Annotated in this window: 54 protein-coding genes and 4 pseudogenes (1 of these 58 running past the window's edge); 13 read left to right on the top strand and 45 right to left on the bottom strand. The window is 61.7% G+C overall.

Translation table 11 applies throughout. The features are described from left to right. Positions 1 to 594, top strand: the 3' portion of a protein-coding gene (locus tag AC15MQ_RS21040) for a DMT family transporter (RefSeq protein WP_287670390.1). 321 nt of this gene lie to the left of the window's left edge; the window shows 594 of its 915 coding nt (coding positions 322-915); its start codon lies beyond the left edge, outside the window; the stop codon is at positions 592 to 594. A gap of 93 nt (positions 595 to 687) precedes the next feature. Then, positions 688 to 1929 (top strand): MFS transporter, encoded by a 1242-nt coding sequence (locus AC15MQ_RS21035; protein ID WP_483081227.1) that lies wholly within the window; start codon positions 688 to 690, stop codon positions 1927 to 1929. Positions 1930 to 1988: 59 nt separating this feature from the next. Here AC15MQ_RS21035 and AC15MQ_RS21030 read toward each other — a convergent pair whose 3' ends face one another. Then, complete coding sequence (locus tag AC15MQ_RS21030) at positions 1989 to 2768, bottom strand: GDSL-type esterase/lipase family protein (RefSeq protein WP_287670386.1); 780 nt, start codon at positions 2766 to 2768, stop codon at positions 1989 to 1991. 279 nt (positions 2769 to 3047) lie between these two features. Here AC15MQ_RS21030 and AC15MQ_RS21025 point away from each other — a divergent pair, with 279 nt between their 5' ends. The 6 genes from AC15MQ_RS21025 (at position 3048) to AC15MQ_RS21000 (ending at position 9188) form a co-directional block, all read left to right on the top strand. Next, a complete protein-coding gene (locus tag AC15MQ_RS21025; RefSeq protein ID WP_287670384.1) occupies positions 3048 to 3677 on the top strand; it encodes a lipid-binding SYLF domain-containing protein in 630 nt (209 codons plus the stop codon). A gap of 125 nt (positions 3678 to 3802) precedes the next feature. Next, complete coding sequence (locus AC15MQ_RS21020; protein ID WP_350496455.1) at positions 3803 to 4669, top strand: hypothetical protein; 867 nt, start codon at positions 3803 to 3805, stop codon at positions 4667 to 4669. Positions 4670 to 4709: 40 nt separating this feature from the next. Further along, on the top strand, positions 4710 to 7220 hold the full coding sequence (locus tag AC15MQ_RS21015) for an arylsulfatase (RefSeq protein ID WP_483081226.1): 2511 nt from the start codon (positions 4710 to 4712) through the stop codon (positions 7218 to 7220). A 61-nt stretch (positions 7221 to 7281) separates the two neighbouring features. After that, positions 7282 to 7566: a hypothetical protein gene (locus AC15MQ_RS21010; protein ID WP_287670380.1), complete on the top strand. Its 285-nt coding sequence runs from the start codon at positions 7282 to 7284 to the stop codon at positions 7564 to 7566. 49 nt (positions 7567 to 7615) lie between these two features. Continuing rightward, positions 7616 to 8494, top strand: a complete 879-nt coding sequence (locus AC15MQ_RS21005) for a DUF2092 domain-containing protein (protein WP_483081225.1) — start codon at positions 7616 to 7618, stop codon at positions 8492 to 8494. Between the two features lie 10 nt (positions 8495 to 8504). Continuing rightward, the gene (locus AC15MQ_RS21000; protein ID WP_483081224.1) at positions 8505 to 9188 is read left to right on the top strand and encodes a hypothetical protein; all 684 of its coding nucleotides are present in this window, start codon (positions 8505 to 8507) and stop codon (positions 9186 to 9188) included. A gap of 135 nt (positions 9189 to 9323) precedes the next feature. Here AC15MQ_RS21000 and trhA read toward each other — a convergent pair whose 3' ends face one another. Continuing rightward, positions 9324 to 9941 (bottom strand): PAQR family membrane homeostasis protein TrhA, encoded by a 618-nt coding sequence (trhA, locus tag AC15MQ_RS20995; protein WP_287654584.1) that lies wholly within the window; start codon positions 9939 to 9941, stop codon positions 9324 to 9326. A 243-nt stretch (positions 9942 to 10184) separates the two neighbouring features. Between trhA and AC15MQ_RS20990 the strand changes: the two genes are divergently transcribed. The 4 genes from AC15MQ_RS20990 to AC15MQ_RS20975 all read left to right on the top strand — a co-directional run bounded on the left by AC15MQ_RS20990 (position 10185) and on the right by AC15MQ_RS20975 (position 13620). Further along, a complete protein-coding gene (locus AC15MQ_RS20990) occupies positions 10185 to 11819 on the top strand; it encodes a methyl-accepting chemotaxis protein (protein WP_287654537.1) in 1635 nt (544 codons plus the stop codon). Continuing rightward, positions 11816 to 12784 carry a hypothetical protein gene (locus tag AC15MQ_RS20985; RefSeq protein WP_287654538.1) on the top strand — a complete coding sequence of 323 codons (969 nt, stop codon included), beginning with the start codon at positions 11816 to 11818 and terminating at the stop codon, positions 12782 to 12784. Before AC15MQ_RS20990 ends, AC15MQ_RS20985 begins: the two co-directional genes overlap by 4 nt. Before the next feature lie 173 nt (positions 12785 to 12957). Then, positions 12958 to 13146 (top strand): CsbD family protein, encoded by a 189-nt coding sequence (locus tag AC15MQ_RS20980; RefSeq protein WP_287654539.1) that lies wholly within the window; start codon positions 12958 to 12960, stop codon positions 13144 to 13146. A gap of 78 nt (positions 13147 to 13224) precedes the next feature. Continuing rightward, positions 13225 to 13620: a PRC-barrel domain-containing protein gene (locus tag AC15MQ_RS20975; RefSeq protein ID WP_483081223.1), complete on the top strand. Its 396-nt coding sequence runs from the start codon at positions 13225 to 13227 to the stop codon at positions 13618 to 13620. Positions 13621 to 13750: 130 nt separating this feature from the next. Here AC15MQ_RS20975 and AC15MQ_RS20970 read toward each other — a convergent pair whose 3' ends face one another. From AC15MQ_RS20970 to AC15MQ_RS20890, 17 genes and pseudogenes are all read right to left on the bottom strand, one after another. Next, positions 13751 to 15175: a lipopolysaccharide biosynthesis protein gene (locus tag AC15MQ_RS20970; protein WP_483081222.1), complete on the bottom strand. Its 1425-nt coding sequence runs from the start codon at positions 15173 to 15175 to the stop codon at positions 13751 to 13753. Positions 15176 to 15182: 7 nt separating this feature from the next. Further along, complete coding sequence (locus AC15MQ_RS20965) at positions 15183 to 16358, bottom strand: glycosyltransferase family 4 protein (RefSeq protein ID WP_287654543.1); 1176 nt, start codon at positions 16356 to 16358, stop codon at positions 15183 to 15185. An 83-nt stretch (positions 16359 to 16441) separates the two neighbouring features. After that, positions 16442 to 17350, bottom strand: coding sequence for an FkbM family methyltransferase (locus tag AC15MQ_RS20960; protein WP_287654544.1), 909 nt, complete (start codon positions 17348 to 17350; stop codon positions 16442 to 16444). A gap of 172 nt (positions 17351 to 17522) precedes the next feature. Continuing rightward, positions 17523 to 18473 (bottom strand): polysaccharide deacetylase family protein, encoded by a 951-nt coding sequence (locus tag AC15MQ_RS20955; protein ID WP_287654545.1) that lies wholly within the window; start codon positions 18471 to 18473, stop codon positions 17523 to 17525. A gap of 18 nt (positions 18474 to 18491) precedes the next feature. Continuing rightward, positions 18492 to 19409, bottom strand: coding sequence for a hypothetical protein (locus tag AC15MQ_RS20950; protein WP_287654546.1), 918 nt, complete (start codon positions 19407 to 19409; stop codon positions 18492 to 18494). Between the two features lie 36 nt (positions 19410 to 19445). Continuing rightward, entirely contained in the window at positions 19446 to 20129 is a 684-nt protein-coding gene (locus AC15MQ_RS20945) for a tetratricopeptide repeat protein (RefSeq protein ID WP_287654547.1), read from the bottom strand. A 194-nt stretch (positions 20130 to 20323) separates the two neighbouring features. Then, positions 20324 to 21604 (bottom strand): putative O-glycosylation ligase, exosortase A system-associated, encoded by a 1281-nt coding sequence (locus AC15MQ_RS20940; protein WP_287654548.1) that lies wholly within the window; start codon positions 21602 to 21604, stop codon positions 20324 to 20326. A gap of 80 nt (positions 21605 to 21684) precedes the next feature. Further along, complete coding sequence (locus tag AC15MQ_RS20935) at positions 21685 to 23040, bottom strand: phenylacetate--CoA ligase family protein (RefSeq protein ID WP_287654549.1); 1356 nt, start codon at positions 23038 to 23040, stop codon at positions 21685 to 21687. After that, entirely contained in the window at positions 23033 to 24268 is a 1236-nt protein-coding gene (locus tag AC15MQ_RS20930; protein WP_287654550.1) for a glycosyltransferase, read from the bottom strand. Before AC15MQ_RS20930 ends, AC15MQ_RS20935 begins: the two co-directional genes overlap by 8 nt. Position 24269: 1 nt before the next feature. Next, entirely contained in the window at positions 24270 to 25481 is a 1212-nt protein-coding gene (locus AC15MQ_RS20925; RefSeq protein ID WP_483081349.1) for a TIGR04063 family PEP-CTERM/XrtA system glycosyltransferase, read from the bottom strand. Between the two features lie 154 nt (positions 25482 to 25635). After that, on the bottom strand, positions 25636 to 26835 hold the full coding sequence (locus tag AC15MQ_RS20920) for a TIGR03087 family PEP-CTERM/XrtA system glycosyltransferase (RefSeq protein ID WP_287654551.1): 1200 nt from the start codon (positions 26833 to 26835) through the stop codon (positions 25636 to 25638). Positions 26836 to 26851: 16 nt separating this feature from the next. After that, positions 26852 to 28786, bottom strand: coding sequence for an XrtA/PEP-CTERM system amidotransferase (locus AC15MQ_RS20915; RefSeq protein ID WP_287654552.1), 1935 nt, complete (start codon positions 28784 to 28786; stop codon positions 26852 to 26854). A 39-nt stretch (positions 28787 to 28825) separates the two neighbouring features. Then, positions 28826 to 30015, bottom strand: a pseudogene (locus AC15MQ_RS20910) (TIGR03088 family PEP-CTERM/XrtA system glycosyltransferase). Then, a complete protein-coding gene (gene xrtA, locus AC15MQ_RS20905; RefSeq protein WP_483081221.1) occupies positions 30012 to 31148 on the bottom strand; it encodes an exosortase A in 1137 nt (378 codons plus the stop codon). Before xrtA ends, AC15MQ_RS20910 begins: the two are co-directional and overlap by 4 nt. Further along, positions 31135 to 31365 (bottom strand): archaeosortase/exosortase family protein, encoded by a 231-nt coding sequence (locus AC15MQ_RS20900; protein WP_483081220.1) that lies wholly within the window; start codon positions 31363 to 31365, stop codon positions 31135 to 31137. Before AC15MQ_RS20900 ends, xrtA begins: the two co-directional genes overlap by 14 nt. A 22-nt stretch (positions 31366 to 31387) precedes the next feature. Continuing rightward, positions 31388 to 31450, bottom strand: a pseudogene (locus AC15MQ_RS20895) (hypothetical protein); the annotation flags it as partial. A 206-nt stretch (positions 31451 to 31656) separates the two neighbouring features. Continuing rightward, positions 31657 to 32583, bottom strand: a pseudogene (locus tag AC15MQ_RS20890) (FemAB family XrtA/PEP-CTERM system-associated protein). On the opposite strand from AC15MQ_RS20890, the gene AC15MQ_RS20885 reads away from it, so the two are divergent. After that, a complete protein-coding gene (locus tag AC15MQ_RS20885; protein WP_483081358.1) occupies positions 32563 to 32754 on the top strand; it encodes a hypothetical protein in 192 nt (63 codons plus the stop codon). The pseudogene AC15MQ_RS20890 and the gene AC15MQ_RS20885 sit on opposite strands and share 21 nt — an antisense overlap. Here AC15MQ_RS20885 and AC15MQ_RS20880 read toward each other — a convergent pair. The 26 genes and pseudogenes from AC15MQ_RS20880 to AC15MQ_RS20755 form a co-directional block, all read right to left on the bottom strand. Then, positions 32748 to 33614, bottom strand: a complete 867-nt coding sequence (locus AC15MQ_RS20880) for an XrtA system polysaccharide deacetylase (RefSeq protein ID WP_287654557.1) — start codon at positions 33612 to 33614, stop codon at positions 32748 to 32750. The two genes, AC15MQ_RS20885 and AC15MQ_RS20880, sit on opposite strands and share 7 nt — an antisense overlap. A 15-nt stretch (positions 33615 to 33629) precedes the next feature. Further along, positions 33630 to 34730, bottom strand: coding sequence for a non-hydrolyzing UDP-N-acetylglucosamine 2-epimerase (wecB, locus tag AC15MQ_RS20875; RefSeq protein ID WP_483081348.1), 1101 nt, complete (start codon positions 34728 to 34730; stop codon positions 33630 to 33632). An 81-nt stretch (positions 34731 to 34811) separates the two neighbouring features. Continuing rightward, complete coding sequence (locus tag AC15MQ_RS20870) at positions 34812 to 35906, bottom strand: XrtA/PEP-CTERM system-associated ATPase (protein WP_287654559.1); 1095 nt, start codon at positions 35904 to 35906, stop codon at positions 34812 to 34814. Positions 35907 to 35915: 9 nt separating this feature from the next. Continuing rightward, positions 35916 to 37511 carry a TIGR03016 family PEP-CTERM system-associated outer membrane protein gene (locus tag AC15MQ_RS20865; protein WP_483081219.1) on the bottom strand — a complete coding sequence of 532 codons (1596 nt, stop codon included), beginning with the start codon at positions 37509 to 37511 and terminating at the stop codon, positions 35916 to 35918. Further along, positions 37504 to 38460, bottom strand: a complete 957-nt coding sequence (locus tag AC15MQ_RS20860) for an XrtA-associated tyrosine autokinase (RefSeq protein ID WP_287654561.1) — start codon at positions 38458 to 38460, stop codon at positions 37504 to 37506. Before AC15MQ_RS20860 ends, AC15MQ_RS20865 begins: the two co-directional genes overlap by 8 nt. Positions 38461 to 38469: 9 nt before the next feature. Beyond that, positions 38470 to 40029 (bottom strand): XrtA system polysaccharide chain length determinant, encoded by a 1560-nt coding sequence (locus tag AC15MQ_RS20855; RefSeq protein WP_287654562.1) that lies wholly within the window; start codon positions 40027 to 40029, stop codon positions 38470 to 38472. 96 nt (positions 40030 to 40125) lie between these two features. Further along, positions 40126 to 40755: an XrtA/PEP-CTERM system exopolysaccharide export protein gene (locus tag AC15MQ_RS20850; protein ID WP_483081218.1), complete on the bottom strand. Its 630-nt coding sequence runs from the start codon at positions 40753 to 40755 to the stop codon at positions 40126 to 40128. 838 nt (positions 40756 to 41593) lie between these two features. Continuing rightward, positions 41594 to 42037, bottom strand: coding sequence for a hypothetical protein (locus AC15MQ_RS20845; RefSeq protein ID WP_483081217.1), 444 nt, complete (start codon positions 42035 to 42037; stop codon positions 41594 to 41596). 76 nt (positions 42038 to 42113) lie between these two features. Further along, positions 42114 to 42866, bottom strand: a complete 753-nt coding sequence (locus AC15MQ_RS20840; protein ID WP_483081216.1) for a matrixin family metalloprotease — start codon at positions 42864 to 42866, stop codon at positions 42114 to 42116. Positions 42867 to 43136: 270 nt separating this feature from the next. After that, entirely contained in the window at positions 43137 to 43742 is a 606-nt protein-coding gene (locus tag AC15MQ_RS20835) for a fibronectin type III domain-containing protein (protein ID WP_287654566.1), read from the bottom strand. Positions 43743 to 44416: 674 nt separating this feature from the next. After that, complete coding sequence (locus AC15MQ_RS20830; RefSeq protein ID WP_483081215.1) at positions 44417 to 44857, bottom strand: DUF29 domain-containing protein; 441 nt, start codon at positions 44855 to 44857, stop codon at positions 44417 to 44419. A gap of 251 nt (positions 44858 to 45108) precedes the next feature. Continuing rightward, positions 45109 to 45417, bottom strand: a pseudogene (locus tag AC15MQ_RS20825) (transposase domain-containing protein); the annotation flags it as partial. Between the two features lie 10 nt (positions 45418 to 45427). Continuing rightward, the gene (locus AC15MQ_RS20820; RefSeq protein WP_483081214.1) at positions 45428 to 45883 is read right to left on the bottom strand and encodes a WecB/TagA/CpsF family glycosyltransferase; all 456 of its coding nucleotides are present in this window, start codon (positions 45881 to 45883) and stop codon (positions 45428 to 45430) included. 318 nt (positions 45884 to 46201) lie between these two features. Next, a complete protein-coding gene (locus AC15MQ_RS20815) occupies positions 46202 to 47413 on the bottom strand; it encodes a glycosyltransferase family 4 protein (RefSeq protein WP_483081213.1) in 1212 nt (403 codons plus the stop codon). Continuing rightward, a complete protein-coding gene (locus AC15MQ_RS20810; RefSeq protein ID WP_483081212.1) occupies positions 47410 to 48654 on the bottom strand; it encodes a glycosyltransferase family 4 protein in 1245 nt (414 codons plus the stop codon). The genes AC15MQ_RS20815 and AC15MQ_RS20810 overlap by 4 nt, the downstream gene beginning before the upstream one ends. A gap of 214 nt (positions 48655 to 48868) precedes the next feature. Then, on the bottom strand, positions 48869 to 49549 hold the full coding sequence (locus AC15MQ_RS20805) for a class I SAM-dependent methyltransferase (protein WP_483081211.1): 681 nt from the start codon (positions 49547 to 49549) through the stop codon (positions 48869 to 48871). Between the two features lie 62 nt (positions 49550 to 49611). Then, positions 49612 to 50913, bottom strand: coding sequence for a phosphotransferase (locus tag AC15MQ_RS20800; protein WP_483081210.1), 1302 nt, complete (start codon positions 50911 to 50913; stop codon positions 49612 to 49614). Positions 50914 to 51331: 418 nt separating this feature from the next. Further along, positions 51332 to 52609 (bottom strand): IS701 family transposase, encoded by a 1278-nt coding sequence (locus AC15MQ_RS20795; protein WP_483081209.1) that lies wholly within the window; start codon positions 52607 to 52609, stop codon positions 51332 to 51334. Positions 52610 to 52828: 219 nt separating this feature from the next. Beyond that, on the bottom strand, positions 52829 to 53479 hold the full coding sequence (locus tag AC15MQ_RS20790) for a response regulator transcription factor (protein WP_483081208.1): 651 nt from the start codon (positions 53477 to 53479) through the stop codon (positions 52829 to 52831). After that, complete coding sequence (locus tag AC15MQ_RS20785) at positions 53463 to 53813, bottom strand: ATP-binding protein (protein WP_483081207.1); 351 nt, start codon at positions 53811 to 53813, stop codon at positions 53463 to 53465. Before AC15MQ_RS20785 ends, AC15MQ_RS20790 begins: the two co-directional genes overlap by 17 nt. Positions 53814 to 53926: 113 nt before the next feature. After that, entirely contained in the window at positions 53927 to 54340 is a 414-nt protein-coding gene (locus AC15MQ_RS20780) for a hypothetical protein (protein ID WP_483081357.1), read from the bottom strand. Continuing rightward, on the bottom strand, positions 54259 to 54480 hold the full coding sequence (locus tag AC15MQ_RS20775; protein ID WP_483081206.1) for a PAS domain-containing protein: 222 nt from the start codon (positions 54478 to 54480) through the stop codon (positions 54259 to 54261). Before AC15MQ_RS20775 ends, AC15MQ_RS20780 begins: the two co-directional genes overlap by 82 nt. Next, a complete protein-coding gene (locus AC15MQ_RS20770; protein ID WP_483081205.1) occupies positions 54467 to 54682 on the bottom strand; it encodes a hypothetical protein in 216 nt (71 codons plus the stop codon). The genes AC15MQ_RS20775 and AC15MQ_RS20770 overlap by 14 nt, the downstream gene beginning before the upstream one ends. 270 nt (positions 54683 to 54952) lie before the next feature. Continuing rightward, positions 54953 to 55234: a hypothetical protein gene (locus tag AC15MQ_RS20765; RefSeq protein WP_483081204.1), complete on the bottom strand. Its 282-nt coding sequence runs from the start codon at positions 55232 to 55234 to the stop codon at positions 54953 to 54955. A gap of 288 nt (positions 55235 to 55522) precedes the next feature. Further along, complete coding sequence (locus tag AC15MQ_RS20760; protein ID WP_483081203.1) at positions 55523 to 55918, bottom strand: response regulator transcription factor; 396 nt, start codon at positions 55916 to 55918, stop codon at positions 55523 to 55525. A gap of 89 nt (positions 55919 to 56007) precedes the next feature. After that, positions 56008 to 57525 (bottom strand): MarR family transcriptional regulator, encoded by a 1518-nt coding sequence (locus AC15MQ_RS20755; protein ID WP_483081202.1) that lies wholly within the window; start codon positions 57523 to 57525, stop codon positions 56008 to 56010. Positions 57526 to 57671 lie beyond the last annotated feature (146 nt).

Below are 57671 nucleotides of genomic sequence, written 5' to 3'. Positions count from 1 at the left end.
GCCCTGTTCAGCCGCCTGTTCCTGCGCCACCGGCTGCCGGCCCGCACCTGGCTGGCGATCGCGGTCGGCGGCGTGGGCATTGCCTGGATGTTCGGGCAGGAGGCGAAGAGCGGCCTGTCGCTGGCCGGCACGCTGGTCGCGCTGGCCGTGCCGCTGGCGGCGGCGCTCAACTTCACGACGCTGCAACACGTCGGGCACGGCGCCGCCGCGCCGGGCGGACGCCAGGACATGTTGCCGGCGGTGCTCATCGGCGCCACGCTGTCCGCCGCCTGCACCCTGCCGATGGCCTACCCCTGGCAGGCCTCGATGCACGACATCGGCCTGCTGGCCTTGCTGGGCGGCGTGCAACTGGCGCTTCCCTGCCTGCTGGTGGTGCGCCTGTCGCGCGAACTGGCGGCCCCGGAGATTGCCCTGCTCGGTCTGCTGGAAGTGGTCTTCGGCGTCACCTGGGCCTGGCTCGGGGCCGGCGAACGGCCGGGGGCAAGCACGCTCGGTGGCGGCGCGCTGGTCCTCGGAGCGCTGATCGTGAACGAGGCCCTGGCCTTGCTGCGTCCCGGCGGGAACAAGGCGCCGGTGGCGCGCTCCGCTTCCTGATGGCGCTGGCCGGTGGGTGGTTTTCAAGGGACGGTGTGCGCCGGCCCGGCGATTAGCGGCTAGACTGCAGGCTGCCGCTTCCGGATCCTCGCCATGCCTCCTGCCGCAGCGTCGCCGCCTGCCAGCCACGACCTCGAAGCGATCTCGCTGATCGGTTTCGTGCATGGCGTGTCGCATTTCTTCCACCTCCTGCTGCCGCCGCTGTTTCCCTGGCTGATGAAGGATTTCGGGCTGAGCTTCACCGGCATCGGGGCGACGATGACCATCTTTTTCGTGGTCTCGGGATGCGGCCAGGCGCTGGCCGGATTCCTGGTCGACCGTTTCGGCGCGGCGCAGGTGCTCGGCGCGGGCATCGGCTGTTTTGTGCTGGCGGCGCTGCTGCTCTCGGTGGTCGACGACTATACCGGGCTGACGCTGGTGGCGGCGCTGGCCGGGCTCGGCAACAGCGTCTTCCACCCCGCCGATTTCACGGTGCTCAACCGCCACGTCTCGCCGCCCCGGCTGGGGCATGCCTTTTCGATCCACGGCCTCTCAGGCAACCTCGGCTGGGCGCTGGCGCCGGTGTTCATGACCGGCATCGCCGCCACCCTCGGCTGGCGGAGCGCCGCACTCGCCGCCGCGCTGCTGGCGGCGCTGGCGCTGCTGTTGCTGTTCTGGTGCCGGCGCAGCCTGGCCGATCCGCCGGGCAGCGAGCAGACCAACCCGGCCGGCGGGCAGGACCAGGCCGGGATGGTGACCTCGCCGTTCGCCTTCCTGCAGTCGGGCGCGGTGTGGATGTGCTTCGCCTTCTTCCTGCTGATCACCACCGCTTTCGGTGCGATCCAGAATTTCGCCACGCCGATCCTGCAGCAACTGCACGGCCTGTCGCTGGCCACCGCAGCGACCGCCCTTTCGGCATATCTGGTGGGTGGCGCCGCCGGCATCCTCAGCGGCGGCTTCCTGGCGCGGCGGGGAGCGCACGAACGGCTGATCGCCACCGCCCTCGGCACCGCGGCGCTGCTGGTCGTCGCCCTGGCCACCCTGCCACTGCCACAATGGGTGGTGCTGCCGCTGATGACCGGCATCGGTTACTGCACGGGCATCGCCGGACCTTCGCGGGATCTCCTGGTCCGCCGCGCCGCCACCTCCCGCTTCGGACAGGCGGCCTATGGGCGGGTCTATGGCTTCGTCTATTCCGGCCTCGACGCCGGGCTGGCGCTGGCACCGCTCGCCTTCGGCACGTTCATGGACGGCGGCCGTTTTGCGGCGGTGCTGATCGGCATCGCCGTACTGCAGGGGCTGGCGATCCTGACCGCGTTGCGGGTCGGCGGCGCCGCGCTGCCAGCGAACGGCTGAGCGCCTGCCCGCGCGCCCGGCATCCCGTCCTCTGCCGGCGACGATTCCTGCAGCGCCGCTCAGGCCAGGCCGGCGGCTTCTAGCGCCGGCGCCCAGCATTTGCCGAGGCGGTTGAAACCGGCGACCGTCGGATGCAGTTCGTTGGCCCACTCGTCGCGCCCCAGCGTGTTGCGCCCATCGACCAGATGCAGCGTGGGCGCCTGCGCGCAGGTTTCTTCGAGCACGACGCGAAAGCGGTCGATGAGTTCGTTGACCACCTGCTGTTGCAGGCTGCGCGCCACCTGGCACTGGTCCAGCGGGTACTGCAGCCACTGCCCCAGGCCCAGGAAGCCCTTGCCGTTCGGGCAGGCGTAATCGTAGCCGTGGATGAAGACCGGCGTTCCGGGGAGTTTCCGCTCGACGAGCTCGACCACGCTCAGCAAGGCCTGGCTGACGGTGTGGAAGAGTTCATCCGGTTGTCCGCCGCGCAGGCAGGCTACCGGATCTCCGGCGGCGGCACAGTCGGGGAGCAGCAGTGCGGGCAGGTCCTCCTTGCCGGCCAGGTCATTGCCCCCGCCGGAGAGGAACACCGCTTTCAGGGTCTTCCCATAACCCGTCGCGGGGTCGAGATCTTGTTCGATCTGCGCCCGTACCGGACCAGCGGCATATTCGATCGCCTCGGCGCCGTTGTGGCCGCGCACCAGCATGACGTGGCTGTGCTGGCGATTCAGTATCCGGTGCAGCGGAATCGCCAGATTGTTCTCGGGATACCAGAACCAGGAATCGCCGATGGCCAGAATGCTCGGGAATACGCCGTTCCTTACGAGCAGGGTTTCATCCCATACGGGGCCGTTGATCATGTCGCCTCCTCCAATCCGTTGATGAACGTGATGCGCCGCGGGCAGATGCCCCCCCGCAGGTACATCTTTCCACATTGCCCGTGCGATCCGCAATGGGCAAACCCGGCCAGGGCATCGCGGCCCTCCTGAAGGCCTTGCGCGGCGCCCGCTGCCGGCGATGGCTCGGGAACGGCGTTGGCTGCGGCGACAAGTACACACACGTGCCCCACAAGCCCGGAGGCTGTGGAATAATCCGCTGCAGCGCAAAGACCTTGCGCTCTCATCAAGGGGGAGGAAGCCATGTACAAACGCTGTGCAATAGCGATCATCGCCGCGCTCGGGTGCGTGTCGGCGCCCGGCGTCGGCGCCGCCGACTGGTCGTGGGATCCGATGCAGGATGTGGAGAACGTGCTGCCGCCGGAAGCCCCCAACGAGGCGAAGATCATCCAGGGACGGCAGCAGGTCAGGGAGATGTCGCAGGATGCGCTGTCCGCGCTCTATGAACTCGCTCCCGGAGCGCGCGCGACGATCGAGCGCTCGGCCGGCTACGCGGTTTTCAGCACCTTTGGCCTGAAGCTCTTCTTTGCCGGCGGCACCACCGGCAAGGGCCTGGTGGTGAACCACGAGAGCCATCGCCAGACCTTCATGAAGATGCTGCAGGTCCAGGCCGGCCTCGGCTTCGGCGCCAGCAAGAGCCGCCTGATCTTCGTGTTCAGCACTTCGCAGGCGTTGCGCAACTTCATCGAGCAGGGCTGGGAATTCGGCGGCCAGGCCAACCTGGCGGCGATGGCCGGCGGCCAGGGCGGCATGTTTACCGGCGCCGCGTCGGTGGCGCCGGGTGTCTATCTCTACCAGCTCACCGATACCGGCCTTGCAGCGACACTCTCGGTCGCCGGAACGAAGTTCTTCAGGGACGATCAACTGAACTGAGACTTCGCCATGGACAGCCGGATCATCAGCTTACAGGCCCCTGTCGTGGGTAGTCGAAACAGGGGCGGTACCTTGTAGTACCCGACAACCACCAGGATGCATGCTCCAGGGAGGAATAATTGACCATGACCACACACCACTCCGCTTGCAGCAACCACCTTGCCGCCGCCGCGCTGGGCGTGCTCTGCCTGACGGCGGCGGCACCGGCCTGCGCCGAGGCGAACAGCCCGCAGGTGAATATGTTCGACGGACAGTGGCACTTCAGCCTCACCCCTTACCTCTGGCTGCCGACCATCTATACCTCGGCATCGTTCGCCGGACCGCTGGGCATCGCCCCGGGAGTCGATGCCGACATGCACACCACTCCCGGCACCTACCTCCATAACCTCTCGTTCGCCTTCTTTCTTGGCGGTGAGGCGCGCAAAGGCGAATGGTCGCTGTTCACCGACTATATGTACCTCAAGTTCAAGGACCAGAACGCCAGCGTCAGGACCGTCACCGGACCAGCCGGACTGGTCACGCGCGTCGTCGACCGGGGCAGCACGATGGATCTGAAATCGAACGTGTGGACCCTCGCCGGCGGCTACACCGCCTGGCGCCGGGGCAACTCGCACCTCGACATCCTGGTCGGCACCCGTTACCTGTCGATGGACACCTCGCTGGACTGGAGCGTGGACGGCGCAGCCGGGCTGCTGCCGGGACGGCAACGCAGTCTTTCGAGCCACGTGGACAAATGGGACGCCATTGTCGGCCTGAAGGGGCAGCTCAACCTCAGCGACGACGGCAAGTGGTTCATGCCCTACTACCTCGACGTCGGCACCGGTTCGCGGAACACCACCTGGCAGGCCTTGCTCGGTGCCGGCTACCGCTACGGCTGGGGTGACGTGACGCTGGTGCTGCGCAACCTCTCGTACGACTTCAGCGGCCACCACGCCGACAACATCGACGCGCGCTTCACCGGTCTCGGGCTCGGCGCGACCTTCGTGTTCTAAAGCCCATATTTTGATCTGCAGCACTACCAGGGAGGTACCGATGCAAACCACACGACGTCGATGGGCTTTTCTCGCCCTGCTGGCCCTGTCCATGGCCAGCGGTGGCGCCAGTCTCGCCCAGCCAGCCGCCGGCGCGCCGGGTTCGCCGAGCGCCACGATCACCATCAGTGGCGAGCAGTTGCCGCCACCGCCACCGAAGTTCGGCGGCAGGATCGAGCGCAATGCCGCGCAATCCAAACCCTACTGGCCGGCACGCGTCGAGCCGCCCAAGGGCGCGCCGAACGTGCTGCTGATCATCACCGACGATACCGGCTACGGCACGCCGAGCACCTTCGGCGGCGTCGTGCCGACACCGGCGCTCGACCGCGTGGCGGCGAACGGCCTGCGTTACACCAACTTCAACTCGACGGCCCTGTGTTCGCCGACACGCGCCGCGCTGCTCACCGGCCGCAACCACCACTCGGTCGGCTTCGGCGTGATCTCCGAACAGTCCAGCGGCTATCCCGGCTACAACAGCATCATCGAGCGCGACAAGGCGACGATTGGCCGTATGCTGAAGGACAACGGTTACCGCACCTCGTGGTTCGGCAAGGACCACAACGTACCGGCATTCCAGGCCAGCCAGGATGGACCGTTCGATCAGTGGCCAGTCGGCATGGGCTTCGAGTACTTCTACGGCTTCATCGGCGGCGACGCCAACCAGTGGCAGCCGAACCTGTTCCGCAACACCACGCAAATCTATCCCTTCATCGGCAAGCCCGGCTGGAATCTCACCACCGCCATGGCCGACGACGCCATCGCGTACATGAACCGGATCAACGCGCTCGCGCCGGATCAGCCGTTCTTCATCAAGTACGCGCCGGGTGGCGTGCATGCGCCGCATCACCCGACGCCCGAGTGGATCGAAAAGATCAGCAAGCTGAAGCTCTTCGACAAGGGCTGGAATGCGCTGCGCGAGCAGATCTTCGAAAACCAGAAGAAACTCGGCGTGATTCCGGCCAACGCCAGGCTGACCCCGTGGCCGAAGGACCTGCTCAAGGAGTGGGACACGCTGAGCGCTGACGAGAAGAAGATGTTCATCCGTCAGGTGGATGTCTTCGCCGCCTATGTGGCGTATACCGACAACGAGATCGGCCGCGTCATCCAGGCCGTCGAGGATCTGGGCAAGCTCGACAACACCCTGGTGATCTACATCAGCGGCGACAACGGCGGCAGCGCCGAGGGAACGCTGGTCGGCACGCCCAACGAAGTGGCGATGTTCAACGGTCTCGTCATTCCGGTCGAGGACCAGCTCAAGTACTTCTACGACGTCTGGGGCTCCGAGAAGACCTACAACCACATGGCCGTGCCCTGGTCATGGGCGTTCGACACGCCGTTCTCCTGGACCAAGCAGATCGCCTCGCACTTCGGCGGCGTGCGTCAGGGCATGGCGATCATGTGGCCGAAGGTGATCACCGACAAGGGAGGCATTCGCCACCAGTTCCACCACGTGATCGACATCGTGCCGACCATCCTGGAAGCGGCGAAGATCAAGCAGCCGAAGGTCGTCGATGGCATCAAACAGAGCCCGATCGAGGGCGTGAGCATGCTGTACACCTTCGACAAGGCCAACGAAAACGCGCCATCGACGCACAAGACGCAGTACTTCGAGATGATGGGCGACCATGCCATCTACCATGATGGCTGGATCGCCAGCAGCAAGGTGATGCGTCCACCGTGGGTCACGATGGCGCCGACCAGCCAGGATCCGGCGGGCTACCCGTGGGAACTGTACGAGCTCGACAAGGACTGGACGCAGTCCGAGGATGTCGCCGCGAAGTACCCGCAGAAGGTGAAGGAGATGGAGAAGATCTTCTGGGCCGAGGCGAAGAAGTATCAGGTATTGCCGCTCGACTCGTCGGTGGCCACCCGCCTGGTGACACCACGCCCGAGCATCTCCGCCGGTCGCAACGTGTTCACCTGGACGGCGCCGCTGACCGGCACGCCGAACGGCGACGCCCCGAGCGTCCTCAACGCCTCGTACAACTTCAAGGCGGAAGTTGAGATTCCGCAGGGTCTGGCGCAGGGCATGCTGATCACCCAGGGTGGCCGCTTCGGTGGCTACGGCTTCTATGTGCTCAAGGGAAAGCCGGTGTTCACCTGGAACCTGGTCGACATGAAGCGCGTGAAGTGGGAGGGTAGCGAAGTCCTGACACCCGGCAAGCACACCCTGGAGTTCGACTTCAAGTACGATGGCCTGGGCATGGGCACGCTGGCCTTCAACAACCTCTCCGGCATCGGTCGTGGCGGTACCGGCGTGCTCAAGGTGGACGGCAACGTGGTCGCCGAACAGAAGATGGAACGTACGCTGCCGCTGATCCTGCAGTGGGACGAGGCCCTCGACATCGGCTCGGACACCCTGACCGGGGTGAACGACCAGGACTACCTGCCGCCATTCGCGTTCAACGGCAAGCTCAACCGGATTACGCTGAGCATCGACCGGCCGAAGCTGACGCCTGCCGACGAGAAGAAGCTGCTGGCCGCGCAGCGCAACAACAAGGCCAGCGAGTAGCATCACCAGATCGGGCAGCCCCTGCGCGGGCTGCCCTCGTAACCCAGTGGAGGAGTCAAGCATGAGCAAGAATCTCTGGCGGTTTGCCGCCGTGCCGGCGGTGTTTTTCGCCGGCGTCAGTCTGGCGCAGTTCCCGGTTCTCGACATGGTCGCCAACAAGGTGATCGAGAAGTACCAGAACTCGAGTTGTGAGCAACTGTGGGCACAGAAGGGCCAGCCGAAGTCGCCGCGTGAACAGGAAGTGATCCAGATGCTGCGCAACGACCCCGCGATGCGCAGCGAGTTCATCAACCGCGTGGCTGCGCCGATGGCCAACAAGATGTTCGAATGCGGGATGATTCCGTAAGCGGCTCACCGGCAGCACTTCGCTTCATTCAACCATGAGGAGAAACTTGATGATTCAGCACAAATCCGCCAGGCGCGCAGCGCTGCTCGCCCTGAGCCTGCTGCTGGCCGGGAGCGTCGGCGCGCAGCAGGCCCAGGCCGCGACGAAAGCCGTGAAGCCGGCGAAGACGTCGAGCCGGGTCGCCGCGCCGGCCCCCAAACCGGTGCTCGAAAGTCGCGCCATCGACCTCCTGAAAGGCATGAGCGCGCGCCTGGCGGCGGCACGCTCGATGGCGTTCACCGCAACCGTGATGTACGAAGCGCCGAGCCTGCTGGGCCCTGCCCTCGCGTACACAACGAGCTCCGAAGTCCTGATGCAGCGGCCGGACAAGCTGCGCGTGCTGACCCGCGGCGACGGCCCGGTGTCCGAGTTCTACTACGACGGCAAAACGATGACCGCCTTTGCACCGGCGGAAAATCTGGTCGCCGTCGCCGCCGCCCCGGCGACGGTCGACGCCACGCTCAAGGCGGCCTTCGAGAGTGCGGCGATCTACTTTCCGTTCTCCGACGTGCTCCTGGCCGACCCCTACAAGAACATCGGCGAGGGCCTGACCAACGCCTTCTACATCGGGCAGTCGAAAGTGGTCGGCGGCACCGTGACCAACATGCTGGTGTTCGTCAACGACTACGTCTTCGTGCAGATCTGGATTGGCGCCGAAGACCAGTTGCCGCGCATGCTGCGGGCGGTGTTTCGCGATGATCCGCTACGGCTGCGTCACCAGTTGGAGCTTGCCAACTGGCAACTCGACCCGGTGGTGGCTGCCGATGCCTTCGCGTTGGGCAAGACTGCCGGCGCGGCGGCGATTGCTTTCGCTCATCCAGCCGCGCCCGGCTTCACGCCGCCGGCACGCGGCAAGCCGGGCGCCGCGCAACCCAGCAAGAACCAGTGAGGAGCCACACATGAACAGGATCGTAATTGCCCTTGCGGGCGTGATCAGCGCCACGCTGGTATCCGGTGAGGCCGCCGCCTGGGGCAGCGCCAACCGTTTTGGCGGCAGTACCGAGCACGTCGCCGGAGAAGGTACCGAGCATACCAACGCCTGGGGCGGCAGCTCGGCACACGCCTACGGCGGCGGCAGCGAGCACACCAACATGTACGGCGGCAGCACCGCTGGCCGGGCTGGTGAAGGGGCCGAGCATACCAACGTCTACGGCGGCACCACTGCCGCCAGGTACGGCGAGGGGGCGGTCCACACCACCAGCTACGGCGCAACCGCCTACCGTCCGCCGGTTCCTCCGCCCGCTTATCCGTACCACCCGCCGGTGGCGGTGCCGTACTACGCGGCAGCGGGCTGCGCCGGCTGCGCCGCCGCGGCCGGGGCGGTCGTCGGGGTCGCCGCCGGAGCCGCCGTCGCCTCGGCGAACACCGCCGCCGCGACCAGCAGCGCCTACTCCTCGGGTTATGCCGCGGGCAGTGCCAATACCGCCGCGGCCTATGCGATGGGGGTCAACTACGCCGCCCTGCCGGCGGGTGCGATGGCCGTTCAGAAGTACGGCAACACCTACTATCTGGTCGGGAACACCTGGTTCCAGCCGGCCTACGGCGCCAATGGCGTCTATTACCGGGTGGTCCCGACGCCGTAGGATGCGGCGGTCCGGGGCCGCGGTACCGGGACCGACTCGACAGGCGCGCGGCGTGGCGGCAGGGAAAGCGCCGCCACGCCGCGGTTCGCGTGCCCGGCGGCGGTCGTCATGTCCGGCGCTTGCGCCGGATGAGCATCAAAGCACGTAGAACAGGATCGCGAAATAGTGCGCGGCGCTACCCCCCAGGACGAACAGGTGCCAGACACCGTGCGCGTGTCGCAGCCGCGTGTCGAGAACATAGAAGATGATCCCCGTGGTGTACAGCACGCCGCCCACCGCAAGCCAGGTGAATCCCGCCGTCCCCAGGGCCTGCAGCAAGGGAACCAACGCCACCACCACCGCCCAGCCCATGACCACGTAGATCACCACCGACAGGATCCGCGCCTCGCTGCGCAGCCACAGTTCCTGCAGACCGCCGACTACGGCGAGCCCCCACACCACCGCGAGCAGCGACCAGCCCCAGGGACCGCGCAGGGTGACCAGACAAAACGGCGTATAACTGCCGGCGATCAGCAGGTAGATACTCTGGTGGTCCAGCTTGCGCAGGATGTCCTTGGCACGCCCGCGAAAGCTGTGGTAGAGCGTGGAAAAGCAGTACAGGAGGACCAGCGTGGCCCCGTAGATCGAGACGCTCACCACCTTCCAGGGGTCGCCGTCGCGCGCCGCGAGCACCACCAGCAGGGCCGAGCCGGCCACTGCCAGGACGGCGCCGACGAGATGCGTCCAGGCGTTGAGTTTTTCCCCGTAGTACATCTTGACCCATCGTGACGCGGTGAACAGGCCGGCCCGACCCAGGCTGGCGAGCAATTGTGGGAGACATCCTGAGCATTGTCGGGGAATCCGTGCTGGGCGGTCAATCACCGACTCGCCGGATGTTCGCCCGCGGCGGACATAAATCACGAACTCCGGTACATTCCAGTGCCGATGACTTGTTGAATCGGAAACACTCAGGCATCATCCGAAGACATTCAACAATCAGTCAGCGCGGCGCCTACCATGCGAAACAACCAGCCCGTAACCGCGGTCGAGACGGTCATTCCCGAAGGCGAGTTCATCTACTCGCGGACCAACCTCCAGGGCACCATCGAGGAGGCCAACGACGCTTTCGCAAACATCAGCGCCTACACCCGCGCCGAGATGATCGGGCAACCACACAATATGGTCCGCCACCCGGACATGCCGGAAGCGGCCTTCGCCGATCTGTGGGCCGACCTCAAGGCCGGTCGCCCCTGGCGCGGCCTGGTCAAGAACCGCCGCAAGGACGGTGGTTATTACTGGGTCGTCGCCAACGCCTCGCCGGTACGCGAAAACGGCCAGATCGTCGGCTACCAGTCGGTGCGGGCGCGCCCCACCCGGCCGGAAATCGCGGCCGCCGATGCGGCCTATCGACGCATCAAGGCGGGCGACCAATCCTTGCGCGTCGAGCATGGTCGGGTGGTCCGCGTGCTGCCGCGCGTCGTAGACTGGTTCGCCAGCCTGCACACCCAAATGCTCCTCATGGGCTTGCTGGCCGTTGTCCCCGGCATGGTGGGTCTGCTCTCCAGCCTGCTCGAAGGACGGCTGCTGAATCATGTTCACGACGTCCTCGCGGTGATCGCCGCGCTGTATGCCCTGTACTTCCTGTTCTGGGTGACTCCACGCGTATCACGCGATCTCCAGGCCACTGCCGACCACCTCGAAACCGTCCTGTCCACCGGTGATCTCAAGACACGCCTGGACATCAACCGGCGCGACATCATCGGACGCCTCGCCCGCCTGGCCGACAATTTCATCGCCTCGGTACAGGCCACCGTACAGGGCATGGCGGATACCGCCAAGCAGGTGGACGACGCCAACAACCAGGTGCGTGCCGGCGTGCACAACGTCAATCAGTCGGCGGTCGTGCAAAGCGACGCCACCTCGGCGTCGGCAGCGGCTGTCGAACAGGTCACGGTATCGATCGGCGAAGTGGCGGCGCATGCCGCCAGTACCGAGGCCGCGGCTCACAAGGCGGGCGACGTGGCACAGGCCGGCGAAGAGCTTTCGCTGCGGGCGAGCAATACCATCCTCTCGCTGGCCGGAACGGTGAAGGCCTCGGCACAGCAGGTCGAATCGCTGGGGCAGCGCTCCGAGGAGATCAGCCGCATCGTGGCGGTGATCAAGGAGGTCGCGGACCAGACCAACCTGCTGGCCCTCAACGCCGCCATCGAGGCAGCACGCGCGGGCGAGGCCGGACGGGGGTTTTCCGTGGTCGCCGATGAGGTACGCAAACTCGCGGAACGTACCGGCAAGGCAACGCAGGAAATCAGCACCATGATCAGCAGCATCCAGGCCGAGACCAAGCAGGCGGTCGAGGGCATGCGCAATGGCGCGCACGAGGTCGAGGAGAGCGTTCGTCTGGTGCAGGAAGCCCGCGAAGCGCTGCGCGGCATCAACGAGCAGATGCGCACGACGGTGAGCATGGTGAGTGAAATCACGCACTCCTCCAACGAGCAGCAATCGGCAATGACCGAACTGGCCCAGAACGTCGAGCGCGTCGCCTCGATGACCGAACAGAACGTGTCGGTGACCCGCGAAACCGAGGCGATGGTCGACGTACTGACGGCGACCGTTTCCCGCATGCGCAAGGCAGTGGGGCAGTACCGCGTTTGACTACCGATCCGGCATCGTCGCCGGATCCCGCGAAGCTGTTTTCCGCGGCGGCAAGACAACGCGATCTCGCCGAGTTGCAATGCACGGTTGGTGCGGCGTTCGGCCTCACCTTCACCGAGATGGACCTGAATGACCCGCGCAGCGTCGCCGCGTTGACCGAGCGCTTCGCCCGCGCACGGGTCAACGGCAGCCCGTCGAACGGCAGGCGTTTCGCACGCGGCGTGGCCAGGAACAGGATGCTCGTTGGCCAGGACATGGCACCGGCAGCGGCTCTGGCGGCCACCGGCATCAACCCGGATAGCGGCGAGAAGGAGCGCTTTGCGCTCATCGCCTTCAACGCCCTGAACAACCATGTACTGCAGGGTGCCTTCGGCGACCTGCGCCGGCTCTTCGGCGCTGCCGAACTCAGACAGACCGAGCGCATGACCCTGCTCCACGAAGCCGGGCATGTGGTCGTCCAGCACGCCGAGCAAGCTGGCGCCGAGGCCTGGGGCGACGCGGTCGCCGCGCTCGACGAAGTTGCCGGCCAGGCCGGCGACGCCATTCGCCAATGGGCAGCAAGTGACCTGGGCACCGTCGCCTACCCCGAAATACGCCGTCTGCTGCTGGCTGCCGCCGACCAGCTCGATGCCCTGCAGGCGCACGTACGCGCCGGCGAGGACGGCCTCTGCTACGACGCCGACGTGTTGCGCAAGTGCTTCCGGGCGATCAGGCGCAGCGCCGGTTATCGCAACTTCCAGGAGAACATGGGCGACGCCTTCATGGCCCTCAAGCTCAGACAGGAGGGTGTCGACGTCAGCGGGGTGGTGGGCGACGCCCGCGCCAAGGGGGATCCCGAGCACAACACACAGCCCAGCCTGGCGGCGATCGGCGCGCTCACAGGATCGTCCCTGGTAGGCATGAGCGTGCGGCATCTCATGGTATGCGCCGCGCAACTCGTGCAGCGCGCGCTGCGGATCGGCTAGCGACACAGCCATCCGGCACCGGCAACGGTGCATGCAGCCGGCGAACGCGCCCTGTCTATGTGTGCTGTCGCACTGACGGCGCAGCGCTTTGCGGACATTGTGGCTGCTGCGCGGGCCGGAATCCCGGTACGACGCTGCAATCAATACCCGGAATCCACCCACTGGAGAAAATCATGAACAAGGATCAGGTCAAGGGCAGAGTCAAGAAGGCCAAGGGCAAAGTCAAGAAAGTCACCGGCAAGCTGGTCGGCAGCAAGGGCATGGAAGAACAGGGGAAAGCGGATGAAACCGCCGGCGCCGTACAGGCAGCATTCGGCGACGTCAAGAACAAGCAGAAGAAAGGCCATCAGCCGCAACTCTGAGCCCCCGGTCGGCGGCAGTCGAACCCGGATCAGCCGGCTGGGCTCCCAGGTAACATTTCTTATTGAATGGAAACGAAAATGAGTGACATGAAAAGCGGTGGACCCGAAGCGGGTGGACCCGGACCGGGGCTGATGGGGGCCACTACCCTCGTCGGTGACGACGTGTGCAACCCGCATGGCGAAGACGTCGGCGAAATCAAGGAAATCATGCTGGACATGCGCAGCGGCGAAGTTGCCTACGTGGTATTGTCCTTTGGCGGTTTCCTCGGCATGGGCGAAAAGCTCTTCGCGGTGCCATGGCGCGCCTTGCAGCTGGACACTGAAAACAAGCGCTTCGTGCTGAACGTCGACCAGGATCGCCTCAAGAACGCCCCGGGATTCCACAAGAACAACTGGCCGGACATGGCAGACCAGTCATGGGCAAGAGAAATCCATGCCTACTACGGGACAGCGGGGGATGACCCGCGCTACTGACCTCCGGTAGCCTGGCAGAGAGTGATGTCGCGGCGCGCGGCGCCTGCCAGGAACCAACGCATCGGCAGGCAGGCTTGCCGCGCTGAACCCGCGCATCGGGAACCATTGCTGTACCAGCTCATTCGCCGAATCATCGCCGAATGAGCTTGCAGACTTCGATCCATACCTGGTGTTTGGTGAGCCAGGCTGCGAGCAGGAAACCCAGAGCGCCGCCCACGGCCGCGATGCTGGTGCTCAGAATGATCTGTGGCGATCGCCAGCCCATCTCGGTTACGACCGCCAGGGGAACGGCAGCCGTGGCGACGGCCAGCACGAGGCTCTTGAACCAGCAACGCCACAGGGCGGCGGCCGAAAACTCCAGACGGCGCTTGGCCAGTCGCAGCCACAGGACGGCGGAGAGTGCGGCGGCAACTCCCAGCAACTGGCTGAGGATGACCAGATCCGCCGCGGCTCCGAGAAGCGTCGCAACGAGCACCAGCACGGTGCCGACAAAGGCAATCTTCAGGGTTTCGTTTGCCGCCCCGACTGCCACCAACGGCGTGTAGCAGACCGACGACGGAATGCCGATGGCGCAGGACAGCGCCAGCCAGCGTGCCGGGTCGACGGCTTCGCCCCATTGATTGCCGTAGAGGATGGCGATTGCCGGGTGGGCGAGGATGGCGATGCCGATAAAGAATGGCCACGCCAGGCCGGTGACCAGTTCCATGGCAATGATGAAGGTGCTTCCCAGGTCATGCGCTTCCCGCGACTGCCTGGCAAAATAGGGCAAGGCCACCGCATTCACCGCGTCCATGACCAGGTGCTGGAACATCGAGACCAGTCCCTGCGCGCGGCTGAAATAACCGGCCTCGACCATGCTTTGCATTTTGCCGAGAAAGAGTTCCGGAGCGCCGCTGGCCAGGGTATTCATCAGCGAAGTCAAGGTTAGTTGCCCGCCAAAGGAGACCACTTCGGAAACTCCGCGCAGACTGGTCTTCCAGGGCATGTTGGGACGCGCCAGTATCCAGACCGCCAGGATTCCCGAGACCGTGGTCAAGGTGTTGGCCCATGCCAGACTGACCGGCCCGTAGCCGATCCAGGCGAATCCGATCGCCGTGCCGGCGTGCACCACCGACCCGGTAAAACGCAGGGCGGCAATCGTCCCGAAGCGCATTTCCCGGGTCAGCCATGCATAGGGAAAAGCCAGGAATGGCGTGATCGCGAAATTCAGCGCCAGCACCGCCATGATCTCCAGCATTCTGGGCTCATTGTAGAAACTGGCCGTGGGCACGGCGGCGGCGAGGACAAGCAAGGCCAGGGCAAGGCCCAGGCCCAGTTGCACGCTCCAGGTCGCGCGAATGCGCTCTTCGGTCAACTCCTTCTGCTGGACCAGATACTGCCCGGCTCCCATGTCACGGAAAGTGGCAATGAAACCCAGCAGGACCATGGTGACCGAGTAGACGCCCAGTTCGGCGGGGGTCAACAGGCGGGCGACCACCATCGCCGAAACCGTGTGCAGGATGAGGCCCGAATAACGGTCCAGGAACGATAAGGCGAGGGCTTTTCTGGTCGACACAAGAAGATTATCCGGTTATGTGCCTGGAAACGATCAGTTTGAGGTATTTTTCTCTCGCACTCGTCCAGGTAAAGTTCGTTATTACTACCTCTCGCAGGCGTTCGCCTGTTTCATTTGCCACCAACGGGTTTTCGAGAACCGACCGAATTGAGTTTGCCAGATGCGTTGGGGAATCAGGAGGCACAAGCCATCCAGTGCTTCCTTCCTTCAGAATTTCAGGTATTCCTCCAACCGCAGATGCGACAACAGGCAAACCAAAAGCCGCTGCCTCTAATATTACGATCGGGAATGCCTCTCTTCTAGACGGAAGAACAAATAACGTGGCTACTTTGAAGAAATCTGGAATACTATCGTGTGGCAAGTTTTGGTGGAATGTCACGCGCCCTAGGACACCTTCATTAGAGCACAAAGTCTGTAGACAAGGAAGAGCCTGTCCGGAGGCTCCGATAAACATAAGCTCAACATCAGGGTAGTCTTTAGAGATTATCGCGAATGCCCTAATAAGAACATCCTGGCCTTTGACATCATCAAATTTCCCGATGTTCAAAATCACACGCCGATCAAGTGGCACCCTCTTGCCAGCCTTCTTAATGAAGCTTTCTGAATCAATGCCGTTATGTATTATTGTGGGTGAAATTTCTGCACCAAAAACTTCACGTATTTTTTGCCCAAGATCCCGCGAGCATGCGACAACCCCATCGGTTCTTTCCAGAAAACCCCGCCATTCTGCTTTTGTTTGATTATTGCTTTCCTTGTGACTATTAACGTCTGTGCCGTGGAATGAGATAAGCAATTTGGGGCGCAAAGGGAAACATCTGACGCTCCGTTCTAGAGAGAAAACCGAAGCATTAGGATAGTGTGAATTGATCACACTTACACTATTATCAATGCAAAACCTTCGAAATTTAGAGCGGAATCGGCTTTCCCATAACCAGTAGCTTAGTTTTTCCTTTAGGCTCATGTCTGGCTGCCATGGGCGCACACGCCAACGAACAGTTCTCAAGCCATGGCTTTCCCCCCAAATCGGTGAAGTGGCAGCCCAGTCGCAAATCATAACCAAAGGGTCAAATGAGCCCCCTTTTTTAATTTCCCTAGCGAGGTTTATAACAACCTGATTCACTCCACCAGCATGTTCGAGTGACCATGGCAATACAAACAAGTAATTAGGAATCGCAGTGTTCATTCGTACCAATCCGATAGCCTTATTAATAAGTCACCGTTTATCTCCCTCAACCATGAACTGGAGACCGACGGCAGAATTCGAGCTTATTGACCGAAATCTCGAAAACAGAATATCGTCTCACCTGATATAAGATAATCAAAAGAATGCTGGCTAATGCATGAAAAAAACGGCGTGCTTGTTCCCTGCCAGGGCATTTGCCAATCATCCAATTCGAGCATAATAAGATGTGTATTGCACACCCATTCCGTATTGCTCATAAACAAGTTCCTCTGGGCTCCCTCGATATCTATTTTAACAATCAACGGCGCACTAACCTCGGCAAGCGCACAAATCTCATTAATCGTATAAGTACGAAACCTGTCTTCGTTCGTATATTCAGCAGTCGGCGCAACTCGAAACGCGGCAGACCCAGATTCCGGGTTAACTATTCTAAGATTGTCTCTTTCGTTCCAGACTCCACCTCTCAAAGGAAATACGCGGTCAGCCACAGTGGCTGTATTCCGTTTCAACATTTCAAAATTTTCTTCGTTTGGCTCGACAGAATATATTCTAGCCTTTGGAAACAATTCGGCAAAGTACAATGCCGACAACCCAATATTCCCCCCACAATCGATGATAATTGGAACACTGCCATTATCCAAGGCATCTTGGTAGGCAGAGATCAATCGATTGCTTTGCGGAAACACAGAAACACCATATTGACGCTGTACAATACACTGCCAAAAAGTTGCATGATCGCTTACTGTTTCTCTCAATAAAATCGGCATTTTGTAGCCAGGCACCTTATATTTATTAATTTTTATCGACCTCTGTGGAACAGAACGCTCCACAGAAAAAAGCAACCGCAGACCGTGCAATATACCGAACTCTCTTATGTACTTCGGCGACTTAGATATCCATCTGAAAAGCAAATTATTTGACATAAGCAACCCTGAAAATTTAAACAGATATTGGCCCATACGCTTATAAGCGCTCAGCAAAAATTTTTCCATGATTCTGGATACGATTTCCCCAGGCTGGTTGGTCACGAAGGCCAGGAAAACTTATCCGCAAGCGCTTACAAACTCATTTCACCTGGCACTCAACAAGAAGTCTTCCGGCAACATCAGTGGTTGTCCGCTGATGATGGGCGTAGAGATTACGGGTGAACCTTCTGCAAAGGCCTTACCCACCGCTATTCCAAAGCTGCATCAGGCAACGGACAGCAAAGCGTTGCGGGGTTCTGTCCCAGGGAGTGAACCGAGGTAATTGAAAAGGATCCGCCTTCACGTTGGCGAACCTCGGCTCTGTTGAAACCGCGCCAACAAATCCGAGTTTTTCGACCATCTTCCGATGCCGTACCGAATAGTCTCGCCCGGGCACGCCGTTGGGGTAGGCGAAGACGGTGACTGTTTCGCCGAGGATCGATTCCACTTCCAGTTTCCCTGCCGCGATCTCGGCAAGCGCCTGCTCGTCGGTGAGTCCTTCGAGGATCGGATGCGTGTGCGTGTGGGCACCGATCTCGGCCCCGGCTGCACGCAACTGCCTGAGTTGGCTGCGGGACATCATCAGTTCGCCACGCGCTGGCACTGTGGCTTGTCGACTGATCTCGCGCGCGACCTCGGCGCGGTGAACATGTTCGAAATACTTCAGTTTCCCGAGCACCGCCTCGTAGCCGCGAATTCGCGACGCCGTATCGTGCAATTGATGGCTTCCCAGATCAAATTGGTGCAGATTCAGTTCCCCCTCCGGAACTTTCCGGAAAGCCTCGATCACCTCGTCATTCCACATGCGGCCGCCGTCAAGAAAGGCAGTGGCAATAAAAAAGGTGGCAGGGATACCGTAATGAGCAAGTATCGGCCAGGCCACCTCGAAATTGTCTGCATAGCCGTCGTCAAAGGTGATCGCTGCTGCAGCCGTCGGCAGTGTTCCCGCCTGCAATCGCCGCGCCGCCGCGCTGAGGGGTAGCACATTGAAGTTACGTGAGATCAATCGAACCATCCAGTCGAAATGCTCAACAGAAGGTTCGAAGGGAAGCAGCGGGTCCGCCGCCGGCAGGACACGGTGGAAGATGAAGATGCTGAGCCTGGCCGACGCACCTGCAGGAGAAAATGTACGAAACAACAAAGAAGCCACGTGAACTCCAGCCAATATCTAGTCAGCCCCGAGGGCCACACAGGTCTCCCGAGCTGCACGCGCATAGCGGTCGGTGACAAACCGGACATAGCCGATGAAATGAAGAAAAACGGTTCCCGGCTTTTCACGTCCTGGATGACAGTATTTGGGATGCGGCAATACACTTGCGCGAGGAGAATTCGAAACCATGAAATTGGAACTGAACTGCTCTGTTCCCCAAGCTGTCCATCGATCTCCGAGAATGCCGCTCATGGTCTGGCTGAACTCTCCCAACTGGCTGCGACTGAAGCACCCCCGCGCAAATCCCGAGAAACCGGCACATCCCCGCACATAACGTGCGTGCTCCGACCGGGGTAGACGATCGAGATTGGCTTCCGCCAGAACCTGGATATGTTCGCCCGACCCGGCCCGGACCTTGGCCCACTGCGCCGCTTCGCTGCAGGAGATCAGATGCTGCCCGTCTTCCGTAGCCAGAACGAAGGAACTGGCCTCGGCGACAGCATTCGCCACCTCGGGCATGGGCAAAAGCGACACCGTATCCGCGTCGATCTGGATTACATAGTCGGTCTTGACATACTCGGAGATAGCGATCAATCGCTCCCAGCACCCCCCCTGCGGCATCCCGGGCCCGCGATAGTCCTCGGCGCGCACGATTTCGATGCCGAGTACGTGGCTGGCGATACGCGACCGGTCCGCATCGGTAATGCTGGGATCGGCGACCATCACGATCCGCCGCGGATGCAGGAAGCGACAGAAGGATTTGATCGCCAGCAGATAGGACTCGACATCGCGATGGTGGACCATCGAGAGTGCGGTAAACGCGTCCTTCCCGAGGACGACCGGAGGAGTCTTGAGGATGACCGCAAGCTCTCGTTCGTAGCGGCGACGATTGATCACTTCACGGGTTCGTTGTACCAACAGGTTAAGGATGTTCATCGAGTGATCTCTGGCAAAGGAATACCTTTCGGTGGGTTAGTCTCGCCACGCACCTGCCCGTTCGAGACGACGACGCAGCCCCGGCAGGGAGTAACCCGCTGCATAGGCCCGCTTGGCTGCGGTAAGCGATTTCTCGTAATCCTTGATCTCCAGATAAGCAAACGCCACGTAAAGCCACACGTTTGCCTTCGACGAATCAAGCGCATCGGCTTTTTCGAGTTGTTGCCGGGCTTCGGCAACCTTGCCACGCCGCGCATAGTAGTAGCCGTAGAGTGCCCTAACGTCGGCATCGTTCGGAACAAGCCGGACCGCCCTCTGAAAGTAGCAATGGACACGCAGGCTCGCTCCGCGCGGCTTTTCGGACTTGTAGCGAATACCGAGGTCCTCCATTGCTGCCAGTGCCCGCAACTGGTTCGGGAACGCCCACAGTGTGTAGCTGAATCCCCCCGCCGGTGGTCCCGGGTTGCCGGGCCGGGCACTCCAGTCCTTCCCCTGCAGGTACGCTTCATATTCGTAACTGAAGTGCGCCCTATCGACCAGATCACGATCCACTGGCGCCAGCACCCGGTAGTCAAACGGACCGTATTTGTTGGGAATGTAAAGGGGTCCGCAATCCGGCTCGTACAATTCAACCGCTGGAAAGCGGGTGGCCCAGTCCGGATACTCGACATTGTTCCGTTGGCCGCAGGCCTCGCCTGCCGCGCCGAGACCGACAAGCACAGCGCAACAAACCCTCAATACCTGCTGGGTTGATCGCCAAGTTGCTGCCAGAAGGCGGTGGTTGACGATTGTCTGCCAAAGACCACGCCGCCCCACAATACTTTCAGTCATTCTTTCACCTTCCAGAAGCTCGATATTGTTACCGTCCAGAGCACTTCGCTAGCGCCAGGGAGCTTGCGAAGGCGCGCGCTACACTACACCGCAGGTGCCTGGGTGGCAAATGCCTTCTGATCCCGCACCGGTCCTGATTCTGCCTGGATCAGCCAGCGCTTGGTCAGGACCGTCATCACCAGCAGGTTGTATGGTAGATCGAAATAGGCCAGGCTCAGAAACGCGCCGCCGACGAAATATCCCACCAGGCTGACCTGACACATGGAGGCAAGCTGTTTCGCCCAGAGCAGACTCGGTTCCGCGCTCTTGTTGTTGGTGATCGATCTGGCCATGCGCCATACCGACCACCAGATCGCCAGGAAGAGAAACAGTCCGATGAAGCCATGTTCGCCCAGCACCTGGAAATAGATGCTGTGTGCCGCATGGATGTCACGCGGGTCGGGCGCAAAGCGCGAGAAGATCACCGGCGAATACATGTCGAAACCGGCCCCGGTGACGTGTGCCCTGGCGACGTTGACGGCAGTCCACCAGGCGTTGATGCGCCCCATCGCCGAAGCATCCTCTTCGTACGAGCTTATCGTATGCATCCGATCCGACCAGTTTTCGGGCATGAAGATGACCAGCAGTACGCCCGCGAGCGACAGAAACACGCCAAACCCCACCTTTTTCGGGCTCTTCAGCCAGAGGTAGACGGCCATCGCGGCAATGGCCAGCAGTGCCCCCCGCGAGTGGCTACCCAGGGCGGCCGCCGCCGTCAACAGCATGGCGGCCGTAAACCCGTGCCGGACCCAGCGATGGGTCGCCTGCAACTGCAGATAGCGCATCAGCGGGATGACCACGATCAAGGCCAGTGCGACCTCGTTGTTGCCCCCGATGAATCCACCGGGGCCCCAGACGCGGTAGTTGCCACCGGTCATGATCGTGAAGATGCCGCCCTTGACGCCGTAAAAGCCCAGGGAAAAGACCACGACCCAGACAAAGAACTCGATGTGGCGGCGGGTCTTCAGCAGCGTCAGCGCCACCAGGATCATGAGATCAACCTTCATGACCTTGGAGAACATCTCGGTGCTGCCCTCGACATTGTACGAAAACGGATAGGTGAAGCAGATCCACACCATGAACAGGAGCAACCAGACCGCTGGCGATTGCGCGAAAGGGTTTTGCCTCTCTCTGGTCGTCAGCACGCCGATCAGCGTGGCGATGGCGACGATCGCCGCCACCGGAAAGTCGCGCGCGAAGCCGTAAGCCAGGGCATGCGGGTTCATCAGGCTGACCCACGTCCAGAGCATGATCCCGAACCAGGGATAGCGCAGGGCATACAGGCTACCGACCAGCACGATGCCCACGACCAGCAGGTCACGCATGCTTGCTCACCCATTCCGGGGCGCATCCCGGCCAGTCGGCATCCGGCAGGACAGGGCCGCCCGGGACGCATGTACTCAAGTCAACCTCCCACGACCAGGCTTTGCACGTAGCGGTACTTGCCGGATTTTTCCCTGGGGATGTCGGCAACGCGCAGCACCTGCACGTCGACCTCCTGTCCGAGCCGGGCCTTGATGCCGCTGGCGATCAGGGTCTCGACCTGCGGACCACAGTTCTCGCCCGGCACGATCTGAACCACGACACGCAGCAGTGTCTCTTGCACCACCTTGAAGGCTTCAATGCCGGGGATGTCCCGGATCGGGTAGACGACGGCCAGACCGTGCATGATCGTGCCGTCGGCGGCGACCACGAAATCGGTCGTACGGCCCTGTATTTCTTCCAGCAGCGGCAGCCCACGACCGCAGGCACAGACCCGGTCGGAGAGTACCGCCACGTCACCGGTGCGGTAGCGCACGAAGGGGAACTCACCGGTGGCCAGGTGGGTGACGACCACCTCGCCCGCGGCGCCACGCGGCAGGACCTGGCCGTCGCGATCGACGATTTCGACGATGAGGTCTTCGGCCGTGATGTGCATCCCGCCCTGCGGGCACTGGTGGGCGATGAAACCGGCGTCGCGGCCCCCGTAGCCATTGGCTACCGGACAGCCGAAGACGCGGGCAATGTCGTCGCGCTGGTGCTCGTAGAGGCGCTCGGAGGTCACGAAAGCGACTCGGATGCCCAGATCATTCATCGCCTGGCCACGCTTCTCGGCGTGCCGGGCAATCAGCGAGATTGACGAGGGATAGCCGAAGAGCATCGCCGGGCGGGTGCGCCGAATGGTGTCCACGAAACCGTCGAGCTTGCTCTCGCTCATCTCGAACGCCGGCAGCAGTTGGGTACGCAACAGCCGATCGCGGAACTGGCGGATACGGTCCTGGGCCGTGAGTTCGATCGGACTCCCCCAGACGACGATTTCCGGATCACCGATATCGACGCCCCACCAGCGGGTGGCGCGCCACTTGGCGGCCACATCGTGACTGATCCGCTCCTTGCCGATGAGAAAAATCAGCGGCTCCCCGGAAGACCCGCCGGTATTGAAGCGCGCCAGAGCCCCGGCACGCTCGGACCTGAGCTGTTCCAGGTTTTGGCGAATGATCGGTTTGGTCAGAAATGGCAGCCGCTGCAGGTCGTCGATGCTGTGAATGTCGACGGCATCGCACCCGAGTTTGGCGAAAAGATCCCGGTAGTACGGCACATCGCGTTGGGACTTGACCAGCAGGGCGCGCAGGCGCTCCCGCTGCAGCGCCGCCAGCCGTTCGGTCGACCACCATTGAGAAGCCTCCATGCGCTGTCTGACGGCCACCGTGTGGTGGTGCTTGAGACGCTCGTGGAGAGGAAAGAGCAGCCCGGAAACGAGCTTGGTATACAGGCTAGCCATTCGGTCGCGCCTCCGACGGCCCGCGTACGAGGCCTTGAAAGTGTCCGCAAAGTCGCTCCACCCGCTCGCCCCATGAATTCTCTTCGGCATAGCGGCGGATGGCTGCGCGATCCCAGTTCCGTCCCAGTGCGGCGGCCAGCGCCCCGGCCAGGAGTTGTGCATCGCCGAAAGGCACGACGACGCCCAGGCTGGCATCGCGCACCACCTCCCGGTTGCCGCCGACATCGGTAGTGACCACCGGCAGACCGCAGGCCATCGCTTCGAGGAAGACGTTGGCCCAGCCTTCGTTGCTGGTGGCGAGGACAAACACATCGGCAGCCGAGAGGATGTCGGCCAGCGCGTCCGGCGAACGCGGACCGAGGAAGTGCACGCAGTCCTGCAAGCCCAGTCCGGCGACCTGGGTTTCCAGTTCGGCGCGGTTGTCGCCCTCGGCGCTCGGACCACCGACGACGAGATACACCAGGCCGGGAAAGTCCCGGCGTAGTTGCGGAAGAATTTCGATGACCCGGTGAAAACCCTTGCGGGAAACCAGGCCGCCGACCGATATCAGGACCGGAGCGCTCGGCGAAAGGCCCAGGCTGGCGCGGGCGGTGACCCGGTCGCGTGGCGAGAAACGCACCGTGTCGACGCCGTTGCCCACCACCTCGATCTTCGCCGGCGCCGCGCCGCGGGCGACGACCAGCTTCTTCAACGACTCGGAGACCGAGAACACCCTGGTCGCGCGCTGCAGGGCCTTGAGCAGCAGCGGCGCCAGGCGGGCGTCTTCGAGATGACGGGTCTCGGTCCCGCGCAGGGTGATGGTCACCGGCACCTGCAGCCAGTTGCCGAGCAGGCTGGCTGCATAGCCGTCCGGGTAGGCAAAATGGGCATCGATGATGTCCAGTCGCCCTTCCCGCTGCAAGCGGCGCAGGGTCGCGTAGGCGCCGATGGCCATCAGCCAGCCGTCGAGCCCCTTGAGCACACCGGGAATCGACAGGAAGCGCGGAAACCAGACGTCGACGCCGGACTGTTTCTCGTAGCGCGGCGCGCCCGGCCGGAAATGCGGCTTGAAGCGGCGCAGCAGACCCTGCAAAGGGAACCACGGGCTGGGGGCCACCACGCTGAGTGGCAGCCGCTGGCCGACGCGAAACATGCGTTCGCGGATGAACAACCCGGCCCCGGGCTGGAGTTGGCTGGGGAAGAGGCTGGACAGCACGACGATGTGTGCCGGGTAACGAGGGGCCTGCATGTCAGAAGCGGGACGGGACCAGGCGGGCAAACGGTGCCTGGTAGTTGGCAACGCTTTGCCGCCAGTTTCGCTCCTGCTCGACAAAGCGCCGGCCGGCAGCCCGCAGTTCCGGCCAACGGTCGCTTTGCGCCAGCAGTTGCAGGACTGCGCCGGCCAGGGCGGCCGCATCGCCGGCCTTGAACAGCATGCCGGTCTCGGCATGGCGGATCAACTCCCGATGACCACCGACATCCGAAGCCACCAGCAGGCGCCCCTGCGCCATCGCTTCGAGCGGTTTGAGGGGAGTCACCAGTTCGGTCAGGCGCATCGAATGGCGAGGATACGCCAGGACATCGACAAGATCGTAGTAGCGCGGGACTTCGGCATGCGCAACGCGGCCGCTGAACACCACCTTGTCGGCCAGGCCGAGAGCTGCCGCCTGTTCCTTGAGGGCGCCCTCCTGGGGACCGCCGCCAACGAGCAGCAAGCGTACTTCCGGGCGCTGCACGAGAATCTGCGGCAACGCTTCGATCAGCAGGTCGAGCCCTTCATAGGCATAGAAGGAACCGATGAAGCCGATCACCGTGGCGCCAGCCAGTCCCAGTCGCTCCTTCAGCCCGGCATCGGCGGCGCCACCGACGGCAAAGGAATCGATATCGACCGCATTGGGAATCACCGTCACCTTCGCTGCCGGGAGACCGCGCGCCACGATATCCGAGCGCAGACCTTCGCAGATGGTGAACACATGGTCCGCGCGCTTGAGAGCGTGCGTTTCCAGGCGGCGGGTGAGGCGGTAGCGAAGGCTGCCCTCGCTGGTTGTGCCGTGGTCTACCGCCGCGTCTTCCCAGAAGGCACGCACTTCGTAGACCACCGGCAGACCGAGACGCTTGCCGACGCGCAATGCCGGCACGGCATTGAGGACCGGCGAGTGGGCGTGCAGGATGTCCGGCTTGACCAGATCCACCACTTCCAGCAGGCGCTTCTCGACCTGACGCATCAACGCCATTTCGCCGAGTCCGGGCAGCGACACGGCGGTCGACGCTGGCGCGGGGGTACGGTAGAAGTGCCAGCCGTCCACGGATTCTTCGGTCAGATCGCAAGCGACATGCTTCGGCGTCGTGAGGTGGAACGTCTGCCAGCCCAGCTTGTGCTGCTCGCGCAGGATCGACAGGGTGCGGAAGGTATACCCGCTGTGCAGTGGAATGGAGTGATCGAGAATGTGCAGAATGCGCAGGCTCACCGGCCACCCTCCCTGCGCCTGCCCGCGGGTGCGCCACCCAGGCAGGTCTTGAAGACCCTCGCCGAACACCGACTAAACGTCATGCTGCTGCCCCTGTATCTGGAGAAGCCGATCATACACAGCGCGGCTGTCGGGCACCGGCAGTATTTCACGTTGCCCCGCCAAGGTGGCGGTCGATCACCGAGAGGTGGGCGTCCCAACTGTAGCGCGCCAGAACCTGCTGGCGTGCGGCAATGCCGATGGCGGCAGAACGTGCCGGCTCGCGCAACAGGGCTTCGATCTGGCTGACGTACTCCGGCACGGTTCCTGCGGTCAGGAAATCGCGCTCGGGGACCGCGTCGATTGCCGTCGAACACTCACTGGAGGCGACGACCGGCAAGCCCATGGCCATCGCTTCCAGGACCTTGTTCTGGACGCCACGTGCCAGCCGCAGGGGCGCAACGACGACCGCCGCATGCTGCAGGTAAGGACGAACGTCCGGGACGGTGCCGCTGACCACCACGTGCTCCCCGGCCAGCGCCTGCACCGCCGCTGTCGGACTGCGTCCGACAATGTAGAAGCGCAGATCCGGCCAGTTCTGACGCAGCCTGGGCAAGATGTCGGCGGCGAACCAACTCACCGCGTCGATGTTCGGCCAGTAGTCCATGGCGCCGGTAAACACCACCGCCGTTTCGTCGACGCGGAAAGGTGAGGACAGCTCCTTTCGGGGTGAGAAGAAGTCGGCGTCCACTCCGTTGCACATGGCCTCGACTTTACCGGCGGACTCCGGCGCCAGACCCCGAAACAGGTCGGCCTCGCCCTGGGTGACAAAGAACGATCGTTCGGCCCGGATCGCGACCGCACGTTCGAAAGCCAGCAGGCGCCTGCCCTCGCGCCGGTACAACCAGGACATCGGCCAGCGGTGGTTGGCGGCATACTGGCCCCATTTCAGGGAATCGACGTCGACAAAGTCGACCAACTGACGTAGCCGCGGTGCGCGCTCGACGAAGCTCGCCATGACCGAGGAAAAAATCAGGGCGGCGTCGATCTGCTGTTCGCGCAGCGTGCGATCGACCCAGTCCTGCAGCCCGGCATTGCGATAGTAGGGCAGCGTCAGCGGTTCGTTGCTGAGCAGGCCCCGGAGACTCAGCAGGCGCGCCAGATGCGGTTTGAGCCGGACCAGATGCAGGTCGACGCAGTACTCGCGTACCGCCTCGACATAGGCCTCGTCCTGCGGATCGTCGATGAACGTGCCGAGGAATACCCGGTGCCTGGCCGCCAGGTGCTTGAGCAGGTGATACGAGCGAACCTTGTCGCCCTTGTTCGGCGGGTAGGGAAGGCGATGTACCAGGTAGAGAAGATTGCTCATCTGCGGCCACCCAGGGTCATTGCGCCGCTATGCCGGCGACCGCCGCCTGATCGGTCGGCGCATCGACGACGTTGCGCAGAAAGGCCTCGAACATCAGCAGCGTCCACAGCGCGGCGCTGTAGTCGCTGATGCCCGACTGGTGGGCATCGACGACGTGCCGCAGGTAATCCTCGTTGAACCAGCCGGTCGCCGCCAGGCGCGGGCCGAGCACCGCGTCGCGGACGCGCTCGCGCAGTGGGCCTCGGAACCAGCGCGCCAGGGGCACCGAGAATCCCATCTTCGGTCGATAGAGGATGTCCTGAGGCAGGCGCGGCTCCATCGCTTTCTTGAGCAGGAACTTGCCTTCCTGGCCACGGACCTTGAACGCGGATGGCAGCGTCGCCATCCATTCGAGCAACTCGTGGTCCATCAAGGGTTCGCGCACCTCCAGCGAGTGCGCCATGCTGGCACGGTCGACCTTGGTGTTGATGTCGCCGACCAGGTAGGTCTTGAGGTCGAGGTACTGGATCAGGGCCAGCGGATCGTCGGTTTCCGACCGTCCGGCATGGTAGCGAAAGACGTCCTCGGCGCTGTAGCCGTCGATTTCTCGCCGGAAGCGATCGGTAAAAAGTTGTTTGCGCATCGGACCACGCAGGATCGATACGGAATGGAAATAGGCTTCGACCGAGGTGCGCGCCATGCCTTCAAACGTCGTTTTGGCGCGAAACATGCGCGGAGCCCAGTCCGCTTTCGGATAGCAGCGACCGAGCAGACCAAACAGCGGCCGACGCACGCTATGCGGCACGGCCGCGCGCAGGCGTTCTTCCATCAGGTGCAGGCGGTAGCGACGATAGCCGCCAAAGGTTTCATCGCCACCGTCACCCGACAGGGCAACCGTGACGTGCCGGCGCGCCAGTTGACAGACGCGGTAGGTGGGAATCGCCGAACTGTCGGCATAGGGCTCGTCGTACAGACTGGCCAGCGTGTCGACCAGATCAAAGTCGTCGCTGGCGACCAGGTCACAGTGATGGCGGGTGCGGTAACGGTCGGCAACCTTCTGGGCAAACTGCGCTTCGTTGAACGCAGGATCGTCAAAGGCAATCGAGCAGGTATTCACCGGATCGTTCGAGAGACCGGCCATCAACGCGACGACCGCGCTGGAATCTACCCCTCCCGAGAGGAAGGCCCCCAGCGGCACCTCGGCGATCATGCGCAGGCGGATCGACTCGCGCAGTTTCTCGTCGAGTTGCTCACAGGCCTCGTCTACCGAACACGCGGCATCGAGGGTAAAGCGCAGGTCCCAGTATTCCTTCGGCGCCGCCGCCGGCTGCCCACGCCGCAGGGTCAGGGTATGCGCAGGGGGCAGCTTGCGCGCCTGACGAAAGATGGTTCTCGGCTCGGCGACGTAACCAAGCGCAAAGTACTCCTCGACCGCCAGCGGGTCGATCTCGCGCGCGAGGCCGCCATGTGCCAGCAGCGATTTGAGTTCCGAGCCGAACAGGAAGGTGCCATCGGGCAACAGGGCATAGTAGAGCGGCTTGACCGCCAGCCGGTCGCGCGCGAGAAAGAGCGTCTCGCGGTTGCGGTCCCAGAGCGCAAAAGCGAACATGCCGCGAAAACGACGGACGCAGTCCTCGCCCCAGGCTTCCCAGGCATGGACGATGACCTCGGTGTCGCTGCGCGTATGAAAGACATGCCCGAGCGCCAGCAACTCCGGAATGAGTTCCTGATAGTTGTAGATTTCCCCGTTGAACACCACGCAAACGCTCTGATCCTCGTTGTAGAGCGGCTGCTGGCCGGTCGACAGGTCGATGATCGAGAGCCGCCGATGGCCGAGGCCGAGGCCCGGTTCGACGTGCAGCCCGCCCTCATCCGGGCCACGATGATGCTGCGACTCGTTCATCCGTGTCAGCACGGCGCGATCGATGTCGCGCCGGCCACGAGTATCAAAGATTCCGGTAATGCCGCACATAGTCTTGCTTCGCTTCCCTTCCTGGGTTGCCGCGTTCGCCTACGGATGGATCAAGGTGCTGCGCCTTGCCCTGCCGGCTGCCGAACCCAACAACTGATCGTAGAGTCCCTGGTAGTGCTGCGTCATCGCTTCCAGGCTGAACCGCTGCTCGACCACGGCCCGTCCCGCACACCCGGCAGCGCGCGCACGCTTGGGGTCCAGCGCATAGCCGGCGATCTCCCTGGCCATCGCCTCGGCGTCGGCCGCCGCCACGAGTTGGCCCGTACGACCCTGGCCAATCAACTCGCCATTGCCACCGACGGCGGTCGCAATCACCGGCAGGCCGCTGGCCATCGCCTCGAGGACGGTGTTCGATACCCCCTCGGCCAGCGATGGCAGCACGAAACAGTCCAGACCACGCAGGATCTCGGGAACGTCGTCACGTTGCCCCGGCAACCACGCCCGGTCGGCCAGTCCGGCTTGTTCGAGCATCGCCTGCGCCTGTGCCCGCAACGGTCCATCGCCGATGATCACCAGCCGCAGGTCGACGCTGCAGCACAGGGAATAGCTCAAGAGCCCTGATGAAGGCCTTGACCAGAGTCGTCTGATCCTTGACCCCCTGCATGCGTCCGACGGTACCCACCAGCCAGCAACGCGGATCCGAGAACGGACAGCCAACAATCGGCTGACGAGTCCCGGCCGGATGAAAGCGCTGCGCATCGACACCGTTGTAAATCTGTGACACCCGGGCTGGATTCACTGCCCACCCGGCAGGTGAGATAATCTTCGAGATCGCGCGACAGCGCTATGTATCTCGTCACGAATGGGCGATAAAAACGCCGCAGCCATTGGTACTTTCGGCTGGAACCATCGAGATCGCCGATATCGCGGCCATGTTCGCCGTGGATGCGCACCGGAACACCCGCCGCCCAGGCCGGCATGGCCACCTCCAGTGCCGCCAGATTGCGACTGTGCACGATCGCCGGCCGCAACTGCCGAAAAAGGCTGAACAGGCGGGGGTAAATCCGGATCGCGTGTCCGGGTGGTTTCTCCAGGGCGACGAAGCTGACATCGTCACGCACGATGCGGCGTCGGAAATCCGTAATTTCGGTCAGGGAAATCACCGCGTGGCGATAGGCGTCGGCCGGCATGTGATTGATCAGGTTGACGACGCCATTCTCCAGACCGCCGACGTCGAAACGAAAAACCACATGCGCGACCAGTGGGCGCGCGTCGTGCGCCAGGATCATCGAGTGGCCAGCGTTTGCTGCAGTGCGCTGCTCACGGCCGGCCCGGCGGCGCGTGCAAAGTCGGCGAGCACGGCGTCGCCCTCACCGGCCTGGCCTTGCGGCGCGTAGAGAACGATCACTGCCGAGTCATCGCCCTTGCCGGTCAACCGCGACAGCGCCGTATAGGCCTTGACCAGTGCATCGCTGGAGGTCCAATGCCCATTCACCCAGTACCACTGCCAGACCACCAGACGGATGCCGCCGGGCCCGCGCAACTGCGTCGTGCTCACCTGGATCGGCTGCTGGTTGAAGGAGATTTCGCGTGTGCCCCCGGCGACCTTGGCCCAGACCGGGTCATCGTTGGTCACCAGAACATTCATCGAACTGACCATCTTGTGCTGCTGGTCCTGGTTGCGGTAATAGGCGAGAAACAGCCCGGCCAGGTGACCACCGTTTTCAAAGCTTGCCTGCGTGCTCGCCGCGTAGTCTCCGAAGCGCGGCCGCCAGTCGTTCAACGCGGACGGCGTGGGCTGCCAGCCGTCGATTGCTTCCAGCGACGCCATCCGGCTCAAAGACCCGCCCGTGGCGTGTGCCAATTGCCGTTCCGCGAATGGCCACAGGGACGCCACCAGCACACTGGCGACCGCAGCGACCCACACCGAGGCGGCTCCAGCCGTCACGGCGGCCGTCGGCAATACCCGGGACGGCTGCGGCCGCGGCTGCGGCGGATCGTCCTCGCGCCAGCGCGCGCCAATCCAGAACATGGCCATGATCACGATACCGAAGAACACCCAGCCGTAGATCAGGTGGTCGACGCCGACGGCCAGCTTGTTGCCCGACAGGTGACCCAGCATCACGATCATGTAGGCACGCCCCCAGTTGGCGACGATCGGTACGAGGATCGAGATGGCGACAAAAGTCAGGCGTCGCGCCAGCGAGTGATACGTCAGGTAGGCGAACAGCGTGCCCACCGTGACCGAAGCGATCAGATAGCGAACGCCGCTGCAGGCCTCGACCACCGACCAGCTCCCGGTGGGAATGATCAGGTGCTGCCCTTCGCTGTACACCGGGATGCCGGTCAGGCGCAAACCGAGCACGGTGAAGTGCGCCGTCCACTCCATCAGCTTCGGCTGCGTGAAATCACCAAAGGGCACGGCGAAGAAGCAGGAAACACAGCGGAAAGGCAAGGCAGCGCGCGACCCGCCAGCCCAGCACCGCCGGCACGATGAAAATCAGCATGAAGATCAGCGCAAACTGCGACAGCGCATTGACCGCCGCCACCTCGCCGACCAGCCAGGCGAAACCCGCGCCGGCCAACAGCACGAGCGCCCAGTAGCTGTGGCGTGGGTGCCAGTAACGCCAGGCTGGCACGCTTCCGCCAGATCAGCCACAGCGTCAGCGGCGGCACGATGAGTCCATGCGCGTAGGTATCGGAGCGGACCCAGATACTCGCCATCGCCATCGCCGTCTCGCGAAAGAGCACCAGGACGAGCAGGAAGGCCAGAGCCAGGGCAGGCAAGGCGACTCGCCAGGCGGCAGCGCTGGCAGGGGAACTCGGAATCGGCACGGCTTGGTTCATGGAGTGGCTTTCTGCAAATTGCTGGCTTCGGAAGTCATCAGTTCCGCGTGATCACCGCCAAGGGAAACGAGCTTGCAGGCTGCTCAACCGAGGTTGCGCACAATGAACGGCCCGAGCCAGTTGGCCAGGCCGATCGGCATTCGCCGCCAGGTGTCGATCAGCAGACGGTACTTGGCATTGGACGGGTTGTTCTGCGGAATGGCATCACGGCGATAAAGGCAATACTCGTAGAACAGCGGCTGCGGCTCGAAGCCCCAGTTCTTCTTGAAGGCATACGAGCCGGTGCCCTGCTTGCTGCGACCGTAGTCGAAGACCCGCAGCCCACGCTCGCAGGAGCGGCGCATCAACTCCCAGTACTTGAAATCGTTGGCCGCGAGTTCGCGCGCCGACAACGTCGTCGCCGGCGTAATACGGCAGGACCTCGTCACGAAAGTAGAAGCTCATGACACGCTGCTCAGGGAACGCCCGGCGCCGTCCACCACCGTCAGCACCTCGCAATCGCTGCCGAACACCCGTTGCAGGGCGTCGAAATAACGCCGCGGCAATGCCGGTGTCCCGTGCCGATGGACGTTGTCGGCGTAGAGCGCGAAGAACCGGCCCGGATCGCCGATCGATCTCGCTGCGTCAAGCCATGCTTGATGCCCTTGCGCACCATCGCCCGCTGCTTGCGCGGGATGGCCAGCATGTTGGCTTCGACTTCCGGGGCAATCTCCTTGCGGAAACGCACGTAGAGATCCTGCAGCGGCCATTCGGGGTGGCGTTGCTGCGTGTTCCGCAGTTCCAGATGGGCAACGCCGAGGCGCCTGGCGATGACTTGCGCCTCCTGTTCCAGAGCCGCGGCCGCCGCCGGGCTGCTGGCAGCCACCCCGCCATAAACGGCAAAGGGAAGCGACACCAGCGTGTTCCCGAAGAGCAGGCTCTTGACTTGCGCCAGCGGCAGGACACCCTCGATCGACACCCGCACGCTCGGCATAGAGAAAATGCGTACGATGCCCGAAGACCTCACGCATGATGCGCTGCCACCCGGACTTGTGGAAAAAGGTGGCTTCCTGGCAGGTTTCAACGAACGCGTCCCAGCGATCGACGGCCCCCGGGTCGTCGGGATCCAGGCGGCGGACGCTGACCGGCACGGTCGCTACGGCAGCAAGCCTGGCCACTTCCTCGCGGCTGCTGTTCATTGACCGACCCCTGCGGCAGGGCAACCGCCGCCGAGAAACACTTCATCGACCCGCCCCCAGCGGAAGTCGGCGAGCAAGCGCCTGATCCGGCCTTCGGTATGCTGCAGGTTGACATAGTGGCGGAAACGCGTCCGGGCATTGATCCCGGCAACCCGCGGTTGCCCGGCGTCGATCTCCCAGGGATGGAAGTAGAAGATTGCCGCCTGCTGATCGCGGGTATTGACCTTTTGCAGCAGCCAGCGCGACAGCGCATAGGGCAACAGGCGAAAGTAGCCACCACCGCTGGCCGGCCAGTTGCGGTTGAAGAAACGCGCCGTGGTCACCGGCAGTTCGAGCAATCCGGGACGCACCTGGTGAGAAAAGCGTGGCGCATCCGGCATGCCGTAGTGGTCATGGCGAATGGGATAGATGCTCGAACTGTAGCGATAACCGGCACGTTCGAGACAGTCGAAGGCCCACAGATTGCCTTCACCGATCGAGAAGCTTGGCGCCCGGTAGCCGATCACCTGGTGACCCGAAATATCTTCCAGCAGCTTCTTGGCCGTACTCACGTCGGTGGAAAACTCCGTGGCATTCAGGTCACTGGCACGCTGATGGCCGTAGCCGTGGCTAGCCAGCTCGTGCCCTCCATCGACAATCCGACGCACCAGATGCGGGTAGCGTTCGGCGATCCAGCCGAGCGTGAAGAACGTCGCACGCGTGTGCATTTCTTCGAGCATCAGCAGAATACGCTCGACGTTCCGCTCGACCCGGCACTCGCAGGTGTCCCATCGATCGCGCGCGATGTACGGAGCGAACGCCGAAACCTGGAAGTAGTCTTCGACGTCGATCGTCAGGGCGTTGGTCAGCGGCTGGCCGGGCATTTTCGGAAACTCGTTCTAGCTGCCGCGCCGCGCGTGGCGCGCGAGCAACCACTGCGAGAGATCGGCGGCGATCCGCTCCGCCGCCCGCCCATCCCACAACTCGGGAACGCGCCCGGTCTTGCCGGTACCGGACAGGATCTCGGCGACGCCCTTGCGGATCGCCTGTGGGTCGCAGCCGACCAGGGTATTGGTGCCTTGCTCGACGGTAATCGGACGTTCGGTATTCTCGCGAATGGTCAGGCAGGGCACGCCCAATGCCGTGGTTTCTTCCTGCAGGCCGCCGGAATCGGAAAGCACCAGTTTCGCACCGGCGAGCAATCCGAGCATTTCCAGATAACCCTGCGGCGGCAGCAGGACGATGCGCGGACTGGCCAGGAGTTCACCAAGTCCGAAGCGATCGATGTTGGCGCGCGTGCGGGGATGCAGGGCAAAGACCAGCGGCAGTTGCTCGGAAACCTCGCGCAACACGCTCAGCAAGGGCGCCAGTTGCTCGGCCCGGTCGACATTCGACGGGCGGTGCAGCGTCACCACGCCATAACCCCGCGGATCGTCGAGAACCGCCGGATCGACACCGGCCATCTGCAGCGTCTTCGTCGGGGAATGGGCGAACTCGCGATTCGACAGCAGGGAATCGATCATCACGTTGCCGACAAAACACACGCGTTCCTCGGCGATCCCTTCGCGCGCCAGGTTGGCTTGGGCGCTGCGCTCGGTGGTATACAGGCGGTCGGCGATCTGGTCGGTGAGGACGCGGTTGATCTCCTCCGGCATCGCCCGGTCGTAGCTGCGCAGGCCGGCTTCGACATGCACCACCGGCACTTCCTTCTTGGCGCTGACCAGCGTACAGGCCAGCGTCGAATTCACGTCGCCGACGACCAGCACGCAGGACGGCCGCTGTGCATCGACTACCGGCTCGAAACGCCGCATCACTTCCGCGGTCTGCACCGCGTGCGTTGCCGAACCCACCTCGAGATTGATGTCCGGATGCGGCAGACGCAAGTCCACGAACAGGCGATCGTTCATGTCCCGGTCGTAGTGCTGCCCAGTATGCACGAGCAGCGTCGGCAATGCCGGATGGTGGGCGCTGAACGCGCGCAGAATCGGTGCCATTTTCATGAAATTGGGGCGCGCACCGACGACACAGATCACCGGACCCAGATCAGCAGGCCATGATTCATTTAACAAGACGACTTCCTTTCACTGTTTAACCCTTACCGCATCCACCAGTTGCTGCAGCAGCGACAGGACCGCCGCATTGGTGCGCTCGAGGCGAACCATGCTGCGCTCCATACGGATCATGCGCTGCTCCGCCTGACCATTCTTGAGATCCGCAATGACGCGCGCGGCCTGACCCGCCGTACTGGCGTCCAACTCCAGCCGCGACAGGTCGATGTCGAGGATGCCGCTCTCCGTCAGTTGCGGGTTGGCGACCGCCGAGCCCGCGTCGACCATCTCGCCGGCGGACGGCGATGGGGCCGACTGGGTCTCGTCTCGGATCTCCTTGGCCACGTCCTCGACATCGGCACGCGTGAATTCGCTCTTGCCGCTGAGAAAGCCAGCCAGGAGGAGTCGATCGCAATGCGAATTGATGCGCCGGGGAACGCCCCCGCTGGCCTCGAAAAGCGCTTCGAAGGCCCCCGCGTCGAAGCGCGGCGAGCCTTTCGATCCGGCACACCGGAGCCGGTGCTCGATATACGCCTGCGTTTCGTCCTGATCCATCGGGCCAATATGGCACGCGGCGATCACGCGCTGGCGCAATTGCTGCATCTGCGCGCTTTGCATGATCTTCCGGAACTCGGGCTGACCGATCAGGAAGCTTTGCAGCAAGGCTTGCGTGCCAAACTGGAAGTTCGACAGCATGCGCAGTTCTTCGACCGCGCGCGGCGTCAGGTTCTGTGCCTCGTCGACAATCAGCAGGCAACGCCGGCCCTGACGGGTGACGTCGACGAGGTAAGCCTCAAGGGCGAGCAGCAACTCCGACTTGCCCATATTCCTGGCGCCGACGCCGAAAGCGGCGGCGACCATGCGCAGGATGTCCTCGGCGTCAAGCTGCGTGCTGACCAGTTGGGCGGCCACCACTTTCGCCGAATCGAGATCGTTGAGCAGGCCGCGCACGATGGTGGTCTTGCCGGCACCGACCTCGCCGGTAACGACGATGAAGCCTTCGTTCTGATTCAGACCATACTCAAGGTAAGCCATCGCCCGCCGGTGCTGCTTGCTGGCGAAATAGAACGAAGGATCCGGGTTCAGTTGAAAGGGCTTGCTGGTCAAGCCATAGAAGGACTCGTACATGATGCCCGATCAGAAGCTGTGCGAGAGGGCACCGGTCAGCGCGCTCTCCGTATAGCTGCTCGCACCGTCGGCAATCACCCGTCGCGCGCCGATGTTGGCCTGCGTTTTCGGTGAGATGCGGGTAGACCACAGCAGGTAGGCCCCTTGGGTCTTGCTGTCCGGCACGTTTTCCAGGTAACTGATGCTGCGCTGCTGGGTCAGCGACAGCGAAAGCGTCGACAGGCCGGTCAACTGATGCCCCCAGATGAGGCCAACACCGCGCTGCAGGGTCCGGTTGCTCAAGGAGTAATCATTGGTCACCCCGTTGGCCAGGCCCAGAGGCTGTTGTTCGCTCTCGGTCATGTTCAGGGTCACGGTGTTGCGGGCGCCGAGCAAGGCGAAGGAAAGCTGTTGCAGCGTCTGCAGGTTCGGGCGATCGTTCAGGTAACCATTGACCACCGTGCCGTCAGCCGGCAGCCCGCGGGCCTGCAGCACCTGCGTCACCTGCTCGCGGACCGCGTCCGGCGCCATCCCGGGGTTACTGGCGGCGATGATCGCATAGAAGGCGTCGAAGTTGCTGCCTTGCCCGGTATACCCGACGCCCGCCGGCTGGAAGGAAACGTTCCGGCTGGCCCGATAGGTCACCATCGAGAGCGGCATCCGGTGGCTGAAACTGACGTCGTAGCCATCACCGAAGAAACGCCGGTTCTGGGTGGCCGACAGTTCCGTACGCGGGCCTGGCGTCCACACGAAACCATAACCTGAAGTGTTGTGCGTCTCCTGCTGCAGACTCACGTAATTGTTCGACTCCTGCCCACCGATGAGCGACACGCGCCATTGCGGATTGATCCGGTAAGTCAGGGTCAGCCCATAACGCGTGGCCTCGTAGTCCTGGCCGCGCGAGTAGTCGCTGCGCACGTTGCTCGCATCCAGCGCCCAGGAAAGCGGCCCCCAGCCGGTGAGACCATTGACCCTGCCCACCCACTCGCTGGAGTTGAGGTCAGGCGCCAGACCGGATTGCGAGGAGGTCGTCGTTCCCTTGTAGCGCAGGAAATACTCGGTGGAGGTCAGGAACCTGCCCTTGATATAGGGAGAAATCGAGTAGCTCGACGTTTCCGTCTGGTTACGGTTGACGTTGGCATTACTCGGCGAAATCGCGCCAAAGGCAGAAAGATACTGTTGCGAGATGCTTCCCGTCGCATCGATGTACAACCAGTCATCGATGGCTTCCAGCGTCCCGATTGCCGTCAGCGCATTCTGATGGCCATTCGACGAGGACTCCCGGGCATAGATCTGTTCGGTAAAGGCGTAACTCAGGCGCAGACTGGCACGCCCTCCCTTGCCGTCGATCGAGATCCCGGGGGTGATGCCGGTAACCAGATCGCTGGTCCGGTTGGTGGAGTTGAGATAGAGATTGTTGGTCAGCGTCTCGTTGACGGCAAGGGTCGGCGTGATCCGCCAATTCTCGGCATGCGCCGCCGGAATGGCGCCGCAAATCAGCGCAACACCCAGCCAGGATGCGGGAGCCTGGTAGCGCCGGCCGTCCCGGACAGCGGCTGGATCAACAGCATAACGCCTGCTCCGCGGCCCGGCGAAAAGGGCATGTCCGGTCGTCCCTTCAAGCATCTTCGGCAACCTTGCCACCATAGCCGTAACCATAGCCATAGCCGTAACCATAGCCGTAACCATCCTGCGTGCTGGTGCGCGCCTGGTTGAGCAGCACCAGTTTCACCGGGCAGGAGTCGATCGCGGCGAGAGCGTGCTTGACGTCACTACGAACGGTGCTTTCAGCCTTCACGACGACGACGACCTGCCCCATGTGGCTGGCCAGTACCCTCGCCTCGGTGGTCATCAACAGCGGCGGCGAATCGAAGATGATGATCCGGTCGGGATAACGGTTGGCCATCTCGTCGAGCAACTTGACCATGGCCTCACTGGCCAGCAGTTCGGTCGCGCGCGCATGCTGCGTACCACTCGGAAGAATGCTCAACTTGTCGACGCTGGTCCTCATCATCACCTGCGACAGCGCCACCGACTCGTCGGTGAGCACATCGAGGAGGCCGCGCGACGGCGGCAGGCCGAGCATCTTGAGCACCGATGGCTTCGGCACGTCGGCATCGACCAGCATCACCGTGTTGTCCAGTTCCATGGCGATGCTCATCGCCAGGTTGATCGCGGTGAAGCTCTTGCCCTCACCGGAAACCGCGCTGGTCACCATGATCAGGTTGCCGCGCTTGATCGGCGTAGCCCCTTTGCCCATGGCGTTGGCGATCAGTGGCCGCTTGATGACCCGATACTGATCGGCAAGCTGCGATCGGGGCGCATCCGGACTGATCAGGCCGGCCGCCGAAAGCGCATTGAGATCGATCTCGATGTGACGGGACACCGCAACGGCGGCCGGCGCAGCCGCGCCTGCTGGCGCTTGTCGCTTGATGATCGGCACCGGCGTCGACGGCACTGGCGAATCGGCATTTGCGGACGCCGGCGCTTCGGTGTCGGCAGCCGAACCGGTGACCTCGACACCCGCCTTGCGCAACTGTTCCAGACGCTTCGCCGCTTGTTCAATGAGGCTCATGGGTGTTCCTCAGGCAGTACGGACGGAAATAAGAAACAAGGCGAGAAGCCCCGCGCCATAGGCCGCAATCAGTGATCCACAGGCAGCAGCAAAGCGCAGCAAATCCTTTCTGTCGCGACGCTGGCTTTCCTCGTCGACGAGCATGGACACGGTCCCCAGCAGCGGTAGGCCGCAGGCTTCCCGCAGGGAGCGCGAATCGAAAAACACCGGTCGGAGCTGACTGGCGGCAAAGGTGGCAGCCACCCCGGCAACCAGCGCCAGGAGCAAGGTCAGCGGCAGGAACAGGGTGCGATTGGGGGCTACCGGCTTGGGTGAAGCGCGCGGCGGATCGATCAGACGAAAATCGACGCCGGCGGTGTTGTCCATCTCGCTCCCGAGGCTGGCCGATTCACGCCGCTGCACCAGTTGTTCGTAGTTCTTGCGGTTGATCTCGTAGTCGCGATTCAGCTGCGTAAACTCCGCCTCGATCTGGGGCACCAGACTGATCGCCGATTTCAGCCGATCGTAGCGCGCCTGATACTCGCCAACACGTGTCTGCAGCGCCGCGACTCGCGCCTCCATTTCGGAGAGGGTCACCTTCAGTTGCTGGTAAACCGGATTGGCGTTGACCGAAACGCTGGGATTGGTGACGGCCGTCTTGCGGCGGGCGACGATCTCCTGCTGCTTCTGCTCTTCGAGATCCTTGATCAGGCGCCGCGTGCTCACGACGTCAGGGTGCTTGTCGGTGAAACGCTGCAACATCGCGTCGAGATTGCGCTTGAGGGCGTCTATCCGACTGTCGATCTCCGGCACCGCCACGCCGGCAATCGGCTCCTGACTTGAATCCGGCAGCACGGTCGGCTCCTCGCCCTGGATCTGGCGCCTGAGCGCGTCACGCGAATTCTGGGCCTCGCGCAGTTCGAGCCGGCTCTGCTCAAGAAGCGCGCCGGTGGCACTCATCTGCGCAAAATGGTCCTTGCCCTCGGAATTCTGGTTGGCCAGATTGCGCAGCTTGAATTCCTTCAGTCGCGCCTCGGCCTCCTCGAGTTTCTTCTCGTAGCCGGCGATCTCCTTGTCGAGAAACTTGCGTGCCGCTTCGGTATCCTTGCGGGAGTCGCCGAGATTCGATTCGACAAAGATCGAAACCAGCGATTGCACCACGCGCTTGGCGTGCTCGGGCTGCGTATCGCGGTAGGTGATGGTGTAGATATTGTCGCGCGAAGTATTGTTGATCTTCAGCGACGACATCAGTGTTTCCACCAGCGCCTCCCGGTCCACCTTCGACTGGATGTTCAGATCAAGGTCCGCCATCCGGATCAGCTTCTCGACGTTCGGCCGGTTGATCAAGGTGCGGCTGAGCAGCATGACCTGCTGATCGACGTTCGGCTGTGTGACCAGACCGGACATCAGCGGCCGGAGAATCGACTGGGTATCGACAAAGATGCGCGCCGACGCTTCGTACTTGTCGGGAATGGCCAGGACGGCCGCCACGCTTGCCGCGCCCACGACCCAGGCGACGACGACCCCCAGCCAGCGACGCTTCCACATCCCGCGCAGGACCGTTAACGCCTGTCGAATCAGTTCATCCATCGCATTCAGACTTTATCAGTATCGTTTCAGGGTTATTCCCGACGTTCAGCGACGCAAGGAAAAGCACGCAGGGCATTGCCAGGCGAACCGGCTGAATTAGAACCAGCTCTGCGGAATGATCAGCACGTCGCCGGGTTTCATGTCCACATTTGCCGACACGTCACCCCGCCGGATGAGATCACGCAAGCGAACGCTGTACTGTTGCTTGTTGCCTTCAACCGTGCGCACGATCGACGCCCCGTTGCCATCGGCGAAATCCGTCAGGCCACCAACGGCAATCATCACATCCAGCAGCGTCGTGTTCTGCTTGTACGGCAGCGCCTGCGGCTTCGACGCTTCGCCGACGACACGGATCTGCTCGCTCTGGGTGCCGATGAAACCGGTGACGATCACCGTCACGACCGGATCCCGGATGAAGGTTCCCAGGGCCTTCTCCATGTCTCGCCCCAAGGCGGTGGGCGTCTTGCCCATCGCCGGCATGTCCTCGATCAGCGGACCGGCAATCATCCCGTCCGGACGTACGGGGACGGTCATCGAAAGCTCCGGGTTACGCCAGACGATAATGTTGACCTGGTCGCCAGGCCCGATGATATAGCGATAGTCAGCGGAGGCTGCCGAAGCGGGTGCCGGTGGATACGAAGCACAGCCCGTCACCAGGGCTCCGAGCACCGCGAGCAAAACCCAACGAAATGCGACGCCACTCACATCATGCAGGCGTGTAACCATAATGCTCTCCTTTTTAGTCGCCAGCTTGGAAAACGGCTTGCGGCAAGTCTCAAAGCCCCGGCGCCGACGGATACCGATATGCGCGCCACAGTATAGTGGAATTGGCAGGGCACACAAAAGTGTAGCGCCGGAGCCGACAAACTAGCCTGGGCACTCAAGGCGCCCGCCGGCAAGCCGCGCGGATCCGGTCAAAGCCCCGACGCAAGCAACAATATACTTTTTCAACAATGACTTACGAACCACAGCAGGGGTTCTTGCAGGCCCCCGAAGGGTCGCCATCACTGCCGCCACGGAGCCAGGGCAGGCAAACAGAGAGGCCTGCAGCGCCCTCTCGACGCGGCGCATGTTGTCGCATCACCACCACACCCCCCACGGCTTGTCTCGCCCGGCGCCTGGTCGGCAGTCCCCGGAACACCCTGACCAACGACAGATTACCTGCTCCAGCGGATCGGGGAAGGGAAATAACGCACACTCGGCCACACGTCAACGCAGACGCGACAAACTATCGGCATCCCGGCAGGCATGTTGCCGCAGGAAAAACGATCGCGGTCAGGGTTCTTTCAGGGGGGCTAATGCGGTTTCCAGCAATGCGCATACCGACCATGGGCGCACTCCCTCCCCTTCAAGGGGAGGGCTGGGGTGGGGATGGGGTGATCATGCATGGAAAGGACGGCTCTTTTCCCCATCCCCCTCCCAACACTTCCAATCGCAAACGTCGCTGTCGCGACCTTCCCCTTGAAAGGGGAGGAGTTCCTTTGGCAATTTTGTCCATGCATCGGAATTCCGGGATGTTTTTCTGGAAATCGCCCAAAGGGGCGTCGATACTTGCTGATGCGATCTAGTTCGATCGCGCCTTGCGCAAGGCCTCGACCCGCGACGAGGCTTTTTCGGAGGGGATGAAGCGCTGTGGATGGTCGGCGAGAAAAAGGCCGCGCTCGCCAGCGCTGCGCTGTCGCAGGAACCAAAGCCCGGACTGACCGACGCGGTATTGAAGATCGCTGCTGGAGATCGGCCGCTCAGGCGCGGGCAGGACCAGGAAGACCACCGACAGGTCGGCTGCTCCCTTATACACCGCATCGACCTTGATCACCGCCAGGAGCAGGTCTTCGCCAGCGACGCGTAGCGGGCTCTGGCCGATCAAGGTGCCGGTGAGCACGAGTTCCGAACGCTCAAGCAGATCGGATTCCGACAGGCGCGTCCACATCGCCGCGGCGTCAGGACCGACTACCAGCAGGAAGCTGCAGAGGAGGGTTCGCAACCATGCCGAATAGCGTCTCAACATCCAGAGAAATCCTGTGTAATGCGTGGATGTCCACCGGAGGCGAAAGCACTTCGGTGGACAATTTCCGACAAACCAACTAGACCGCTGCAGCACGCCGCCTGCGGCCGAACACGCCCAGGGCCGCGCCGGCGAGGGCCAGCAGCGCCGCCGCGCCCGGCTCCGGTACGCCATGCACCGGTGCACGGCCATAGATGAATTGCATGCCGGCGATATCATCGGCCTGCGGTCCGGAGAACGCTTCAGTATAGAACGGCTCCATCAACGAGCCGGCAACGTTCGTGTGCCCAAGGCCGAGCGCGTGCCCGATTTCGTGCGCGGTCACCTGGAAAATATCGAAAGCGTCGAGGTCACCACCGAAACCGAGCTTCCAGTGATCGGCGGTGTCGTAGTGCATGTCCCCCGCTGCCGTATCGCCATTGTTCGGCGGGAAATACCCGTGCGCCAGAACTCCAAATTGACCATCGAAAAAGTGGCCACCGAATCGCAAATCGCCAGCAGTTCCCGGGGCGTTGAACGCCGAGCCGTCATCGGCCACCAGGGTGAACGTGAGGTTGGCGACCGATGACCAGGCAGCCAGAGCCGCGTCGATTGCGCTCAGGTAACCCACGGGCATGAAGTCGGCAAGAGCGGTGACCGTGCAGCCGACACCTTCAGCGGCGCAACTGGTCCCAGTCGGCATGAAACTGTAGGTGACCGAGGCACCGGTCCCAAAAGCTGGTGGCCCCCACTTGCCGGGGCCAGTTGGCCCAAGAACAAACGCGGAAGCCGACGTGGCGGCCAGCGCACCACCGACGAGCAGCGTAGCAGCAACAATTTGCCTGATTTTCATATTCAGAACCCTTTCTGGAAACTTGCGAAGTAGACGCGCCGAAATGGACACACCGTAACCTAAGCACGTTTCAGACCATGCTGCTCAACCTGCTATTTATGAATTACTTTATTATTTTTATGCGGGAACCCCGAGCGGCAATTGTAAATAATTCCAACACTCTACCCCGGATAGCGTGACCCGGATCGGCTTGCCGCGCATCCGCTCAAAAACCCCGGCCGGGGTGCGTGTCCCATCGCCGACCGGGGTGCCCTGAACGGGTGCCGGCAATCAGGCGTCTACTTCGACCACGTTGCTGACCTGACCCTTGCCCGCCTTGTTCGCGGCATACGCCCGGTATTCCAGCCTCTTGCCGCTGACCTGGTTGGCCAGCGTGATTTCCGATTCGACGGCGGTGGCGACCTGCTTCCACGCCCCGTCCGGTAGTTCGCGCATCTCCACCACGTAATAGCTGGGCTTGCCGCCTTCGGAGGGTTCCTTCCAGTCAAGGAATATCCAGCCCGGACCCCGGCGTGGCGCTTCGAGCATCCGGCACTGGCCGGGCAGCGGCTGCGAGCCCGGCGTACGACGCCCGGACCAGCCGAAATGCGCGAGCTGGTCTTCGCTCGCAGCGGCGTTTTCAATATAACGAAGCACCGACCGCAAGGCATCGGCCAGCTTGTCCAGACCGCCCTGTTTGGCCGTGACGGCTTCGCTCACCAGCGCCTGCTGGCGGATCAGCGCGTCACGCAAGGCGAGGAAGGCATCAAGCTGGGTGCGGATTTCCGGCGCGGTGTAGGGTGGTCGGGTGAAGGTCTCGGCCTGGGTGGTCAGGCCCTGGATGATCGACTGGGCGAGCACGACGATGTCGGATTCGCGGGTAGGAAAAGTTGCCATGGTGAACTCCCGTTAAAGAAGGTAACGAATGTGGCACCTGAGTTCGGAGAGCAGCCCCTGCACTCTCCGAGCCGGGAAAACGCTCCCGGCAGACAACAGAATAGTCAAAAATCAAGCCGGCTGCGAAGAAAATTCACTGCCGAAACAAGGTTCTTCGCGGCTTGTGTCCAGACCGGCGGTGTGCGGCCGCGAAACCGCGTTCTCCGACCGGGACTGGATCGAATCGGTCCTGAAACCCGGCAAACGAGGCCGGCTCACGAACACACCGCGCCTGGTCAGAGCGATTCGCGGCCTGTTGCGGGTGATTGTGAATTCATCTGGATGATTGCCGATTTTGTCCGGGTCATTCCTGGCCGCAGGCGGTCGAGATCAAGTTCTCCCGCGGCGACTGCGGGCACCCAATTGCCTGGATGCTGCCTTGTCCCGCCGACACGAGCCATTGCGCGTGCCTTGATGCCCGACCCGCCAAAGTCGAGCTTTCATCGCGCTCACTCGATGCCCGTTCGAGGTGCGTCGAAGCCCGCTCCAGGCGATTCGCAGCATCGAATCGCTTTCTGGAATTTGATTCGGGTGACTGGAAGCGTCATCCGGCACGAACGAAGGCTGGAATCGGCGGTTGGGCGCGACGAAAGGCTGATCGAGGCTTGCGCCGCTCTCGCCCAGAGTATGGATAGTCAATTGCCCTCGGGCATAAAATCATCCGCCATCGTTTGCTCTATCGAGTATGGCGATTGCTTGGGGAACGTCGTTTCGTCCATGCCTGTTTCGTTCGCCGCCAGCAGCCGCGCCTTGCGATAGGCCTTCTCGAACGCTTGAGGAATCTCCGGCTGCAGGCCCGGCTCGTCGTTGAGCAAATCGGAAATATCCATGCGTTGCACGCGGATGGTCAGCGACCCTGCCGCGCCTCGCCTCGCAGGTTGAAATTGCCACTTCAGCAGATGCATCAGCAAAACCGCCAACCTGTTCGTCAGTTCGCGCCGTTCGCTTGCCCCCATGGCTTCCAGCTCCTCAATCAAGTGCGCCGCGTCAAGGTCATCAAAGCGCCCCTCACGCAGCATGTCGGCTTGCTGGCGTGCCCAGGTGAAGTAGTCCGACTGGTATAGCGACGTTTCCATCGTTCGGTCCTTATGTCCGTACCCTTGTACACAACACATTTTGAATAGATTGAATGCAAATGTTCCCGAGCACACTGAGTCTGTTCTGGGCAATTCGCGGATCGCACCGGGTGACACCAAATTCATCTGGTCGATTTCCTAAGTTGTCCGGGTCATCCCTGACTGGCAACGCGAGGTTTCAAGCTCTGCCCCAGCGACTGCGGGCTCTCAATTGCCTGGATGTGTAGCCGATAACCACGCGGCGTGAGGCGCTACTTGCCGAGATGGTAGATCGGAGAGCGAATCGGGTTGGCAGCGAAGAGCGTCTTCCACTTCCGGGGCGTCAGCTCCCGGACTCGATGGTCCGGATGCTGGCCAACGCGCTGCAGGAGATCGACCAGGTAGTCGTAGGGGTCGATATGGTACAACCGACAGGTCACGATCAGGCTCTGGAGGATGCCGACGTGCCTGGCCCCCAACTCGGTCCAGCAAAATAACCAGGCATTCCGACCCATGGGGATTGCCCGCAAGGCTCGTTCGAGGTGGTTGGTGTCGATCGGCACATCCGGGTCGGTGAGAAAAGATGCGACATCAATGTTGGCTAGACCGCGTCACCTTCTGCTTGAACACATGCCAGATAAACACCGGCGCCGACACAAACATTCGACGCCACAGTCGCCTGGGTTGCCGGACCAGACGTGGTAACCATTCGAGTCCTAGACGTTGAAACACGGGGTGCGAACGCGTCACCTGTCCCGAATAAAAATCAAAGACCGCCCCAATCGCTCCGGCGAATTTGACATTCAAGCGGGTTCGATGCTGATAAATCCACTTCTCCTGTTTAGGAGCTGTCATACCCACCCACAACACGTCAGGTTCTACAGTGTTGATGGCATTGATCATTTCGTCGATTTCCGTACTGGAGTAAGTTGGCTTGAACGGCGGTGAATGGGTACCCACAACCTTGATATCGGGGTAATCGTTTGCCATGCGCACGCAAATCCGCGCCAGGGTGTCTTCGGTTGCTCCAAGAAAAAAAACACTCATCCCACCCGCCGAGTTCATGCGTTGATGCAGGCCAGAAAACACGTCCAGACCCGGTAACCCGTTCGGTAATTACCCCTCCCAGCAAACGGGAGGCCACTACCACCCCCGCACCATCAGGCACCAGCCAATCTGCGTCCTTGAGCGCTTGGGAGAACAGCGCGTCATCCAACGCTATGGCATAAGAATGCGGGTTGAGGCAGGCTAGCCATAAGCAGCGACTGGCCGGGCTGGCCTGTTGGGGCAGTAATACCGAAAACACGCTGTTTGCGCATGCAGCCACGGAGAACGTGTCCACGCCATAGCCCAGTATCACCTCTTTCATGCCTCACCAAGCCCAACAGTATTTCGGGAAACCGAGATCGCCCGGATGTATATGTCGTTCAGCACCGCGTAGTTGGCATCTTCCGTATACTTCGTCTCAAATTCCACGCGCGCGCCTTGGCCTAGCCGCGCCAATAGACCAGGAGCATCCCACGCGCCACGCACCTCGCGCAGTAATGCTTCAGGGTTTCCAGGCGGAAACACCACGCCGCTGATCCCATGCTGCACGATGCTCGGCAACGGGCCAATATCAGAAACTGCCACAGGCGTGCCAAAGGCAAAGGCCTCCCGCACCACCATCGGAAAGCCCTCGAACCACTCAGAAGGTAGCACCAACAGTCGGGCGCCGGCAATCTGCGCCTGCGCCTTCTCGCCACTGACTTGGCCGAGAAAGCGTACCGGCAAGCCCGCTGCCAGATGTTCCAATTGAGGGCGCATCTCACCGTCACCTACTAAACGCAGCTCCGGCGCACTCGGACCCCATGCCTGCCACGCGCGCAGCAGGCTAGTTACGCCTTTTTCCGCCGTCAACCGCCCGGCAAATACCACATAAGGTGCCCTTTCCCTCCACGGTAATGTCGGCGGTGAACCCGGGTAGAAATTCGGCTTCACATGCACCTTTTCCAGCGGTAAACCGGAGTCTGCCATGCGCTGACGCTGAAACTCGGAGAGAGCAATAAAGGCATCTACCTGTCTGTTCCATGTGCCTAACCGGCGATGCAGGGCCACGCTGAACGCTAACGGGAGCGTCGCCAATCGGCTGCCCCGGTAGCAGCCATGCTGCACGGCTGGCAACGGCGAGCAAAGATCCAGGCAGTCGGTGCACACACGCCCCGCTCGCATGGGGATTGCTGCCGGACAGAACAAGCGGTAGTTGTGCAAAGTGAGTACGCGTGCAGCACTCTGGCCAATGGCGTGAAAGATGCCCGGCGAGATCAGTGGAAAAGTATTGTGAACATGCACAACATCTGGTTGGAAGTGCGTCACGGCACGCTTTATGGCCTTGGTCATCCATGGATTCCACGGAGTCGCCAGCGCACCCCGCGCCACACCCCATACACCCTGGGATCGAATTTCATCGCTTTGTCGTGCAAACTCCTCCACTTCATGGCCGTGCAACTGCAACAAAGTCTTTTCCGCTTCAAATACCTGATTTTCACCCGATGGGGCTGCCGATCCGTAGAAATTGTGAACCAGCAGTACCTTCACGTGTCGCTTCCTCGCTCGGCCAATTTCCGACGATAGATGTCTTCCAGTAACATGGCCTTCTTTTCCCAAGAAAATGCCTGCGCCCGAAGAACCGCGCCTTTGGCAAGACCAACCCGCAATGCCTCATCCACAGCCAGCCGCTCTATCGCTGCCGCAAAACCCGCCACAACCTGGCTCGGCGTGGTCACCGGTATCTTGATGCCACACGTTTCATCCACTACTGCGCCAAAGCCACAATGATCCAAACAAACAATCGGCAGCCCAAGCGCCAGCGCCTCGATGGTCACCGTCGAAGTAAGGTCCCGAAGGCTGGTGATCAGCATCAGATGACTGGCAGACATCAACCGTAGGGCATTATCCCGGGCAAGCCAACCATGGAAATGGCATCGCCCAGCCAGCCCCAAGTCTATCGCCAAGCCGTGCCAAAGCGATTTGCGCGGTCCTTCACCCAGCACGTGCAGTTGCCAATTCAAGCCTTCGGGTAAGGTTGCCAAAGCAGCTAGCGCAAGATTCAATGCCTTCCGGGGTATGTGCAATCCGTTCCAGACGATGTGAAGTGCTTCGCCCGGTACCCGCTCTATCGGAATCCCCGAGGTCACGGGTGGCAGCCCCACCTCGGCGATCACGGTGCTTGAACAGCCCCAGTATTTATCGGTCCCGAGCTGATTTTCGGGTGTTGCTGCGATTAAACCGACACCCGCGACTCTGGCGGCAAGCCGCGGCCTTGAGGAGAAACGGCATTGCATAAAGTTGAACAGATTGTAACCCAGGTAATACAATGCCGAATAGCCTCCCACTACACTCCAGAAGCGCCACGGAAATAATCCCATCCCGCCAATGGGACCCCAGACGAACGGAATGCCCAGCCTCCACAAATAACCAGGTTCACGGAAACCGACCATGGTCAGCTGGTGTACAAGGTCAAAACCAATCTCGCGATGCAAGGCCTGGGTTAATTCCAACGCTTCTAGATGCCAGCGTTGATAATACCAGTAGTAAGAAGGCGGCCAGATTTTTCGCAGCAGACGGTTACGCTTCTTCCTCAGGTAGTAGAAATGCACCGATTGCGAGAATCGCGGATTTTCGGTGAGGTAGCGTTCGATGTCTGCACGAAAATTTTCCTCTTCGACTATCACCCAAACGTCGTGACGCTTCGCCAGCGCGGCGACGAAACCCCAGCCGACACCTGGTTCGGAACCCTGCCAAGGACTGCATGCATAGGCTACAACAAGAATTTTCATTTACAGAAACGGGATTTTAGTTTAGTTTCCAGAATGGTCTTGGCGGCTATTTTAAAAGTGACGCAACGGCGCATAGATAATATTTTATTAAAGCTTATGTTTCAAACTACATACACATCGCATTATATGAGAAGTGTATTTTATAACTAGAACGTCTAACAACCTGCTGTTCCTTGCAATGTTTTACACACCGACACTTCTGCAAAGGGAACATTTATTCTGGATCTTTGGCCGCACAAATAATGATACCCTCGGCATACTGGGGCCAGATCAGGCAGGCGAAACGCTCTATGCTGTTCGAAAGCGCACGATTGAACGAATAGCCATATGACAAGGGCTCCGAACGATAATATCCCGCTGATAATATGCGCATCTTCTCTAACTGAAGCAAACGACGAAGTGTCTTGTGAGAGTAATACGCCGTGTGTTCGGCATGCACCGCTTCGTGAAACAGCATTGATTTCAGATTTCTTATGACCCCAAAGGCGTTTGTGGTTGTAATAATTAGGGCGCCTGTCTTAGCAATTACTCCTGCGCATGCCTGCAAAAACATACCTGGATTGGCAAGATGCTCAATAACGTCACCTGCAATAATCAGATCAAACTCTGGCCCGAAGAATTGTGTAAGCTTGTGCGCGTCTATTAATCTCAAGTCAGCATTTGGCATTTTTGACTTAACAAAAGCCAGTGATTCCGAGTCTATATCAATACCCACGCACATCCCGCCGTAAGCTTCAATCTGTGAGGTCAGCTTTGCATGCAGAAGCGTTCCGTTTTCCCACCGCTTCACATGGTTCGGCGCGGTAGTACAACCGACATGCAAAACCTTCATCGGCTTTAGTGAGTGTACTTTCTCTAACAGAAATGACTCTTTATTGGTAATAAACCCGCGCATACTCCCTCCTGTCTAAATCCCAAAAGATTGCCGATATCTTGTCTCATTCCCAGATCGATAAACTAACCATTCGACCATTCCATATTCAGAAGGTACAATAACTCGGAATATAACCCTCCTTGCCCAACTCGACCCAACAACCAGAGTGCCAAATATTCACGGATATCCACGTCATTAATTCCCCCTGCAGTCGCTACCTGCTCTGCGAAATGCAGACTGGAACTCAAGATCTTCTGCGCACTCGGATTACGTTGTATCAAGATTGCCGGAGCGATCACATAATAAAACAAATCTCCAAACGCTAACGCCTGTTGCCTGCTCTCTTCCCAATCGAAAACAAAAAAACCCTTCTCGGTCCACGCGCAGTTCCACGGGGCAAAATCTCCGTGGTTGCGATGAACCCAAAACAGTGCTCCGGACTCAGCTAGTGATTTTAGGCGTAACCGCAAGCTGTAGCAGGCGGCAGTTTGATCAGTGGAAAGGTCTTCACACTGGTCCATTGGCAATTCCATCAGTAAACTGGAAAGAGGCTTGAGTTGTCTTTCCAGTTGGGAAAGTTGCCCGAGAAAGTGGATCATCGACTCTTGCTGTTGTCGTTGGTTGATCTTCCGACGCGGGCGATACTCTTGGCACAATGTCAGGGTGTCGCCTGAAGCCCAGATAGTCCAAAGGATAGGTACAAAGTTGGCAAGTGGCGACATCGAAAGAGCCGACAACGCCTCGACTTCCCTTTGGAGAGAAGCTCTAGCCTCGAAGCTACCGGCAACCTTGAGAATGGCTGATGGGTCGCTACTACCCAGCGGCAGCACAACAGTCTTCCGATTTTCATCGGGTGTGCCGAGATAAAGAGCGTAGTTCGTGGGCTGATGTCCACGAACCCTCAACCGATCACCTTCTATTAGTCCTCCAGGGTAGTTCTCGGAATCGCGTGTAGCGATCATCAGGACTTGGCCGCGTAGCAAGGTAAAATTTCGAAATCTTGCCAAAATACGGGCCAGAGCCAAGCCCAGGCGGGCAACACCGCGCCCAGGGCGGTGCAAGGCTAAGGCAAACTCCGCGTGATCAGAGGAAGACAACGGCACCACGACACGTGGATTAACCGCCGGTAAGAGGCCGTATTCCCTCACATGCGGAAAGTCTGCCTTCAAAACCGCCCGCCAGCGCCGAGCCTGAGATCTGCGGGCAACGACGAAAACCGACCGCGCAGCCTCTATTTCTCGGAATGTCGGAGTCACGTGAACAAGGCAACGGTCTCCATCTATAAGCAACGTGTCAGCACCAGCGCCCGCCGTAACTAGATTGATGCCAGAAAGCGCATCCCGCCAGAAGTGTACCTCTTTAAGGCTAAAACCATAAAGGCTCACAGATGCACACTGTCGAGTTAGCAGCAACCATCGCCAAGCGTACTTATAATCAAGTTTGTAATCAGATGCCACGTATTTAATGACCCGACTAGTGCGAGGATGACTCGGAATCGCCGCAAAATCGAGTAACAATCCCCCCGGCTCTGCCGGGGGATTGTTACTCTTAACTCTGAACGTTCTAGGGCGATTATGCATAGATGGAGACTTTCCCACCTCGCTTGCGACTCTCAATGGAATTTCAACATTCGCTCGCACCAAGAGTCGTCAAAATGCCACGATCGGAAATATGTTTTCTATATTCTAATCACTGAAGTTTAGACACACGCCTCTCCCACCGGCCGCGATTTCCCGGGTGGCGCGGGCCGACCAACAAGACAAACGCATGCCCCGACACTGGCCGAGGCAGGGTGAGACGGGCTCAGCACTGCAAACGCTGATCCTGCCCGGGGAAAGGCATCACGAATTGACCGGACTTCGGGTCGTAGGCGTCGCGCACGGGAAGTCCGATAAATTGCATCCGCAGCCACTGGGCGAAAAGCCCTGCGGTAATCATGGCGCCCTTCCGCCAAGGCGCGATGGCCATCAGCGGAAAGGACTCCCACAACTGCAGGGCGAGCAATTGCGTCAAGGCATAGGCCGTGGAGCGAATCTGCATCCACAGTTCCAGGGCAGCCTTCGACTGCTGCCACAGATTGGCCACTCCCCACCAGCGCTTCAGGTTGTGAAACAAGGGCTCGATCCCCCAGCGCTCGGCGTAGATCTCCACCACTTGTGGTGCCGAGAGATCGGTCTCGGTCGCCAGAATCAGGCGCGGACGCGACCAGGTGTGGTCGGGCAGGAACATCTCGCACCACACCGCGCGGACCGGGAGCCCCTTCAGGAATCGCGCCACGGCGAGGACCGAGCGCACCCGAATCCGCTGCACCGTGCCGTACAGCATCAGTTCCCTCTCCTGCACCGGCAAGGCTTCGAGTACCGCGGGATCGATCCGGCGGCCGTACTTGCGCTTCCGTCCTCGGCGTTTCGGCTCCGGTTCCGGCGGAAGAAACAAGGCCGTATCGCGGCGCACCTGTCCGATGATTCGGACCTGTTGTTCGAGCAAAGGAAGAATCAGCGTGCTGCGCATGAACCAGGCATCGATCAACAAGCGCACCCCCTTGACGTACCCCCGGATCGAGTCCATCAACTGCCGTGCCACCCAGAGCTTGCCCCGTTGGCCCGACTCTTCGAGCAGCCACGAGCGAATGGGCACCGTCAGCGCCGAGCCCAGCCGGACGCGAACGACGAGAGCCAGCGTGACCCAACACTGGCTGTTCAAGAACGTCGGCCGATTCGCCTTGTGGCTGTGATCGTGCTTGATACTGATCCCCGGCCCGAACTTCACGCAGCGCGGAACCAGCGTATCGTCGAGGATCAGGGTGACCAGTTCGGCCGGGCACACCCTCAGCACCAGTTGCAGCAAACGCAGCGACAGTTCCGTGACCGACACGTTTGCCCGCTCGATGAGCTTGTAATAGGTTGTCCAGTGCGCCTCTCGGCGAATGGCCCCGATAGCCCGAGTGACCCAGCCTTCCGGGTTGAGCATACAGCCGATCAGGAGTTCGACGAAGGTTCGGCGGGAACGCGGTGGCACGGCCACGAGGAGAAAGGAAATCCATTCCGAGAGCAGCAAGCAAACGTTGGCAGCGAGAGACATGAGGGAAAGTCCGGGATCGAAAATGATCCCTCATTGGTCGCCGCGCGCTGCTTGCGCGAGAACCGTGCGCAAGCAGCGCGCGGCGACCCCACGATTCCCTGGCCATGTCAAGTCTTTTTTGCATTTTCTCGAAAATTTTTTCGCGTCGCCTGGAACGCCTCCGGCACTCCGTCGGCGACCGCGAGTGTCTAAACTTCAGATGTCTTGACTTCCTGCCCTTTAGGCGAAGGCTGGCTTGGGCTCCGTCGAACAGTCCCGCGGCCTGCGCGAGTCGTGGCGACGTTCGGCCGCGGAGTGCGCCTCGAGGTTGGTCGTAATGGCCGTGCGGTGAAGCTTAACCGTCCGTTCGTTGATGCCCAGGTCGGCCGCGATCTGCTTGTTCATCTGGCCGGCGACGACGTGGCGCAGGATCTCCAGCTCGCGACTCGTGAGGGCATCGAATCTGGCCCGCAGCGCCTGCAGGCGCGCACGCTCGGCGCGCTGCCGGGCATCACGGGCAATGGCCCGGTCCACCGCCGCGAATATCGCCTCCTTCGGCGCGTCCTTGGTGAGGAAATCCTCCGCCCCCTGGCGCATCGCCTGCACGCTTGTCGGGATGTCGCCGGCCCCGGCGAGAAAGACCACCGGCACCATGTTCACCCCGCGCGCCAGTGCCTGCTGGAGGTCCAGTCCGTCCATTCCCGGCATCCGTAGATCGGTGATGACACACCCCGCGCCGTCACTCAGTTTCGCGAGAAAATCGGCCGCCGATGCGTACGTCTGGACGGCGTAGCCTGACGCCTTGCGGAACAAACGCGCGAGCGCGACGAGGAAGGAGGCGTCGTCATCGACGACATGGACGACGGGCACGGCTTCACTCATGATGGGCATCAGCTGCCTCCGCCAGCGGCAGCGTGAAGCGGAATGTCGCGCCTTCCCCGGCATTGTTCTCCGACCAGATGCGCCCGCCGTGTGCCTCGATGATCGTGCGCGAAATGGCAAGCCCGATGCCCATCCCGTTCGCCTTGGTCGTGAAGAATGGCTCGAACAGGCGCCCGAGCCTTTCTGGCGCGATGCCGGGTCCGGTGTCTTTGACGGCCACTTCGACCTCGCCCTCGCCGTGGCGCTGCGCCCGCAGCATCACCTTCCGCTTTGCAGCGGGCATCTGTTCGACGGCATCCATCGCGTTGAGAGCGAGGTTCAACAGCACTTGCTGAAGCTGCACCGGAGTCGCCCATCACCAGCGGCAGTTCAGGGGCGGCATCGATTTCCAGTGCCACTTTGCGGGCCAGTGCACTCGCCGCGCGCAAGGTGCCGCCACGCTTGCCAGTTCGTCGCTCAGCGACAGCGCGCGCGGAGGCGATAGCTGCGGCGCTTCAGCCCCGCCCGCAGCCGGTCGATCACGGCGCCCGCGCGCTGGTCGTCGTGGCGGATGTCCACCAGTATGGCCCGCAGCTCGTCCAGGTCTGGCGGGTCGTGCTCAAGGAACAGTTCGGCCGCCTCGGTATTGCGCAGGATGGCGCCAAGCGGCTGGCTCAACTCGTGCGCGAGCGCCGAGGCGAGCTGCCCCATCATCGATACGCGACTGGCGTGAGCCAGTTCACTGTGCAGTCGTTGCAACTCCAGCTCGGTGGCGCGCCGTGCGGAAATGTCAAGTACCACCCCGCGCATCAGGATCGGCTCGCCGCGGCGGTCACGTTCGACCTGTCCGCGCGCTGCAATCCAGCGGATTCTCCCTTCCGGGAGGGGCACATGCGGTACTCGACGTCATAGCCAGCTCTTGTCGCCAACGCATCTTCGATGGCCTGATTCGTAGCCTCCCGATCGTCTGGATCCAGTGCGCCAAGAAATCGTGCGCGATCGATGTGCTCCGATTCGCTAAAGCCAAACATCGCGCAGGCGCGGCTGGTGGCCCAGAACGTGTCGTTGCCAACGTCCCACTGTCCACAGGCCCAGATCGGCCGCCGCACTGGCCAGGTCCATGCGCCGTTCGCTTTCCTGCAACTGGCTGGCAAGTCTTGCTCCCGCCAAAACGTCGGCGTTCAACTCGATGGACATCGCTATCAGGACGGCGAGATAGGCCCAACTGATCATGTAGGGTGTATTGAGGAGTCCCGGTCTCCACCAGGGCAGCTTGCAAGCCTCCGCACAGAAAGAAGAACACGACGGCGCCCCCGACAAGCACAGGGCGCCAGCCTCCTCCTTTGTGCCTCCATCGGACAGACGCATCTGTCACGAACGCGATCTGCGCCAGGACGGCTAGATAGGGGAGTACATTCCAGGGATTGGGCACCCCTTCGGCCACGTGGAAGGTCGCTCCGCCGAAGGTCTCGGCCGTTCTGAAACCGGTCACCGCTTTATAGGTCATCCCTGAACCGGCAGGCGCTCCGGGCAAATAGTCGAGCGCCGGGCTGCCCCAGGGCGTACAAGGCCGGAACCGCAAGGACGAGCCACTTTCGCCCGTCGCCGAAACACGTCCAGCCGAACGCCATCAGCGAGATCCAGCATCACGCCGACCGCGATGTCGAGCAAACGCATCGATGTCCACCATTCGGCCGAGACGTCCGTGCGCATCAACGCCAATTCCAGACCGGCAACGCAGGCGACGGTGAAAGCGCTCAGTGCAAACAGCAGGCGGGGGCGCACGTGGACGCTTGCCAGAGGCCGATGCTCAGCTCGATCATGCCCAGCGTGAGACAGGCCGCGGCCACCATGGGCCAGGCAATGGTCATCCAGTTCATGGCGCAGTATCGATGGCGTTGCTTGCTAGGTCTGTCAAACGCGTCTGGCGCTATCCGCGGCCGCCGAAATTCAGGATTCTACGCCAGCAACCGGCGCGTGAACCTGCCTCCGGAATGTCCATGTGCGCCCGGCCCGGCCATGGAGTACCGGCCAGTCGGCAGAGTTGGCGGCTAAATGACTTCCTGCAATGCATCACTGCCCGCGAGCGGGCAGTGAAACCACACGGCGAATCGCGTTCAGGAGTTCGCTACCGGCATCGGTCTTGCGAAGATAACCGATACACGGTCCGGCCATCGCCTCCGCACGCACGCTGGGGTCATCATGGGCCGTGACAAAGAGCACGGGCGTTTCATCGCCCTCGGCGGCCAGTTCATTCCGCAGATCGACCCCGGACATACCGGGCAGCTGGACGTCGAGCACGAGGCAATCAAATCGTGGCTGCCCTGCATCCGCGCGGAACTCTTCGGCGGAGCCATAAGTCATCGGCTGCATCCCCGCCGCACGCAGCAGTCGCGCGACCGAGCGGCGAAGACTCTCATCATCGTTGACGACACCAATACAGAGATTGCCCACGCCGCTAATCGCCATGGAGACAAGACTACCGAGCAAACGGCGCTAGCGCTACTGCCCTTTAGTCTCTTATGACTCAGGTCTTTACATTTTCTGAGCAGATTTTGTCATGGGGTAGCGTGGGCGAGAGCCGGGACGATGCTTTGTTCAGTGATTCGACAAGCGGCGGCGATGGTAGATCGGCCAAGGCGGGTAAGGTAATAGCGATAGCCATGAACGACCTTCTTGATGAGACCGAACTGGCGCAGGCGCCAAAGCTGGCGGGTGATGCTGGCCGGGGAGATCTGGCGCAAGAAGGGGGCCAGGTCGGCACGGCGGATGCCGCGGATGTTGAATTCGGGACGCTGAAGCGCGCGCAGCAGGGCTTGCTGAGTGGCGTCGAAGAAGTTGAAGCCCTTGAGGCGATGGCCATTGACCATCTTGGGGCTGGTCAGCCGATGCAGGTTGCGATCGCCGGCGGAAAAGTCGTCCAGTGCGGAGAGATATTCCAGATAGCGGCGGTTACAGCCGAGCAGGATCTCGCGCAGGTCGATGAGGCTGTAGATGGTCTTTCGGAGGGGGGCGATCTCGCGCGACTCGTGACCATCCCGATGTTCCACCTTGCGGTGGTGCTTGAAGAAGGAAACGTTGTTGGTCGTCGTTTCCAGACGCAGCACGCGATTGAACTTGTCGTACATCTTGACCGACACCTTGCCCAGATGATGCTTGATGCAAGTGCCCTCGATGCGCGTCGTGAAGCGGCTGCCGAGCTCCTGCGCCAGTTGCGGCGTGATCTTCTTGCCGAGGAAGGTGGCGACCTGCTCGGCCTTGATCGAGAAGATCGCCTGCCGGGAGAGTTCCTCGTAAAGCGACTTCAGGATCGCGTCGGACCGGAACACCAGATCGGTCGAGTACTCGACCTGCATCAGGCTCCAGTGATAGGACTGTCCGAAGACGTCAAGGATCGGGCAGCACTGCTCGGCGTAGCGGTCGAGAAGGGCATGCAGCGTGTCCGGCGAGAAGGCGTCCGCGAGTTGCTGAGCCCGCTCCCAATCGGCGATACGGATGAAGGCATTGTCCGCCATCGCGTAGTCGATACCTGCCGTTGTCAGCGAGTGAGCCAACCGACTGTGGCCATTGCAGTAGAACTGCAGCCGGAATGGACTCCACGTCGGCACGCGCAGGTAGATGAGTCCGAGGGTTTCGTCCATCCAGTAGAAATAGTAGTGCAGGCACTTGCCCGAGGTGTGGCGCAGAAAGGTTTGGTGACTTTGCTTGTCGTGCCAGGGTTCGTAGGCGTCGCAGGCTTCCATGGCGGAGAGCACATGCACCAATCCTGGATGATCCCCACGGTCCTTGAGCACCGCGGCAACGAGGTCTTCCTTGCGGATGTGCGCCTTGGCAACGTGCTCGATTCGCGCTCCCTGCGCGGTCGCCAGAGCCTGTGCGGCTTCACGAATGCGGTCACGCAGCGGCTCGGCAAAGCGCGGGTAGTCAAAAATTCGAATGTGCCTGGCATTGAGAAAACTCGTCATCCCCGCCGCGTAGCACGCACCGGGCAACGTCCCCGTAATCACGATCCGGTCGTAGCAGGAGAGCGTTCCGGCAAGCCGCTCGTGATATCGATCCGTCAGCATCTGTGTCATGGTCGCCTCCGCTTACTCGCTAAGGCTATGACCAAAACCTTGACCTGTTTGGTTCCGGCTTCGCCGGCTTAGGGAAGCTGATTCATGCCAGGGAGCCTCTCGGCCAATTTCGTCACACAACCAAAGCTGAGCGAGTGGCAGGTGTC

The organism is Candidatus Accumulibacter propinquus (assembly GCF_056856495.1).
The sequence above is the reverse complement of the archived record's forward strand: the minus strand, read 5'-3'. Positions and strand labels throughout refer to the sequence as shown.

Bases quoted from the DNA above. Each gene is read 5' to 3' on its own strand.
- AC15MQ_RS20855 (WP_287654562.1), bottom strand. From the start codon at position 40,029: ATGGATGAACTGATTCGACAGGCGTTAACGGTCCTGCGCGGGATGTGG.
- AC15MQ_RS20845 (WP_483081217.1), bottom strand. From the start codon at position 42,037: ATGTTGAGACGCTATTCGGCATGGTTGCGAACCCTCCTCTGCAGCTTC.
- wecB (WP_483081348.1), bottom strand. From the start codon at position 34,730: ATGAAAATGGCACCGATTCTGCGCGCGTTCAGCGCCCACCATCCGGCA.
- AC15MQ_RS21035 (WP_483081227.1), top strand. From the start codon at position 688: ATGCCTCCTGCCGCAGCGTCGCCGCCTGCCAGCCACGACCTCGAAGCG.
- AC15MQ_RS20965 (WP_287654543.1), bottom strand. From the start codon at position 16,358: ATGAACACTGCGATTCCTAATTACTTGTTTGTATTGCCATGGTCACTC.
- AC15MQ_RS20865 (WP_483081219.1), bottom strand. From the start codon at position 37,511: ATGCTTGAAGGGACGACCGGACATGCCCTTTTCGCCGGGCCGCGGAGC.
- AC15MQ_RS20880 (WP_287654557.1), bottom strand. From the start codon at position 33,614: ATGCCCGGCCAGCCGCTGACCAACGCCCTGACGATCGACGTCGAAGAC.
- AC15MQ_RS20795 (WP_483081209.1), bottom strand. From the start codon at position 52,609: ATGTCTCTCGCTGCCAACGTTTGCTTGCTGCTCTCGGAATGGATTTCC.
- AC15MQ_RS20860 (WP_287654561.1), bottom strand. From the start codon at position 38,460: ATGAGCCTCATTGAACAAGCGGCGAAGCGTCTGGAACAGTTGCGCAAG.
- AC15MQ_RS20835 (WP_287654566.1), bottom strand. From the start codon at position 43,742: ATGGCAACTTTTCCTACCCGCGAATCCGACATCGTCGTGCTCGCCCAG.
- AC15MQ_RS20980 (WP_287654539.1), top strand. From the start codon at position 12,958: ATGAACAAGGATCAGGTCAAGGGCAGAGTCAAGAAGGCCAAGGGCAAA.
- trhA (WP_287654584.1), bottom strand. From the start codon at position 9,941: ATGTACTACGGGGAAAAACTCAACGCCTGGACGCATCTCGTCGGCGCC.
- AC15MQ_RS21025 (WP_287670384.1), top strand. From the start codon at position 3,048: ATGTACAAACGCTGTGCAATAGCGATCATCGCCGCGCTCGGGTGCGTG.
- AC15MQ_RS20755 (WP_483081202.1), bottom strand. From the start codon at position 57,525: ATGACACAGATGCTGACGGATCGATATCACGAGCGGCTTGCCGGAACG.
- AC15MQ_RS20790 (WP_483081208.1), bottom strand. From the start codon at position 53,479: ATGCCCATCATGAGTGAAGCCGTGCCCGTCGTCCATGTCGTCGATGAC.
- AC15MQ_RS20840 (WP_483081216.1), bottom strand. From the start codon at position 42,866: ATGAAAATCAGGCAAATTGTTGCTGCTACGCTGCTCGTCGGTGGTGCG.
- AC15MQ_RS20830 (WP_483081215.1), bottom strand. From the start codon at position 44,857: ATGGAAACGTCGCTATACCAGTCGGACTACTTCACCTGGGCACGCCAG.
- AC15MQ_RS20960 (WP_287654544.1), bottom strand. From the start codon at position 17,350: ATGGAAAAATTTTTGCTGAGCGCTTATAAGCGTATGGGCCAATATCTG.
- AC15MQ_RS21030 (WP_287670386.1), bottom strand. From the start codon at position 2,768: ATGATCAACGGCCCCGTATGGGATGAAACCCTGCTCGTAAGGAACGGC.
- AC15MQ_RS20990 (WP_287654537.1), top strand. From the start codon at position 10,185: ATGCGAAACAACCAGCCCGTAACCGCGGTCGAGACGGTCATTCCCGAA.
- AC15MQ_RS20850 (WP_483081218.1), bottom strand. From the start codon at position 40,755: ATGGTTACACGCCTGCATGATGTGAGTGGCGTCGCATTTCGTTGGGTT.
- AC15MQ_RS20820 (WP_483081214.1), bottom strand. From the start codon at position 45,883: ATGAGTGTTTTTTTTCTTGGAGCAACCGAAGACACCCTGGCGCGGATT.
- AC15MQ_RS21000 (WP_483081224.1), top strand. From the start codon at position 8,505: ATGAACAGGATCGTAATTGCCCTTGCGGGCGTGATCAGCGCCACGCTG.
- AC15MQ_RS20915 (WP_287654552.1), bottom strand. From the start codon at position 28,786: ATGTGCGGCATTACCGGAATCTTTGATACTCGTGGCCGGCGCGACATC.
- AC15MQ_RS20870 (WP_287654559.1), bottom strand. From the start codon at position 35,906: ATGTACGAGTCCTTCTATGGCTTGACCAGCAAGCCCTTTCAACTGAAC.
- AC15MQ_RS21005 (WP_483081225.1), top strand. From the start codon at position 7,616: ATGATTCAGCACAAATCCGCCAGGCGCGCAGCGCTGCTCGCCCTGAGC.
- AC15MQ_RS20770 (WP_483081205.1), bottom strand. From the start codon at position 54,682: ATGATCAGTTGGGCCTATCTCGCCGTCCTGATAGCGATGTCCATCGAG.
- AC15MQ_RS20775 (WP_483081206.1), bottom strand. From the start codon at position 54,480: ATGTTTGGCTTTAGCGAATCGGAGCACATCGATCGCGCACGATTTCTT.
- AC15MQ_RS20805 (WP_483081211.1), bottom strand. From the start codon at position 49,549: ATGCGCGGGTTTATTACCAATAAAGAGTCATTTCTGTTAGAGAAAGTA.
- AC15MQ_RS20920 (WP_287654551.1), bottom strand. From the start codon at position 26,835: ATGAGCAATCTTCTCTACCTGGTACATCGCCTTCCCTACCCGCCGAAC.
- AC15MQ_RS20930 (WP_287654550.1), bottom strand. From the start codon at position 24,268: ATGCAGGCCCCTCGTTACCCGGCACACATCGTCGTGCTGTCCAGCCTC.
- AC15MQ_RS21020 (WP_350496455.1), top strand. From the start codon at position 3,803: ATGACCACACACCACTCCGCTTGCAGCAACCACCTTGCCGCCGCCGCG.
- AC15MQ_RS20885 (WP_483081358.1), top strand. From the start codon at position 32,563: ATGCCCGAAGACCTCACGCATGATGCGCTGCCACCCGGACTTGTGGAA.
- AC15MQ_RS20940 (WP_287654548.1), bottom strand. From the start codon at position 21,604: ATGCGTGACCTGCTGGTCGTGGGCATCGTGCTGGTCGGTAGCCTGTAT.
- AC15MQ_RS20810 (WP_483081212.1), bottom strand. From the start codon at position 48,654: ATGAAAATTCTTGTTGTAGCCTATGCATGCAGTCCTTGGCAGGGTTCC.
- AC15MQ_RS20975 (WP_483081223.1), top strand. From the start codon at position 13,225: ATGAGTGACATGAAAAGCGGTGGACCCGAAGCGGGTGGACCCGGACCG.
- AC15MQ_RS20950 (WP_287654546.1), bottom strand. From the start codon at position 19,409: ATGAACATCCTTAACCTGTTGGTACAACGAACCCGTGAAGTGATCAAT.
- AC15MQ_RS21010 (WP_287670380.1), top strand. From the start codon at position 7,282: ATGAGCAAGAATCTCTGGCGGTTTGCCGCCGTGCCGGCGGTGTTTTTC.
- AC15MQ_RS20935 (WP_287654549.1), bottom strand. From the start codon at position 23,040: ATGGCTAGCCTGTATACCAAGCTCGTTTCCGGGCTGCTCTTTCCTCTC.
- AC15MQ_RS20760 (WP_483081203.1), bottom strand. From the start codon at position 55,918: ATGGCGATTAGCGGCGTGGGCAATCTCTGTATTGGTGTCGTCAACGAT.
- AC15MQ_RS21015 (WP_483081226.1), top strand. From the start codon at position 4,710: ATGCAAACCACACGACGTCGATGGGCTTTTCTCGCCCTGCTGGCCCTG.